Source organism: Anabaena catenula FACHB-362, from assembly GCF_014698735.1.
In the GTDB taxonomy this organism is placed as follows: domain Bacteria; phylum Cyanobacteriota; class Cyanobacteriia; order Cyanobacteriales; family Nostocaceae; genus Anabaena; species Anabaena variabilis_A.
In genome coordinates, this window is the sequence record NZ_JACJTQ010000007.1 from 57,672 (window position 1) to 115,342 (window position 57,671).

The following is a 57,671-nucleotide window of genomic DNA, read 5'->3' on the forward strand; positions in this document are numbered from 1 at the left end:
GAGTTGTTTTAGCCGATGATAGTATTCGCTGGCTAGTCAGCAAAGGTGTAGTTTGGCAAAACTCATCTGGGGTAGCAGTGCAAATGTGTGCGGTAGAGATGGATATCACCAAGCGCAAGCAAGATGAAGCAGAATTAAAACAGCAAAACTTGCAATGCCAGCAGCAAACTACGCTAACGCAATTATTCGCTAATATTACCCTAAAAATTCGTCAGTCTTTACAAATTGATGAAATTCTCGACACCAGTGTCACAGAAGTGCAAAAGCTGCTACAAGCAGATCGAGTGTTAATTTTGCAGCTTCATAGTAATCGTTCCTTCCTAGCGGTGAAAGAAGCCGTAGTTCCTGGTTTACCAGTTGTTCTGGGGCAGAGAATTACTGACTCTTGTTTTGCAGACGATTACATCTACCAACAATATTGCCAAGGGCGAATTAGTGCCATTAGCGACATCGAAACAGCACAGATTCAACTTTGCCACCTTGAATTTCTCCAACAATTTGCTGTTAAAGCTAACCTTGTAGTGCCAATTTTCCAAACAAATCAACTTTGGGGGCTGATAATTGCCCATCAGTGTCTGCATACCCGTGAATGGACTGACTGGGAAATTGAACTTTTAAGACAACTTGCCGATCAAATTGGCATTGCTTTAGCGCAGAGTCTGATTTTAGAAAAAGAAACTAATCACCGCCAAGAACTTATTCGTTCCAATGAAGAACTACAGCAATTTGCTTTTATTGCCTCCCATGATTTACAAGAACCACTACGTAAAATTAGAACATTTGGTGATCTCCTCAAAGTTAGCTGTAGAGACTCATTAAGCACACAGGGATATGATTATCTGGAACGGATGCAAAAAGCAGCCCTGAGAATGCAAACGTTGATTGATGACTTATTGACACTTTCACGAGTAACCACAAAGGCACAGCCTTTTACATCGGTGAATTTAGCAGAAATTGCCCAAGAAGTATTATCTGATTTAGAAGTGCGTATTCAGCAAACTGGGGGACGAGTGGAGATAGGCGACTTACCCATCATACCCGCTGATCCTTTGCAGATGCGGCAATTATTGCAAAACCTGATCGGTAACGCTCTTAAATTTCATCGTCAAAATGAACCGCCTGTTGTGAGAATATATAGTCAATTTTTAAACAATAACTTGGATGATTTTGAACACAATATTCAACATTTTCAAATCATTGTTGAAGATAATGGTATTGGCTTGCCCGAAAAATATCTTGACCGCATTTTTCAGATTTTTCAACGTCTGCATAGTCGCACTGAATATGAAGGTACTGGCATCGGTTTAGCTATCTGCCGGAAAATTACTGAACGTCATCATGGTAGTATTAAAGCCCAAAGTACTCCAGGGCAAGGAGCCAAATTTATTGTGACGTTGCCAATTAAAATAATTTGTAATTCGTAATTCGTAATTCGTAATTCGTAATTCGTAATTCGTAATTCGTAATAATGCCTACGGCAGGCTACCGCCAACGTAATTCGTAATTCGTAATTCCTCCACATCTCCGCGTCCCCACGTCTCCCCTGCTCCCTGCTCCCTGCCCCCCTGCCTTGCCCCAACGACAATTTTTAACGCCAACCTACTTAATGCCTACAGTCCCGCTAGGGATACGTAATTAAGTTTAGTAACGGAGATTGAGACACCGCCTAACATATTTGCCACTTTATAGAAGTGGGGGATTTAAACCCCCTGAACTGGTTAATTAGCATTTCTAGTTTTTCTTCCTAGAGAGGGATTACTAATAGACCATATTTTAGGGTTAATTGTACAAATGTAAATGGCTATATAAATGTAAATGGCTATATATAGGAAGTGAATTACTAATTATAACTAGTATAAAGGAGACAATACAAAGTGAAGCTTCGGCAAACAACCGTCACCATCTTAATGGCTGATGATGATGAAGACGACAGCTTGTTGGTAAGTGAGGCTTTAGCAGAAAGTCAATTGCCCATTGAGCTACTGATCGTCAGGAATGGTGAGGATTTGATGGATTATTTATATCATCGTGGGTTATATGCTGATGCTGAAGGGGCAACACGTCCAGGTTTAATTATGCTAGATTTAAATATGCCTAAAAAACATGGCTTTGATGTAATCAAAGAAATTAAAACTCATCCAGAACTGCGGCTCATCCCCGTTATAGTAATGACTAATTCCAGTAATAAAGAAGATATATATAACACCTATGACTTGGGTGCAAATTCTTACATTATTAAACCTAGAACTTTTACATCCTTAGTGGAAGCAATCAAAACTTTAGGAAAATACTGGTTTGAAATTGTAGAACTGCCCTGATAAGCAGTGCGAGGGAATCATGAATAACAGCCCCATCAAAGTTTTGTTAATTGATGATGATGAAGATGATTATATTTTAATTCGTGCGTGGTTGAGGGAATTTCAGGTGGCTGGCTGTGAGTTGGAATGGGTGGAGAATTATGAAACAGCCAAGGATGCGATCGCTCGACACCAACATGATATCTATCTAGTAGACTACCTTTTAGGAGAGCATAATGGACTAGAACTGTTGCAAGAAGCCATTACCAATGGTTGCACTTGTCCTTTTATATTACTTACTGGTCAGGGCGATCGGCAAATAGACCTAGAAGCGATGAATGCCGGAGCAGTTGATTATCTAGAAAAAAGTCAACTGACTGCGCCTTTATTGGAACGTTCGATTCGCTACGCCATTGAGCGCAAACAAACAGAAGCAAAAATCCGTCAACAAGCAGCTTTACTTGATGTCGCTACTGATGCCATGTTTGTCCATGATTTAGATAATCAAATTTTATATTGGAACAAAGCCGCTGAATATCTATACGGTTGGAAAGCAGAAGAAGCTCTGACAAAAAAGACACAAAACCTCTGGCAGGAAAAAGACTTGTCTAAATTGTCAGAAGCACTCAAAATTGTCATGAACAATGGCTGCTGGGAGGGAAAACTGTATCAAATTACAAAACATGATCAAGAAGTCATTGTCGAAAGTCGTTGGACATTAGTACCTGAATGGGGTCATCAATTACCATCTATTTTAGTTGTAAATACTAATATTACTCAAAAGAAACTACTAGAATCTCAATTTTTACGTACTCAGCGATTAGAAAGTATTGGCACATTAGCTAGTGGTATTGCCCACGACTTAAATAATGTCCTCACCCCGATCCTGATGACTGCTCAACTTTTGGAAACTCAAGTCCAAGAAGAGCGTTCTCGACAACTAATCCCGATATTAATTGCCAATGCTAAACGGGGGGCAAATTTAGTTAAGCAAGTATTATCTTTTACTCGTGGACTAGATAGCGATGCCTGCGGCTCTCTAGGACAAAGCACCCTTTTACAAATAAAACATTTGCTGAGGGAAATTCAGCAAATTATTAAAGAAACATTTCCTAAATCAATTGAAGTTATAACTCAAATTCCCCAAAATCTTTGGACTGTATCCGGTGATGCCACTCAACTACATCAAGTGTTCATGAATTTATGTGTCAATGCCCGTGATGCTATGCCCAATGGTGGCACTTTAAAAATCACTGCCGAAAATCTCTTGGTTGATGAGAATTACGCCCGGATGCATATTGATGCTCAAGCAAAACCTTATATTATCATTACTATAACTGATAATGGAATTGGCATTCCACCAACAATAATAGACCGTATATTTGAACCATTTTTTACTACTAAAGAACTTGGCAAAGGAACAGGTCTAGGTCTATCTACAGTATTGGGAATTGTCAAAAATCATGGTGGTTTTATCAATGTATATAGTGAAGAAAGAAAAGGCAGCCAATTTAAGGTTTATTTACCAGCAAAAGATACACCAGAAACTAGAGAAGAGACAGAAATATCTTTGTCTCAAGGGAATGGAGAACTGATATTGTTTGTAGATGATGAAGCGGCTATTTGTGACATTACAAAAATATCACTAGAAGAATCTAATTATAGAGTCATTACAGCCCATGATGGCATTGAAGCAATAGCCTTATACGTAGAAAATCGTGATGAAATATCTTTAGTTTTAACTGATATGGGAATGCCACGTATGGATGGACTAACCACCATTCGTACCATGCAAAAAATTAATCCAAACGTCAGAATTATTGCTATCAGCGGACTAGCAACCAGTGAAAATGTTAATGCAGCTTATGATTTAGGCGTTAAAGCCTTTTTATCCAAACCTTACACCGCCAACCAATTATTAAAAACCATTAGCACAGTTATTGGTCATTAATTAGGGTTTGCTGATTTATAGCAGGAGTCAGGAGTCAGGAGTCAGGAGTCAGGAGTAAAACCCTCTTGTCGTGGGAGTTTCATTATCAATTGATGTCCTAACCACCCTGTCCACGGCTATAATTACCAATTCAGGGGGTTTAAGTAAAGAGCTTGTATCAGCGGCAAGTATGTTAGGTGGGGTCTCTATGACAAAGTTCAGATCACAGGTTTCCGGCGCTCTGACTTGGCGCTAAATCTCCGCTACAAAACTTAATTACGAATTACGAATTACGTTGGCGGTAGCCTGCCGTAGGCATTATTACGAATTACGAATTACGAATTATTTTAATTACCAATCAACTCCACCGCATCACGTCCATCGTCATCTTGTAAGTAAACTTTAACAATTTCTTCTTTAGCGGTAGGCAATTTCTTGCCCACAAAATCTGGGTGAATTGGTAACTCTCGATGACCCCTGTCTACTAACACAGCTAAACGAATCACCTCTGGTCTACCATACTCATTAACTGCATTTAAAGCAGCACGAATTGTCCGTCCTTTGAAAATGACATCATCTACAAGTACAACTGTTTTCCCTGTCAGATCGAAAGGAATATCGGTTTTGGCTGGAGTTCTTAATCCAATTTGGTCGAGGTCATCACGATAGAATGTGATATCTAATGCTCCCACAGATACACTGACATCTTCCAGAGTCTCTATCTGACGTGCCAATAAGTTGGCTAACGGCACACCTCTAGTGTAAATACCCAAAAGTACCAATTGCGACAAATCACGTGTCCTTTCCACAATCTGAGAAGCAAGCCGGGTTAAGGTTCGTCGCAGTTCTTCCGATGAGAGAATTTCAACTACTTTAGTAGACATAAATACTGGGGATTAGGGAGCAGGGGACGCGGAGATGGGGAGGAATTACGAATTACGTTGGCGGTAGCCTGCCGTAGGCATTATTACGAATTACGAATTACGAATTAAAAATATTGCTACTCCCAACCACAACAAAAAACAAAATCGAGTCAATTGCAAAGCTTTGTGAATGGTATCTGGGGCAATAGTATAAATAGCATCTCCTAACAGTGGTTTATGTTTTGCTACTCCACGATACCAATTTGTGCCTCCCATTTGCACACCTAAAACAGCAGCATAGGCACACTCACTCCAACCCGAATTGGGACTGGGATCTTTAATAGCATCCCGGCGACAGATTCGCCAGATATCTAAGGGTTTAGCTGATAACAGCGCCAAAGTCATAACTGTTAACCGACAAGGAAGCCAAGTTAAACAATCTTCTAACCGCGCACTGAACCAGCCAATATCAGTATAAGGTGCTTCCCGATAACCCACCATTGAATCTAGAGTACTACTAGCTTTATATGCGAGAGCCAAAGGAACTACCCCAACAAATGGTATAACCGCACCAATAATTGCATAAAATAGGGGAGCCATGACTCCATCAGTAGCATTTTCTGTCACTGTTTCCAGAACTGCTCGCAAAATTTCTGTTTCTGAAAGATTTTCTGTATCCCTACCCACATAATTACTTAAAATCTGTCGCGCTTCTTCTAAATTTCCTGTTATTAAAGGTTGAAGTACATCCATAGCAGCTGCACGCAGACTATGAAGAGCAAAACAACTGGCTAAAAGAATGCTTTCTAAAGCAATTCCTAACAACGGATGTAGCCATTTAGCAATCAGAATTATTAACCAGCTGATGAAACCGCTGCCGATGATCACGATCATGCCGAGTACAATTCCGGCTAGGCGTTGTGTTAGAGAACTCTGACACTGTTGCAGAGAAAATTTACTCAAGTGAGAAATCACCCACCCCATTACTCGTACTGGATGAGGCCAACCCCAGGGATCACCAATTAAGTAATCTAACAAGGCAGCAATAATTAATATATATATATATTGTTCGTCATTAGTCATTGATTAATTTCTGCCCTATTCCCTATTCCCTATTCCCTATTCCCTGATAACTGACCAATGACTAAACAACAAAACTAGCTTCTTCCCCAAGAGATGCCTGCCAACTACGAGCATCATAATAAAGGTCTGCCAGGGTAATACTGTACAAAGCTTCTTTCAGTTTTTGGTTAAGCCTCTGCCACAAAGTAAATGTTACCCAATCTTCAGCTTGTGCAGGTGCTGGACTATTAAGTGGTAAGTGAGTCATATTTTCACCAACTGCCTCTAAAATTTGCCCTATAGAGATTTGTACAGGCTCTCTTGCTAATTGATAGCCACCGATGCTGCCGCGAATTGATTTCACTAACCCTCCACGACGCATTTCTATCAGCAGCTTTTCTAAATAAGGAGCCGGAATATCTTGGCGCTTGGCAATTGCTCTTACAGATACAGGACCATATCCTGGCTGTAAACTCAAATCTAGCAATGCCTTAACACTGTAGTGTCCTCTAGTCGTTAGTTTCATTTGTCAGGGAATAGGGAACAGGGTAAGAAATTACTAATGACTAATGACCAATGACTAATGACTTTAGGATCATCTTCGGTGAGTAGACGACTTTTTTGGGGTGACTTTAAAAAACTTAAACAAATATAGTCTAGCAGGAATTCACAAACTATATATCGCATTGCTCAATGATCTGTGAGAAAATCAGTTCCTTGTTCCTCTTGCCTGTCTTGACGAACGCGAACTGCATCTTGTAGAGAATAAGTTCACGAATCAAATAGGATTTCTATAGATATCAGCATTGTCAGCATTATTTTTCGATAAAATGTCTTGACAAGATTGGGAATTGTGCAACAATTTTGCCTGTGAGTGTAATATACTTGGCTATGCTGAGATAAAAATAAAGGATTGTGTTCCTGTTAGCTCAGTATCAGTTAAAATAAAATCGATTCAATCACTTCAAACATTCATTTTCGACCTAAGTTGATGCCTAAACAGAAAAAAATTGACCCCCTAGTCGGCGAAGAACTTCTCAAAAAAGTTAAGGAGCTAGAGAACGAAAGCAAAGAAGACAAAGCTAAACAGTGTGGCTACTATACTGTTACCAAAAATGGTATAGAGCGCGTCAATATGATGAAATTCTTAAATGCCCTGATTGATGCTGAGGGCATTCAGTTGGATAGTACACCTAGCGCCAATGGTCGTGGTGGACGCAGTGCCAGCTATAGAATTAGCGTGCAATCCAACAACAACTTACTGATAGGTTCCGCTTATACAAAACAGATGAATCTTAAACCTGGAGATGAATTTATCATCACTTTAGGTAAGAAGCACATTCGACTGCGGCAAGTAGACCCTGAAGATAGGGAAGATGCTGAAGTAGAAGCTACAGATTAATAAATAGTCATTAGTCATGAGTCAGTTGTTCGTTATTTACCAATGACTAATGACCAGTGACTAATGACCAATAACTATATCTGTTGTGGGCAGTACTGGCAAATAATGCTGTAGTGCCTTACGCGTTGCTGCCAAATTACAAGTTAAAGCAATTTGCTCTTTTTCTAGTAATCCTAAAATGCAATCGGGGTTGTCTCGTGCTACAACAGGTAACTGATGCAAACCCCGCAACGCCATTCGGTCTAAAGCTTCAGATAAAGGTTCATCCTGCCAAGCATAGAGAATGTCAGTCGTACAAATATCGATAAGTGTTTGAGAAGAAAAATTAGCCTGAATTTCAGTAGGGGAATTCTGGTAATTTTCCCACAGGGAAAGAGTACGGTTAATATCTTCCAAAGACAGGATACCAACTAATTGTTCTGCGGCATCAATTACTAAAGCACTACGTGTGCGATCGCGGATCATTTCCATAGCAGCTTCTAAAACCCCAAGAGTTGCAGGCAACTTTTTTGGGCTGGAGTGCATAGCATCTGCTACTAAAATGTGCTGCACAATTTCTACCTGTTGATCCTTCAATTCTGAAAGACCAATCTGTTGAAGATTGGAATTAGAGTTAAAAGTTGGCTTGATGCGCTCCACTAACCATACACTTAAACCCACCGCAGCCATCAAAGGTAAAACAATGCGGTAGTCACGGGTTAACTCAAACAACATTAAAATAGCCGTCAACGGCGCTCTCACACTACCTGCTAAAACAGCAGCCATACCCACCATTGCATAAGCTGGGGGAGCAGCCATATATTCACCAATGCTTGGCACTACCAAAGCCAGAAATTTGGCATAAGCTGACCCAAAGGACGCACCTAAAAACATTGCCGGTGCAAACAACCCACCCACAAAACCGCTACCCGAACTAACTGCCGTCATCAGCAATTTTAATAGCATTAACACGAGTAACAGGTTGAGGGAAAACTCCTGATCTTGCAGCATTGCTTGGACAGTTCCATAACCAATACCCAAAATTTGCGGGTAAGGCAAAGCCACTACCCCAACTATTGCACCGCCAATAATTGGCTGAATGGGTTGAGGAATATGGGACAGCAGCTTAAACCCCGGAACTTTTCCAGCAAAGCCAGCTTTACCCAAACGAATTAATTCTGTATAAGCAAGAGCAACTAGACTTGCGCCTAAACCTAAGCCTAGATAAAGTGGCAATTCTAAAAGACTACGGACTTGGTAAGCAGGTAAGGCAAAAGCAGGTTGGGCCCCCAAACCAATTTGAGCAATTAATGCTGCCACCACCGCAGCCAGTAATACCACACTGACCGCAGAAGTGGCAAAAGATGTAGCTCCCATCACTACCTCAAGGGCAAAAAATACTCCGGCTATGGGAGCATTAAATCCCGCAGCTAAACCAGCCGCAGCACCAGCGCCCAAAAGCAAGCGCTGCCTTTCTTGAGAGACTTGTAGTACATCAGATAACAAAACTCCAAAATTAGTTCCAATTTCCACACTGGGGCCTTCTGGTCCCAAAGATGCACCACTACCTAAAGACACAGCAGCTGCGATCATTTTGGTGACTGGTCGTAGTTGTCGCTTAACTTCTCTACCTTGAGAAACGGCGATTAGAGATGAAAGTCCGGGGCCAAAGTCTTGAGTGCGCCAGCGCATTAAGCCCACAATCAGTCCGCCTAGGGTGGGAACACAGGCTAAAGTCCAAGCACCCCAGACTCCAATTTGTCCCATGAGATTTTCCAGCATTAGTTTCTGAATCAGCTGGATTAAATAGTGAAATGTGACTACACCCATACCCGTACCACCACCAATTAGTATGGCTAAAAACAGCACAACTGTTTCTGGGGATGGTTGAAAACGGTTAATTAGGTGAGTTAAATGGACAGAAGGTTTGGGAAAGGCAGGTAGTTCAGTTACCTTCCTCAGTTGAGTGGGAGGCAAGAGAGTCATTGAGAGACGGGGTAAATGTAAGAAAAAATTTAAATTTTTACTTGCTACTACTTATTGTGAGCCATGATTTACCTACCAGACAAGTATGGTGGCTTTGCCTAAATTACAAAGCTTTGGTAAAACCAGACAAGTAATCACAATTTTTGTGAGGAGAATGGTTAAATGGGAGAGAATTAATAGTTAGTGGTCAACAATCGCCCTTTAAAGGCGGCTAGGTTCTAACTGTATTCTCTATCAGAACAGTTAATTAACACTGGTTTTAGTGAAGATAGCTTCAATTAGCTGTAACTAAGAGTCACCCTTACCCAAATCTGGCTATACTCGTGTTACGACCATGTAGCTCTCCTTAGTACCAAGAGAAATGTATGTGTGATGCATGACGAATGTTCAGACGATATTGGCGAGGCTACTAAGTGGTGAGCAAATTTCAATATAGCTATTGTTATAGAGCGAGTAAATGGACTAGGCGGACGAGCTAGATGAATATACACACCTTTGATAATCATTATGTTACTTGCCCGATTTGCCAAAGAAATAACAGGACACAGCCTATCAAGACTTACATGGGTCTATTTACCTGTCCGTATTGTCAGGAAAAGCTTGTAGTTTGTAAAAGTGGTCACTACGTCCGTGATCCGTTTACTTGGAAACAAATGGTGATCGCTTCGGCGTTACGTCGTCAAAGCCGACCTTTATCGAGAATGATCAGAGATTTAGTTCTTCTCAAGCGTCCTTTATTAGCTTTAGCTGTAGGAGGTGCAATTTTATTTACGACAATTGCTGTCACCCAGAAAAACACCAGCTACAACCACCCAGGGATTCCAAGAAATGAGAAAGTTAATGACAACAGTGTAACATAGTGTTGTATTGTAGTGATGAGAGTTGAGTCATCAAAATTGTGGATTGCTAGACTCAAAACTCATCACTCTTTAACTACAATCGATTGGTGTCTTTTGTAATTAACTGCCAACCTTCAGCTTGATCAACTACCTTGATAGATTTGAGGTTGAGGTTACTTAAAGCGGATGCATTCAAGAGAAAATAGGGTTGGGCGTTAAACTGCCAATAATATTGCAGTTCACCATGAGAAGCAGGAGTAATGGTGCGATCGCTATAAAAATCCAAGGACGGACGAGAATAGGCAAATGATGTGTAGATTTGCCGAACTGTGGGATTCGCACGCGCTATCATTGTGGCGACTGGTTTAACTGGATAGGCTTCTCCTAATTCCCACACCCAGTAGTTAGATTTCATTAACAACAGAAGTGAAATATAACTTCCCCAAATTAAAATTTTCAGAAATTGCCCATCGCCTCTCTCTACCAAAATCGCGGCTAAAGTCATAGTCAAAGCTACTGCGGCAAAAATCATCTGTAAGTCGGTTTTGTCTGCACTCCCCCAACTAAAATAGACACTCCCAGCAAAAGCAGCCACAGCCAGCATGGCAAAACTAGTCACCCAAGCACGAGGATAGGACGAGAAGAGGCGCAAATTTTCAGTCTCTGCTAACTGAAAACCAAAACCCAAGGCCAAGCTAGGATAAATTGGGATGATATACCAAGGCAGTTTGATGCTAATCAGGGAAATGAGCAGTAGGTAAACACCAGTCCAGACTATAATCAGTTTTGCCCAACTAAGGCTGCGATTTTCCCAGGTTAAACGCACGGTTTGTGGTAAAAATACCAACCAAGGCCACGTCCACTTGAGCAGTTCTATGACGTAATACCAAGGGGCTTCAGACTGGCCGTTAGCAATTTTACCAATCTGATTGAAAGGTTGATCTACTGAGTTAATTTGGGAAAAATAATAACCATAGTGCAATAGCTGGGCAGAATGCCAAGCTACCACAGGTAGACTGCCGATGAAGATTCCTATCCACAGATAGTAACTAGTGAGCAATCTTGGTGTATCCCAAAAGAGAAAAACTGCGGCAATAGCACCTAATAATATGCCCACCATGCCCTTTGTCAGACAAATTAACCCAAAACTGATACCGATACCAAGACAATAACGTAAGTCTCGACGCGATCGCAGCACACACAACATCATCACCATCAACAAGCTGACAACCGCGCCATCTAACATTGCTAATCTGCCGTGACGCACTATCGGTAGCATTGTTAGATAAATCAAGGCGCTATAAACAGCAGCCCAACGTTGGTGAAATATCTCTCTGGCAATACAAAACAGTAAAGGTACTGAATTTGCGGTAATAATTGCACTAGGCAAACGCGTAGTCCATTCGTTCACACCACCCAGGGAGTAAGCCCAAGCAATTAGCCAATGCATTAGAGGTGGCTTGTTATAGTATGGTTCACCTCCCAAAGTCGGGTAAAGCCAGCGCATGGAACCTGCTGGGGCCCGCCAAATTTCTCTGGCTACTTGTGCTACGGTACCTTCATCCCAATCTCGTAGCGGTAATCCCCCAAGATTGATGCTAAACAGTACTACTGCTGCAAACAGCAATACTATCAGCCATAACCAATCAATCCATTTCTCAACTGCGCGATGCTGTTTTTCTAGATGAATCCAAATAAAGCTTCCTTCTTGCATATTCTATGCTAATCATTTTACTCGCTGGTTTGATTACATAGAGACATCTAGTGAATCTCCAATGTTGCCACATAGTCACAAACTATTTTTGAGCAATGGCTAGATCCCAAATTAACTCAGTTTTCTCTGAACAGTGAAATTTTTTGGATAATTTTTTTTCTGAGTTATTTTAAACTTAATTTAACAAGCTTCCTCTTCTAATTAATGATACAAATATTACCAAACTAGTTAATTACCCTGTGAGGAGCTTCGCCATGAATTTACCTTTGGTAGTAGATATTGCTTTAGGACTAATTTTTATTTACTTAATTTTGAGTTTGTTAGCTTCAGAAATTCAAGAACTGATCGCTACAGTATTACAATGGCGTGCTATACACTTAAAGAAATCAATTGAAATTCTTTTGGCTGGAGATCTTAAAAACTCAGAATCTCCCGATGTAATTGAATTAGTAAATAGAATTTATAACAATCCTTTTATTAAAAGTATCAATCAAGAAGCAAAAGGATTTTTCTCTATTTTACCAAGAAAATTAACTTGGTTTATAGCTGATACAACTCGTCCACTGCGAAAATTTATAGCTAAATCTCCAAAAGGAGAGAGAACTTTTGATAAGGAACATAGTGCGCCTTCCTATATTTCTGCGGATACTTTTGCTGCGACGCTTATAGAAGAATTACAACTACCAAAAATCATCCACGGCTTAACAGCGGTAAGGCTAGAAAAATTCAAAAATCAACGGTTGCAGGAAGTTGAAACAATTTTAACCAGATCCCTAAGACAAATAGAGCTTACCGAATTAGCAAATTATATTACCCAAGACCTAAAGGATGATTTTAAAAATCTCAAGACAGAATATACAAATATTGTTGCTGATTTCAAAAATAACAAACTTGATATAGATACTAGCATTAATCGGATGAAGAACAGTTTGGAGAAATATATAGATAATTTTCAAGCAAATATAGATGATGACAATAAAGTATTAGCAGAAACATTACGGCGATTGCAAGCTTTCTGTAACCACATTTTTTACAGGGTTGAGGAGGCAATAATTATAGGGGGATTAAAGCCGAATATTAACGAAATTGTGCAATTAATGAATACAAGTAATACTGTGTATAAAGAAATGAAGACAGCTATACAAGATGAAGATAGTCAAACATATCAAACGATTAACCAATTGATGGAAAGTTTACCATCTGTGATCAGAGGGAATATTGAAACCATAGCCAAGCGAGCGCAATACAGAGCTAAAAGCACAGAGGAAGGTATTACTATATTACGTCGAGAAATTGAAGACAGTTTTGACAGTTCGATGCAACGAGCCGGTGGTGTTTACAAACGAAATGCTAAAGGAGTAGCAATTTTAATTGGTATTCTCCTCGCTTTCGGTGCTAATGCAGATACATTTCATATTATTAATCGCTTATCAAAAGATAGAGTACTACGAGAAGCTATTGTTTATAAAGCTGTGCAAACAATAGATCAACAGTCTAATTCTCCCAACCTCAGTAATATAGATACTAAGAAGATTTTAGAAGATGTTAATTTACCAATTGGTTGGACAGATAATAATAGACTAGAGCAAATGAATTGGAATCCAATCAAGATTAAGGGTGTACCTATTTTTAGCTTATTAACTATGTTTCTTGGTTGGATAATAAGTGGTTTTGCTATTGCAATGGGAGCGCCTTTTTGGTTTGATTTACTTGGTAAAGTGATGAATGTGCGTAATGCAGGTAAATCACCAAAATCAGCTAGAAATCAAGATGAAGATTAAAATAATTCGTAATTCGTAATTCGTGAACAGGGAACAGGGAACAGGGAACAAGTAATTCTTAATTTTGCTCATCTCCCCATCCCCTATTTCTAATACCAATTTTGGCGTTGCTGAATTGAAGTATGAAATTGAAAAATCAACGATTTCAAACTCTTACTCTCTGTGACTCTGCGCCTCTGCGTGAAATAAAATCATACTCTTAATCAGCAACGCCCCAATTTTGTATGATAGCTTGCGTGGCGTGGCCATAGATGCGCCAAATTAGATAGAAAACGAACCGCGTTCGCGTAGCGTCCCGTAGGGATAGGCGCGAAGGACGCGAAGTAAAGAAAGAGAAGTAAAGAAAGAAAAGATCAAAAAATGAAAATTATCTGTAAATCCCATTCATTACTTTGGCGAATTATGTTTATTTGACGAATGAATTCTCGTAAATAAAATCGTCGTTCTACTTCTGATAAATCTAACCAAAATTGAGGAATAGAAACAGCTTCAGCAACGGAACGTAAGTTTACTGGTGGGAGAGTTGCTAACTTGGCTTGGAGTTGAGAAATTTCTGTGCGGAGTTTGTAAGCTCTGATTTTAGCTGTTTCTGTATCCAAAATGCCAGTTTCTATGAAGGTGGGTAACTGTTCGAGAATTTCTTGCTGACTTACAATCGCATCCCCTAAACTATTTTTAATGACATCTAATTGGGGAAAGTTCATCCCCGCAACTGCGTGAGGTAAGTCACGACAAACGGTTTCAATCGTCTTTTCCAAAATTTCTTGGTAAGGAATAGCTCGACATTTAGGACTTTGGGGACAAGTTGTATTGCGTAAATACAAATACTCCTTATCTTGATATCGTTGAGTAACACGAGTAACTATCATCTGAGACTGACACTGGTTACAAACAACTAACCCAGCTAGAGAAAGGGGCGCACTAGCGGTACGAGATGGTAAACGGCTATTCCGGCGTAAAAGTCGGTCAACTTGAGCGGCTTCTTCCCTAGAAATAATACTTGCATGAGTATCAGAAATAATTTCACTATTTTGATAAGCGGTGTCACCACGATAAACTGGATTAGTCAACCAACGCCTTCCTGTGGTGACAGAGATTTTTTTATTATATTTTTTCGCTAAGTAACGAACTGAACCACGTAGAGAACCATAGAGTAAAAAGTTGTCAAAAAAATCTTTGACTACAGGTGAAGTACTACGATCAATAGTATATTTTCCTTTACCTCTGCGATAGCCGTAGGGCGCTTTACCGGGTGGTGGAGAGACTTCAAGACGATTGCGGGCGTGTCCTTGACGGATACGGCGACTGCGTTGTTCTCGTTGGATTTCTTGTAGCAAATTCAGCAATTCGATGCGGGGTTTGGCAGCTTCTGAGGTGTATGCTTGTTCTGTAGCAATTACCATTATCCCCATTGCTTCGAGTTGGTTTAAGCGATCGCTCACTTCTGCTATTTTATCCCCCAATTCTTCTAAGCGGCGAATCAAGAGATAATTTGCAGGTTCTGTTTCACAGTCAATGATTAGTTGTTGTAATTGGCTTCTCTTTCCTAAATCTTGATAAACTCGATCTACCTCCCAACCCCAAGTAGCTTCGTCGGGAGCAGTTTCTAATAAGGGATCTGTGTAAACGTAAGCAATAATTTTCACAATGAAGTCAATTCAATCACATTCCCGTCTGGATCTTTAGTAAAAATAGCAGCGCGGCCGGAAGCACTAGCTTGAATGGAATAATTTTGATTGAGTAATTCTGTTTTAGCAGCTTCTAAGTCAGCAACACAGAAAGCAATATGAGGGTTACGTCCCCATTTGTCGTTTTGATTATCGGTGGGGACAGATGACGAAACTATCAGATGAATTTGATAATTGCCGATTTGATACCATGCACCAGGATATTTAAGGGTGCGGTCTATTTTTGCTAATCCTAATACTTTACCATAAAAGTTTTCTGAGCGTTCTAAGTCGGTGACAAGTATGGCTGTATGGAGACTTTGGCTAATTTGCATTGTGAGTAAGATGGGTGTAATTTCTGTGCAGGATGTTAGAAAAAGATTGGACGACTTATGTGAAACTTGATTAGATATAGGACTACTATTTGATTTTTGAACATATACGTAGGGTGGGCATTGCCCACCTTGTCATGGTTTTTGTGGGCGTTGCCCACCCTACAAATACTTAGATTTATTCAAGAATCAAATCGGATTCCCATAGATGATGACGGAATAATTCGTAATTTGTAATTTGTAATTCGTAATATAGCGGTATGCACTCGAATGAGATACATCATAGTCCCCTCATCGCTTGCGGGGGTTGGGGGTGGGGTTAAAAGTATCTCACTCAACCGAGAACCGCTATAGTGCCTCCAGAAACTACCTGTGATGTGTCAGTCCTTAGGTGAGATGTCAGATTCCTCCTATGACGCTATCGTAAATCATGAGTGCTTTCAGGAGTGCATCCTTAATGAAAGGCAAAAAAGTTTTACTTACAGGCGGTACTGGTGGACTGGGTTTAGGCGTAACGCCAGCAGTTCTCGCTCAAGGTGCAGAGGTGACAATTCCTTATCGTCACTCTAAAGATGTAGAACGTCTGAAAGAAATTATTCCACCTGAAGATTTTACCAGAATTCACTTTATCCCTGCTAATTTGGAGGATGAAGCTTCGGTAGAATATGTGATCAGCCGCATAGGAAGGGTTGATGTGTTAATTCATCTCGTGGGTGGATTTTCGGTGGGGAAAACCCACGAATATAGTTATTACAGTTGGAAAAAGGAATTTGAGTTAAACCTAAATACAACTTTTTTAACTTGTAAATATAGCCTGAAAAGTATGCTAGAAAACGGCTATGGGCGCATTGTTACGGTCAGTTCTCGTGCTGGTGCTGAACCTGCGGGAAAATTAGCCGCTTACTCTGCTGCTAAAGCTGGTGTGATAGCTTTAACGAAAGCTATAGCTGATGAAACCAAAGGAACTAATATCACGGCAAATACTGTTCTCCCCAGCGTTATTGATACCCCCAGCAACCGGGAAGCTATGGGTGCAGAAAATGCTGAGAAGTGGGTAAAACCGGAATCTATCGCCCAAGTCATCTGCTTTTTAGTTTCAGAAGCTGCTAAAGATATCCGAGGTGCAGCTATTCCTGTTTACGGTAATATTTGATAATTGAATTGCATATTTTATTTGTTTAATACCCACCCAGATCAACAACTGGATGGGTGTTTTTTTAGTTGGAATACTCTAACTATCTATTACCAGTGATAGTAATACGAATTTGCATTCAGAGATATCATTTGTTCGTAAAGCGGTTAAATTTACCTGTTTGATTGCAACTTGATTTACACTCTCATGTCTAATTTCAAGCCATGCACCATCCTTTATTGCTGATTTTCGTTAAGATCACGATTTTTTCTTTGATGTTAGCCATAGGAAGTAATCTCTGTTTTGAGGAAATGCTTTCTCTATGGCGAAAACCTGCTTTACTATTCCGTGCGCTTTTAGCCGTTGTGGTGCTAGTTCCTTTAGTGGTTATCCTGCTGCTAAAACTGTTTAACTTACCCCCCGAAGTAATGACAGGATTAGCCTTGTTGGCGGCTTCTCCAGGTGCGCCTCTGACCACAAAACGGGCGCAAAAGGCGGGAGGCAGATTCTGTTACTCAGCCAGTCTTCAATTAACCCTCGCCATACTTGCAGTCTGCGTTACTCCCGTCACCTTGGGGATTTTTTTCACCCTATTTCAGCATCTTGCAGAAAAAGTGACAATTTTAGAAGTCGCCCGACAAGTGATCATGGTACAATTCTTGCCTATTAGTATCGGTCTTTTGCTGCAAAAGTTTGTTCCTCAATTTGCCGGAAATATCGCCCAACCCTTAAATTTTATTGCTGATTGTCTCTTTTTCTTGCTGGTTGTTTTGGCGTGTATTTTAGGAATTCCCCTATTTTTCAAAGTTTGGGGATTACCAATAGTTTTGATTACGATTATGGTAATCGCCTCCCTAGCCATAGGACACAGTTTAGGAGATAACAATCATGATACACGACCGATTTTAGCGATCGCCTGTATTGCTCGTAATGTCGGATTAGCCTTGTTTATCGCTATTTTAAATAACGTACAACAAAAAGTAATTCCCACACTTATAGCTTATGTAATTGTAGGAGCAGTTATAGGTGGTTTTTACTCAATTTGGAATCAGCGCAAATTTAGAGAAACAACCTAACTAAATGCAGTTTTTATTTATTCTTAGGACTTACGCAAAATTTCTTTGAAACCTTCAAAAGTAATTGTTAGGAAGTTTACAATTATAGCAACCGTCAAGTTGTTTAGGACATCAACTCTAGCCAAAGGGAATAAAAAAATTATGCCCAAATCATTCCATAAGTGGAAATTTTTTAGCATGGATATCTTTTGCTAGACAGATGTAGATTATTTATCAAACTTTTACTCTGAGGGGATTGCAAACTCTAAATTAAATTAGGAAAAATAATATGAATGCACCTATTACTACCCATTCAATTCCCCCAGAGTGTTTAGAATCGAATGGATCGCAGCAGTCCCCAACGTATGACTTATTTGCCCCAGAAGTCATTGCGAATCCCTATCCACTGTACAAACGTATCCGCGAAGAAAATCCGGTTTACTATGAAGCATCCTTGGGTTACTGGATTTTAACTCGATATCAAGATGTAGAAGCTGCCTTGCGAGATGAACGGTTTAGCACTGACCGACGGAATTTTTTTATTCAGCAATTGGGCAATCTAGATATCAGTTTGATTCAAAACTTTTTGCAACTTACGGATAACTGGATGAGTGAAAAAGACCCACCTGAACACTCGCGGATGCGAAAATTAGCGAATCAAGGCTTTACCACCCGTGCTTTAGAAAGCTGGCGGAGCATTATTCAAAAAACTACTGATACCTTATTAGATCAAGTGCAACATCAGGGTTATATGGATATTGTCTCTGACCTATCTGTACCCTTACCTAGTTTAATTATCGCCAAGATTTTTGACGTACCAGAAAGCTATCGCGCTAACTTAATTCAGTGGGGGAGAGATATTGGTACTTTCCGGGGCGCTCCATCTGGTAACAACATAGAAGAATTGGCGCGGAAAGCTGATACTGGTGCTGATCAATTCAGAGCTTTAATTAACCAACTCGTAGCCGAACGCCGTCAAAAACCAGGAACAGATATGATTAGCTTGCTGACAATGGCTTACACAGAGCAAAACCTGGATTTTGCAGAATTACCTTCCCTGTGCATTCTCATTCTCAGTGCTGGCCATTTAACTACTGCTGATTTAATCCCCAATGGGGTATCAGCTTTGCTCAATCATCCCCAACAGCTACAGAAACTCAAGGATAATCCCACTCTCATGTCATCAGCCATTGAAGAAATCATCCGCTATGACACTTCGGGTCAATTTGTATTTCGCATTGCCAAAGAAGATATAGAAATTGGTGGTCAAAAAATTCCCGCAGGTAGTGTGATTGCGTTGGGATTAGGAGCAGCTAATCATGACCCAGCAAAATTTACTCTAGCAGACAATTTTGACATTGAGCGATTCCTACGGAGCGCTTCGCTATCGCCTAATGAACATTTAGGGTTTGGTCCTGGTATCCATTTCTGTCTAGGTGCAGTTCTGGCTCGGATGGAATTAAATATTTGCTTCTCTACCTTACTGAAGCGGTTCCCAAATCTTGAGTTTGATTCGACAAGACCCGCCCTTCCCCGTCGTAATACGTTATCTTTTAAGGGATTTGATGCTTTACCTGTGCGGTTCTAATGAGTCAGCTACCCATAAACTCAGAAACACCTGAACAGTTATCTACCAATGATTTAGCAGCAGATCGGACAGAACTAGCTAAATACCGCAGTCGAGCAGCAGCAGACCGCACATTAATGGCGTGGATACGCACCTGTCTATCGTTAATTGGTTTTGGCTTTGGTATTCCCACTATCGTTAGGGCGATTGAAAATACTCGCATTAGTCATCACCTAAACCCAGTCAGATTTTCGGTGATTGTGGGGTTGTCTTTCATTGTTACGGGAATGTTGGGAATGGTTTTAGGGTTGAGAGAACACCGTCTATTACTTAAACAAATTCAAAGCGATCGCTATACCTACGAAACCTCTCACAATGCGGAAATTATCGGAGTAGCTTTACTGGTAATTGGCTTAGTTAGTTTTATTGGCGTAGTAATTCGGGCAATGAATTTTTAAAGATTTAAGGTGCAATTAGCTGTAAGTTAGGAAAATAGGTTCTATATCGCTTTGCATCTCTAGTCTGTGGGATTGAGTTGTTCTATATACAATTTCATTAATTCTGTTCTTGGGGGATTACCATCCTATATTGCCTCATATACACTTGATCTGTTTTTAGTCTAAACTCCAGATGCTTGAACCCAACCTTGTATCTTAGAGGTAATGGTTTGAAAGATCCAGATACGGTTATTAGACACAGCTATGCTCAATTCAATCAGGGCATTGATGCTGATATTAATGCTTTGGCGGCGGCGATGAGATTCTGAAGACCATTTTATAGGAAATTACACGTATCACAGATCAATACCATTTTCATTCTGTTTTAGCTCTTGTTTTAAGCTTAGAAATTGTAATTCATCTAATTTTTCTACCCAATGAGGCAGACCCATTATATTATTCTCATGGCTCTCCTTAGCTAAACTTTGAGACACTGCCTCCAATCCAGATTTAAACCTCTGGAATAGTTGTTCAAATGTGATTTGCTCAAGGTCATGAACACCAAGCCTTTTAGCTCTTTGGATATTCTCATTGAGGTCAATTATTGTTTTTTTCTTATTTCTATCTCCAGAATCTTTTTTATATTTAACTCTTGGAGCAATTTCCAGTGCAAGTTTTGCTGAAGCACCCAACGCTTTTACATAAGCATCAGCAGATTTGTTACATAGCTTAAAAAAAGCAAATCCTGTATTAGAAAGATAAATCATTACACTTTCACCATCAAGGATGGGAATTGTATTATCAGCTAATGCGATCGCACATAACCACACAGAATATAGATAGTTGCCGTTTTCTCTTTCTGCAATAGCCCACGTATGATAAAACTTTCTATCCCTTGTAGTGAAAGAAGATTCTCGAAAGAGCCTGATACTTTGTGGGAATTTATAATTATCAAGATAAATTCCAGCCAAATGAGTAAAAAGCCTACGATCTCTTTCTACTTGATAATCAGAGTTTAAATACAAAACTTCTGCAATCTGAATTGCTAAATCAATTCTAGGAGTGGGTTTACTATTGGCAAAGTGATTGGGGAAGTCATATTGCCAGTTCACTATTTCTTGTCCTTTTCTGCCGATAACACCACTACCCACCAATTTCTGGGCAGATTTAGCTAATCTGGGATATATATCATCCTCAAAATTTTTGGAATAAGGTGGACGTGATAAAATTTCATACGCTGCTTCTGCTATAACTTGCTGGCGTGTAACAATAGGTTTTTTTCCATCATGCAGGATAATTTCATCGCCCAGTTCTTCTAAAATATCTACTCGTATCTGAGTTGGGTTGTACTGAATCGCCTCTGCTATGACAGAAAATTTTAAAAAATCAAGTCCTTCTTTGTGCATAGCCACAATACAAACATAGGCATCTAGAACATATTTCGCTCTTGGTTTACCTTTAATATCAATTAGTATCCTTTCAACTCGATCCTTTGCCGTTGTGCCTTCACAAATTTGCAACATAGCTGCTAGAAATGCTGCCTTTTCTGATTTTTGTTTTTCTAGTAGTTCTTGTACGGCATTTTCTTCACTTTTATTTTCTAACTTTCCTGCTTTTTTCCAAGCTTGTACAATCTTCCTAGCTTCATCTTCTTTCAACTTAGGCATAGAAATCTTGCTGCGACGTTGATCCCATGTCAACTCTTCACCATAATTCTGCCAAACAGTATCCCGACAGCAAAATAAAAACTGAATATCTCGACGAGGTAATGGCTCTGAAAAAAGCTCATGTACTGCTTTAATAAGTTGTCTAGAAGGATTGTCAGAAACTATTAACCATCTCTCATTATTACCAACTGGAGGTAACAACATTAAAAAAGTTTTCAAATCAGCAATAATCGGATCTTCCCACCAGATAATCCGAAAACTGGAGTCAGACCTAACTAAATTACAAATAGCTTGACGCAATGCAGTTGATTTACCCTCACAACCTGGACCAATTAATACTGTCAGCCGCAATCCACGTTCTGGAGGTCTTTTCAATGTATCGATCAAATCACCAACGATATTTCGATGTGGTATTTCTTCAGAAAGTGCCTCTTCCCAACCTGGATCACGTACATCAAAATAGCGGACAATTAAATCTGGAAAAATATTTTGAGCTTTTTGTTTAATAAATTCTTGCGTTACCTCAATCCATCCCTCTGGCAGTTTGAGTTCTTGATCAGTAGGTGAGACGATAAGCTTAGGTGATGCTGGACGTATTGGTGGAGAAATTAATTTAGGTTCTTTCCCAATAGTTTTTCTATTAGGATTTTTAGTTATCCAAACATCTTTATCAGCTTTGCTAATTTCAAAAACTGGAATTTGAGCATACTTAGAATACTCAGGAGATTTCAGTTTATTGTGAATATACGTAACAATATCATTAACACTAATTAATCCACTATTTGTTTCTTTTCCATCTAAACCTGTTTTAATCCCTTGGCAAAGTAAACTGGTAAAAACACTATGGGAACCATTTTCTAGTTCATAACTTTGCTGACTTTTTTTAGAAGAAGTTATAATGGCTATTCCTTGTGGTATATCATCCTCAATAATGAATATATTTTCATTACTTTTAGTACCAATAGCTGCACCGCTATAACAAGTGTCTAAAATCAAAATTGCACGACCTACTCCATTAACTTCTAACTGAGTAATGAGATTCTTGAATGGGTAAACGTTTTCCCCAAAACGTAAACAATAGTTATTATTAATTACTTTTCCGTGACCTGAAAAATACAATATTAATTGTGTTGTTGAATCCCAAGATTTTAATATTAAGGAAAATGCTTCCTCAAATTCTGTCTGGCTACCACATTGATGAATCAATGTAGATAGTTTAGGATCACAACTCCCAAGTTCTGGGTCGGTCAAAATTCCAAAAACTACAGCGGCATCTCTTTGTGATGCTTGTAATTCTTCACCTGTCAGGGCTGCTGTTACAAAAGCAATCCTTTTGATTTGATTATGATTCGGCATTGATATTATTTTCTAGATATTTTTATTTCGATATTTTCAATAATATCAGTTGGTAATAAAGAAATTATTTTAAAGATTCTATCTACTTCTTCTTTGTTAGTATTATCCAGTATGTATGTTTCGCCTCCTGAATAAATTGATAAGAGATATTTCGGATGCTCAGACTTCCAATATTGAACAGCACTAATGGCTGTTTGAACTCCTGTAAGTGCAAGACCGGCAATTGCCAAGCCTATTGTTAAACCACTATCTTTTGCTCCCGACTCAGGTTTGGTCTTCTTTTGTGCAACAGAGACACCGCATTCTTCTGTAATTAAGTCTGCAAGCTCAATTAAATCATTGGATACTTGCAGATATATATCACCTTCATATTTAATATCCACATTCATTTGAGATATCCCCTATTTATATTACGCGGATTTGGCACTCTATATGTCATATTATAACTCCCGGTTCGCCCATTGTAAATGGCTCTACCACTCCCTTTATGATATTCACAAATATATCATCTAAACCCTTGCTCTGACTGGATTTGAGATTTTAATATCTTCAAAAATAAGCGATCATTCTTAATTTAGACAAAACCCATATACAGTAATGGTTTTGGACATATTAAAGGGATATTTAATCATAAGGGGAACGGTAGAACCAAAAACATCTACAAACCGAAAACCTAGCTTTAATTATCAACAACTGCGAACCAAATCAAGAAATGATCAAATTCTGCAATAAACTAACAGATGTCTTACACATTGCCTTTATCACAGAACAACCATTAGACGCACCATTAAAAGGTTTTCCCAATCAACCAAACTTACTCAATGTTATTCAACATTGGATTAATGAAATAGGGTGAAACAATCAAAGATGAAACCATGCACGGTCTAGGATATCGTCTCAAATCACCAGACCTTTTGCAACGTTGCTGATTTTAAACCCCTCCTAAAGAGGATATAGAATTTCGGGGTTTTTGTTAAAAATTAAATATTCTCAAGAGTTTAGATTTATGTCTCTGCGTGAATACAAACCCGGAACCACCTTCCCTGGAGTCATCGGCCGGACAGTTGATAAATCCAGTCCAGCTTGGCCAGAACCGTTGCGAGCCAAAGAAAATACACCAAACGTCCTATTTATCGTCTTCGATGATACAGGTTTTGGACAATTTGGCAGTTATGGAAGTCCCATCAAAACGCCAAACCTAGACGCATTAGCTGCCAATGGTTTACGCTACAACAACTTACACACAACGGCTTTGTGTTCACCCACCCGTTCTTGTCTGCTGACTGGGCGCAATCATCATTCTAACGCCATGTCCTGCATTACAGAAGGGTCTACGGGTTATCCCGGAGGTAATGGGAATATTCCCTTTGAGAATGGGTTTCTCTCAGAGATATTACTCCAAAAGGGTTATAACACTTATGCCTTGGGAAAATGGCATTTAACGCCCTCAGACCAAGTTTCAGCCGCAGGACCCTATGATCGCTGGCCTCTCGGTCGCGGTTTTGAGCGTTTTTATGGCTTTCTGGGCGGAGAAACACACCAGTATTATCCAGATTTGGTTTATGATAACCACACCGTCAAGCCAGAAAAGACCCCCGCAGAAGGCTACCATTTAACCGAAGATTTAGCAAACAAAGCCATTAGCTTCATCGCTGATGCCAAGCAGGTTGCCCCAAATAAGCCTTTTTTCATGTATTTTTGTCCGGGGGCAATGCACGCCCCCCATCATGTCCCCAAAGAATGGGCTGATGCCTATGCTGGACAGTTTGATGATGGTTGGGAAGCTTACAGGGAAAAGGTTTTTGCCCGTCAGCAGGAAATGGGGATTGTCCCCGCAGATGCCGAACTTTCCCGCCATGATCCCGATGTCCCGCACTGGGATTCCCTCTCCGCCGCAGAAAAACAGCTTTATGCCCGGATGATGGAAGTATATGCGGGTTTTTTAACCCATACTGACTACCATATCGGTCGTTTACTCGATTTCCTCAAATCTATCGGTGAGTTCGAGAATACTGTAATTATGGTGATTTCGGACAATGGCGCAAGTTCGGAAGGGGGACCAACTGGTTCAGTGAATGAGAACCTATTTTTTAACAATGTCCCCGAATCCCTAGAGGAAAATCTCAAAGCATTGGATAAACTAGGCAGTGCCGAAACCTTTAACCATTATGCTTGGGGCTGGACTTGGGCAGGGAATACGCCTTTTAGGCGGTGGAAACGAGAAACCTATCGGGGAGGAATCAGCGACCCTTTAATCGTGCATTGGAGTCAGGGTATTGAGGCAAAAGGGGAAATTCGGACTCAGTACGCTCATGCTATTGACCTAGTACCGACTGTGCTGGAATTACTGGAAATTGAACCACCAACAACGATTAAGGGTGTTACTCAATCTCCCATTGAAGGTGTCAGTTTTGCCCATACTTTTAATCATAGTACCGCACCTACTAAGCACCTGACTCAATATTTCGAGATGATGGGACATCGTTCTCTTTACTATGATGGTTGGCGGGCGGTTTGTCCTTGGCCGGGTCCCTCATTTACAGAAGCGGGGCAGTTTTTTGGTGAGGCGATTTCGGCGGAAACTCTGACGGATTTGGATACTCATCATTGGGAACTGTATCACGTCGCCTCAGATTTTGCGGAAAATCACAATATTGCGCCTGATAATCGTCCTAAGTTGATTGAGATGATTGCTACTTGGTATGTTGAGGCTGGTAAGTATAATGTGTTGCCTGTGGATGGACGTGGTGTGCAACGACTGGCGGAAGAACGTCCTCAGATTACTGTCAATCGTAGCCGCTATGTTTACTATCCTCATACTCAGGCGATTCCAGCCGGTAGTGCGGTGAGGGTGTTAAATCGTCCCCACAGTATTACGGCTGATGTGGAGATTCCCACAGGTGGCGCAGAAGGGGTATTACTGGCTCATGGGGGTAATGATAGTGGCTATTCTTTCTATGTCCAAAATGGCAAACTGCACTGGGTTCATAATTATGTGGGGCGATCGCTCTATCATGTAGAATCTGGGTCATCTGTGCCGGCAGGTCGTCACCAGTTGCGCTTTGAGTTTAAAGTGACAGGTCAACCAGATTTAGCGAAGGGGAAAGGAACGCCAGGACGCGCCCAACTGTATATTGATGAGAAATTGGTTGGGCAGATTGATGTGCCTGTAACTACTCCCTTAGCGCTAGGTTTGACCAGTGGTGTCACCTGTGGAATTGCCCCTGGTGCGCCTGTAACACCTGATTATGAACCGCCTTTTAAGTTTACGGGTAAGATTTATAGTGTGATTGTTGATGTTAGTGGCGATTTGATTCAAGATCGGGAAGCTGAAATGCGGACTATTATGGCGCGACAGTAGGCACAAATACTTCCTGGGGTGGGGTTATCTCACCCACTATTGATCAATTTATTCATATTTACCTAGAACAACCATTTCATAGAACGGTTTTGACATTGATTTCAAGGCAACCAATCTTGATCTAATAATTGTTCGATCGCATAGGGACAGTCTTCAGGAAAACAAGAATTCATACCTGTTTTCTTCCTGACATATTTTAATGCTTTTTGATAATTTTTTGATTGATTTTCTTGTAAAAACCAATACATGGTACATCGTATTAGAAGTATGTCAGGGTAGGCAAATTATCATAGTTTGATATCTTAATCAGTAATGAATCTGCATTTGCCCACCCTACTAATATGATAATAAAACCCTAACGTTTAACCGGTGTACCGCAAGGATAAGTAGCTACTTCCTCTACACTCTCTTCCTTAACAACCGGTTTATCCTTCACAGCTAAATAATCTTTTTGCAAAGTATCTAACAATGCTTCTCGCTGGTCATACAACCGCTTTAAAGTTCGAGGTTGACACTGATTGAGAACATAAGCCGTTACCAAAGGCAGAGCTATTGTACTATCGGTATAACAAACGATCGCGCTAGGTAACTCATCTGGGTCAATCTTACCCCAACTCACAGCTTCTGCGGGAGTCGCACCCGATAATCCACCAGTATCAGGACGTGCATCTGTAAACTGGACAAAGAAATCATGTCCTCGTTCTTCTAATCCTAAAACCTCGTGAAGTTGCGGTTGTGTTTGTAATAAAAAGTTCTTAGGACTGCCACCACCAATAATTACCGCTGCACTTGTACCGCCGTTTTCTCGCGCCCCATAGACGATAGCTGCTGTTTCATTTACATCAATAGAGGGATCTATTACCAACTTTGAACCTTCTAACGCCAAAGCTGCCACATTCATTCCTATGGAACTATCACCAGGAGAAGAAGTGTAAATAGGTACGCCACATTCATAGGCCGTTGCTAATAAGCAAGAATTTTTGACACCCAATTGCTTTTCTATTTCCCACACGCACTTACCTAGCAAATGGTGAAACTCAGCCGTTCCCATACGTTTTTGGAAAGGTTCTGCTTGGAGAACTTTGCGAATAAAAGCATCGGTTTCTAGCAGTACGTCGTAACCAAAAATAATGTCATAAATTCGGATAGTTCCTTCTTCCCGCAATTTGACATCATCTAAAAATGGACTACCAGCAAACAGTTCAAAACCTAAACCATAGTGCATATCATGGTAAAGATTTGCACCAGTACATATCATCCAGTCAATAAAACCATTGCGAATCAGGGGCGCAAGGGCGGAAACTCCAAAACCTGCGGGTGTCATCGCCCCGGAAAGGCTAACCCCTACAGTTACACCCTCTTGAAACACTTCTTTAGTCAGCAGTTGACAGGCTTCCCGCAACCGGGCTGAATTGTAAGCGGTAAAATAGGTATCAATCAAGTCAACCACGCTAACATTGTTAGACATGGGGATAGGTGCAATTTTCTTACCTTGCTGTTTTGACATTCTTGAGAAATCCTGAATAGTAAATACACTGAATATAATGTTATCGCATTCAAATGTACGGAAGTTGATAAAATGTTATTTAGCTATATCAATTATCGGCAATTCTCAAGAGAATACTTTGGGAGTTATCTAGTTTTGTACTTCCATTGGAGCAAATCCAAAGGTATATCTAAACCAATATTTGCTATTATTAAACATAACTAACTTGTTATTAATTATGGCACAAGCGTTAGTGAATCTCTCTGAAGGAATTACATCCGAACCCCCACCATTGGAATTTACCACTGATGGCGTGATTAGGATAGGCAAAACTCGTGTAACACTAGATACGGTAATTGCTGTTTTCAAACAAGGAACAACAGCAGAAGAAATTGCTTACCGTTATCCATCCCTTAAACTTGCTGATATCTATGCTACCATTGCCTTCTACCTCAATCATCAACAAGAAGTGGAAGTGTATCTACAGCAAAGACACCAACAAGCACAGGAAACTCGCAGGATGAATGAGGCAAGATTTGATTCCCAAGGGTTGCGTGATAGATTGCTGGCACGGAAAGCAGAACGGGAAGTATGTTAAAACTGCTGGCTGACGAAAATTTTGATAATACTATTGTCAGGGGATTGTTGCGACGTAACTCAAATATTGATATTGACAGAGTCCAAGATGTTGGTCTTTTGGGTGAAGATGACCCAACTATCCTAGCATGGGCAGCCCAAGAAAACCGAGTTTTACTTACTCATGATGTCGCTACAATTACACATTATGCCTATGAACGAATCACACAAGGTCAGCCCATGCCAGGAGTGATTGAAGTTGTTACAGATGCAAGAATTGGGCAGGTGATAGAAGATATTTTACTTCTAATAGAGTGCTGTTTAGAAGAGGAATTGGCAGGACAAATTTACTATCTTCCTCTCTAAAAATCATACTTAAAGTAAAAAAGTAATTTTGTGGTATCCCAATATTGAACAATTGAGTTGATCTCTTTCCCTCTTCATTTATGATTAATTAGCGGTTAAGCAAGTTGGGTGGTTGATAAATGTACATAAATATTGAACATAACACATCCAATGAAGGGTCTTTTGGAGTAATAACTGAAAAAGACCTATCTGAAATATTGGATATTCTCAATTTAGAAAAATATATGCAGAGAGAGGTTACGTCAGAAGAACTTAAGAAGTCGGATTTAAAAGAAATAATCAGTGAACTTGAAAATGAAGCTGATGAAAGATTTTTCCAGGGTAATATCAGTCAATTGGGCAAGTTTAATTACCATGATAACTGTCATTCTCTAGCCCGTAAAATGCAAGAGAAGCGAGGATGGATAAGGGTTTTTGGTTATGTTTTTTACAAGGAGGATTTAGCTCAAACTTCAATAGTATTAAAATCACATTCTATCACTAGGGATGAATCTGGAACGTTAGTGGAATTAACTATCAGATTTCCTCCAGATTCATATCACTTCATTGAGCATGAAACTGGTCAATTTGGTATTGACTTGATAGCTTATAGATAAACACTTTTGAATCAATTTCACTGTTGATTTTTGAATTTTCAAAGCGATTCTTACGGAGTGCTATCTCTGCGAGACGCTACTGCGAACGCTATCGCACTTTTCAGTTTATAATACAGTCATCCCAGAGAATTTATTCACAAACCGATGCCAACCCTCACAGATATTTCCACTTTGATTGTTAGCACACAAGGTACTTGTGGTGGTCGTCCGCGAATTGCTAACACTCGCATTACTGTTCAGTATATTGTTAATGAGATTAAATCTGGTATGACTCCAGAAGAAATTATTGAAGATAAGCCTTATTTGACAATTGCAGGTATTTACACTGCGTTGGCTTATTATTATGCTAACAAGGAATTCCTCGATGCTGAATTTGTGGCATATCAAGAAGAATGTCAGCAACTCGAAGCATAAGCGCTTATATTGAAAAATTACCGAAAAAATAAATTCTGACAATGTTGAATTATTAAGATCGCAGCTAACAGAATTTGTGTGATTTCTGGTCTATCATGACTAATGAATTTGTCGAAGCAGAAAAATTATACTTCATTCTCTTAGTCTTAACAATTATTTATCAATAGAGTTTATGAAAAGCGACACACCCCAAGAATTAAATTCTGATCCAGAGATTTCGCGGTTGATTGATGAGGTAATGTCATCATCCCTGAGTGATGAACAGTACCGCAAAAAGATGCAGCGACGCAAGGAAGTACAAGATCAACGAATAGCTAAAGCCATACCAGAAAAAGGATTAATTATTGTCAATACTGGTAATGGTAAAGGTAAAACCACTGCGGCTTTGGGAATGGTGATGCGATCGCTTGGTCATGGGTACAAAGTAGCAATAGTTCAATTCATCAAAGGAGCCTGGGAACCTTCAGAAAAGAGGGCTTTCAGTCACTGGTCAGACCAATTAGAATTCCACGCTATGGGTGAAGGCTTCACCTGGGAAACTCAAGACCGTGATCGGGATCTCGACAAAGCCAGCACCGCTTGGAATAAATCCCTAGAATTCATCCGTAACCCAGACTTTAAATTGGTACTATTGGATGAAATTAATATTGCTCTCAAACTCGGTTATTTACAAATTGAGCAAGTTTTAGCCGGTTTAGAGCAAAAACCACCTGATAAACACGTAATTCTTACAGGTAGAGGCGCACCACCCGCCTTAATGGAAAAGGCAGATTTAGTCACTGAAATGACTCTTGTTAAACATCCTTTCCGCGATCAAGGCGTTAAAGCTCAAGCCGGAATTGAATATTAATCACGTTAATCAATTTTGGATTTTAGATTTTGGATTTTGGATTTTAGAGTTTGGATTAATCCCAGAGCAAAAAAGTAAAGAATCTGCAATCATACCGTTTAATTTTCAGGCTGATAGTAATAGTCAGTCAGGGAAAAACCCCAGTTGATGATTGCTATTTATGAGCATCACTCTTGATTACACAGCTGTAAAATCTTTCTGTCATTAGCGCTGATAGTTTTGAGCGGACGATAATCTTGTAGTGCAACTGAGTAAGCATAAGTGATTGAATCATCATTCGTAAGTTGAGGTATCCTACTGGTTGTGGACACCTGAATTGCACCAACTTCCCCTGGAGAACTCCTTACAGTCATTGCCAATTCTCCTGAGTTAGCGATCGTACCTTGAAAACAACTAAACTCAGAATTCGGCATATACAATGCACCTATCACCTGACCTTGCTGTTTTTGAAATACAATATAGCCTTGTCCCAGCTGGTTTGGTGCTGATGACTGACCATAGAGGTAAATTCCATCTTTTTGGGGTAAATTTGCTGGTACTGATAGTCCCAAGTTGTTTCTAGTTGTGGGAACTATGTTGACATTTTTATTCTCTGCTTCTGAAGAAACTTGCTCTATTTTTTCTAAGTTATTACTGTCAAACTCATCTGTCTGTAGTTGACTTTTTTGTTCTCTGATTTCTCTGAGTTTAGACAAAAGAGAGGTTTTCTCAGTACTCTGAACTTGATTCGTAGATAATTGTAAATTTGCAGCTATTGCACTAGATGTCAGCACTGTTTTATGCTTGCCACTGACAAAGCCCAAACCTACAATGCCAAAAGTTACAAGTAAGCCAACACCTGCAAATTTTAACCGAACTGGAGTAATAAACTTAGAAAAGTTGTTAAGCACTTAATTTCTCCTGTAACAAAATTAACGATTTTCCTGTTACTCATGTAAATAATAACTAAACACTATGACTTCAAAGTTCCATCAAAGGTTTTATATATTGTCTGGAATCAAAAATAATCAATAAAGGAAGTTTTCTGGAATTTTAGTCGATTATTTAGTAATAACATTACTAGATAAACTTAGGCTTTACCTAAGATATTCACCCCTGTGGGGGATGAAAAATAATATTTTACATATTTTAACTTTGGCATTTTTTTGTGGATTTTTCAGAGTGAAATAATACGAAAGTTTTTTTCAGGGATAATTGAGATTTAATCTTGACTACTTCACATTTCTGAGATTAACCATATATTTATAGCAACGGACAGGGCGGTTAGGACACCAACTGATTATAAAACCTAGACACCAAAAGACTCTTCAGACTGTCACCTGTCACCTGTTCCCTGTCACCTGCTATAGCTACAACAGCAAGTCTATCGATTCCGCATTACCGTCAAAGATTTTCGGAAAATTATTTTGGCTCTGATTTTGAGGCAAAAATCTGGAAAATGATGCATCTGGAGCGTCCCCGTGTCTTTTTGAGAAAAAAATTGCCCCCTGGATTCAGGAGGCGCACCGCCAAAAGCGATGTCTATGGATAAGTTGCGGTGCGTGTATGCTTCTAGCTCGCAACGTATTCTTTAACATTGGCTCGACGGCGACGTAAATGAGCAAGAGCCTGATGCTCTAATTGACGAACACGCTCACGGCTGAGGTTCAACCGCTCACCGACTTTCGCCAAAGACATTTCATTTCCATCTTCTAAACCAAAGCGCAGAGCCACAACTTCTCGCTGTTGGGGTGTGAGTTCTGCTAATAGGTTATTTAGATCTTGGCGCAAGAATTCCTGAGTGGTGTAATATTCTGGCGATGGCCCGTCATCTTCCAGCATTTCTTGCAGTTCGGTATCCTGGTTATCACCAACTCGCACATCTAAAGAAACTGGTTGACGCGCCATGTTCAGATACTCACGAATCTGAGCAGGTTCTAATTCCAGTTCTTTGGCGATTTCTGTAGGTGTAGGGGATCTTCCTAACTTTTGCGCCAATTCCCGCTGCACTTTTTTGATTTTGTTCAGTTTCTCGGTAATATGGATGGGTAGACGGATGGTGCGACCTTGTTGTGCGATCGCTCTCGTAATCGCTTGACGAATCCACCAGTAAGCATAGGTTGAGAACTTATAACCCCGCATGGGATCAAATTTCTCCACCCCTCTTTCTAATCCCAAGGTTCCTTCCTGGATTAAATCCAGAAATTCCATGTTCCTTTTTTGATACTTTTTCGCAATAGCTACAACCAAGCGTAAATTTGCTTCAATCATTTTTTGCTTGGCTCGTTTACCAAGCACCAAAGTCTGCTTGACATCGGGTTCAGATTGATTAACATGGGCAGCCCACTCTGGTAAACTAGGTTCATGGTCTAGTTTCTTTGCCAAAGCTTCCTTAGCTTCTAGCAGTGTCATCATTTGTTGCACCTGCTTCCCATAAACAATCTCTTGCTCACGGGTTAGCAGAGGTACACGACCAATTTCCCGCAGATAGGTTCGCACCATATCAGCTGTGAATTTGGTGTTCAGGTTTTCAGTTTGGGTGTTAACAGTAGGCATTGGTGCGTTGTCCTCTACTCCCTAAACAAAATGTATCTTTTCTCAACTAGGGCGGATTGAAAAGGGTGGTATAAACATCAATAGATATAGGTGAGCTACCATAAGCAATTAATTTATATAGCCGTTTTCCAGACGGTGGTACCCTGGAATGGGTTCCCCTCCCCTTCCTCAATTTTGGAATCTCTTAGAAGCACACTGGTCTGTTTTCAAGAATTCTTCTTCTCTTGGGCTGCTGGCAGCAGCGATAAAACACGAAGTCAGTATGAGTTTTACTTCTTTTATAGTACGGCAGATCTGGCGGATAGTAAAGTAGCCCAGATAAATCTTACAATTATAAAGCAAAATGGGCTGACTGCTTAATTTGGTTTTAAAGTTCCTTAAAAACGCTGACTATATCTATAGTGACTCCAAAAACCCCTCTTCTGTTGCCTGCAAGTAGCCGGATAACCGAACTTATGAAGCTACCATGATGGAGGGATGTCACGAAATGGTCATTGGTCATTGGTCATTGGTCATTGGTCATTGGTCATTGGTTATTTACACATAACTTTCGACTCTTGACCAAATTGTTACTAAAAACCTAAATCAGCTTTAGCTAATTCTGCGGCTGCGAAAACTTCTGCATCTGATTTTTCTTCCCAGGCTTGGTCGCCCATTTCCGTGTAAAATACTGAGTCATAGGGACGGGTACGCACAACTACTGGCATGGGAACGGCGTGACCTAAAATTAATGCTTGTTGCTTGGAGTCTAACTTTGCTAATACTGAGCGCAAAGCCCCAGCACCAGATACACCTGTAAAAATTGCATCAATGTCTTTTTCATCGTTCAGCAAAGCCGTGATGCGAGTCCCAATTTGGGACATAACTTCATTATCTATCCCCGACGGACGTTGATCAACTACTAAAAGTGTTACGAAATATTTCCGCAGTTCGCGGGCTATGGTTCCAAAAATCGTACTTTGTACCACTCCTGGGTCAAGAAAGCGGTGCGCTTCCTCAATTGTAATCATTAATGGCGTTGGTCGATCCAAAGGATTCTTGCTTTGGAGAAACCGATCTGCTCTTTTGACATAATGCTCGTGAATGCGTCTGGTGATCATATTTGTCACCAACATATAGGATAGCATATTTGACTGGGAACCAAATTCAATCACTACATTTTTCCCAGCTTCTAAAGATTGTAAAATCTTATTAATATAGTTTTGGGGACAAACTGCCCGCATGTATTTTAAACTATCTAAGCGTAACAATTTACGTTGTAAAGAAGTAATAGATCCTGGGTGTCCTGGCTTGTCATCACAAAAAATCTTAATATCCTCACTAGTCATATTGAATAACTGGGGAATCCAAGATTTACCTAACTCGTTGCATAAGATATTGGCATTATCTAAAGCTGCTTCTGAAAGTCCTAAATCTTTTCCACATAATTTAATATCTTCAACTTCAATTTGCTCATAGCTAAGATAGAGTTCTTGAGCATCTCGTACACCCCTGCGTTTGGTTGATTCGGGGTCAAGAGTGTAAACTTCGACTTTACCGGGAAATAATTGTTTTAAACCTTTGACGGTGTTAACTTCTTTACCTTCTGCTACTGCTTCCCAGCCATATTCTGAGTGCATATCAAAAATCAAGTTAACAGCCGCATTTTTGCGAATTATACCAGCTAAAAGTAGGCGAGTCAGGAAGGATTTTCCAGTCCCTGATTTCCCAAAAACGCCGTTACTCCGTTCTACAAATCGGTTTAAATCAATACAAATCGGCACATCCATATCTAATGGTTTACCGATAGAGAAGTTGTTTCTGTGAGGATCATCTTCCCAACCAAATACCCGCCGAAAATCATCTTCATTTGCGTCGTAGACTTGGCTAAAGTGACTGGGAATGGTTTTGACGGGGAGCAATTCCATCGTCGTGCTGGTTTGGGGTTGAAATGAGGCTAAACCCTTGAAGGACGGAACAAATGAATTTACAGATTTACCGTTAGGGGAGGATAAAGATTCATGAGATTCAGGGGTAAACATCAACATTGGTGCGAGGTTGACCATTCCATAGGTTCCGCTTCCCGCTAACACCTCGCGCAAAAATGTATCTTCCCAACTTGGGGGACTAGCAACAATACGTGCATTCGCAGCACCTAAAGCTACATCTGTCAGCATACAGAAAAAGCGCGATCGCATCCCCTGTACCACCAAAAATTTACCCACCCGCATATCTTCTACAGAAATATCCGGGTGTAGTCTGACCTCTAAACCCCCAGTTAGTGAACCTTGGATGACTGAACCTAATGGTTGTCCTGAATTCATTTTGTTAGTTATTAGTCATTGGTCATTAGTCATTAGTCATTAGTCATTAGTCATTAGTCATTAGTCATTATTCATTGGTCTTTGGTCATTAGTTATGGTGATTGGTGATTGGTGATTGGCAAAAAGTCTTACCTGTCACCTGTCACCTGTCACCTGTCACCTATCACCTATCACCTGTCACCTGTCACCTATCACCTATCACCTGTCACCTATCACCTGTCACCTGTCACCTGTCACCTGTCACCTATCACCTGTCACCTAATTACCTAATCAATCTGAATTGAAGTTGGCGCACTTGGCGCAGTTGGAGTTATGGTTGATAGAGGTTTTCTGAACTGAGCGTAGAGGCGATCGCGCCAAGTGAAGAATGGTTCATAATCAGGATTATCCGCTAAACCGGGGACTCCTTTACCTCTGAGAGATGGGGGTAAATCCAAGTAAGAGCCTTCTGGAAACTTCAACAATATCGATAATCCCGCGACTGCTAAATCAGCTATGGTTGGTTCATCTCCCAATAAATAAGGACTATCTGCCAATAATTCTGTGAGAATGTCTAAATCTTGTTTTAGACTAGCGATCGCTGCACTAATCACATCTGGAGTAAAACCCACCCCAAAGCCCAAAACCGAGAGAAAATCACTGGGTACACCTTCTACCAGACTTTTGAAAATATCTGGTGTCGAAACAGGTAATAAAGACTTACGATAATCTTGATCTTGACTAATCGCAGCAAACAAAGCTTTTCTACCCTTAATCCCAATAGTCTCATCAGCCCAATCTTCTAGCAATAAAGCCTGAGCGCGTTTTTTCTTATCTGTTGGTATCAGTGGACGATCTGGATATTCTGAGTCTAAATACTTAGCAATTTCCGTGGAGTCTACAATATATTTATGACCATCCTTTAATACGGGTACTTGTTTCTGACCGGTTAAACGAAACAATTCTACTTGTCCAATTCCTGGTGTCACCTCAATTTTGCGATACTCTAACCCTTTATAATCAAGGCATAGACGCACTTTTTCAGAATATTGAGATAATTCCCACTGATATAATTCCAGCATATTGTATACCTGATCACTCACCTTATTTATTGACTTGACAATTCTATCTTTAGGTACAGTAATTTTTCGAGTTATTAGATTATTATATCGGTAAATTCATGAAAAATAAAGTAGAAAATTCTCCAAATTTTTGCCTTTATTAATAGCTAACCAAAATATTTTTACCAGCACATTAAAAAATAAAATTCCGAAAACAATAATTTAGTTTCATAGGGACTAACCTGGTGCAAGAAGGCAGAAAACAGGGGAAACTGGAGGAAGGAGGAAATAATAGACTTCCAAATAAAAGAATATCCTATCGCTTTTAGGGTAGGGGAGCGATATTGCAGGGAGAAGGGGGAGGAAAATTGATTTTGATTCTGTGAAATTGGATAATTTATTTTTTGGAGTTCTCTAAAGCTGGTTTTTAACCTTTTTCACAGGATAGTTATTTTAGTTATGCTGCACTAGTAAGCTGTCACGCTTTTAAATTGCACATTTTTATGTTTGGGCAAAATGTCGCAAAACCTCTCCCCCTCAACCCAAAAGTGCAATTTGTCAGCCTAATATTTGAAACGGCGGCATAAATATAGCGACTATACCCCAATGGGGAAGCAAGCTACAAAATTTCTGAACAGCCCTCCTCATCAGCTTTTAAAATTTTAAATTTTTAATTATGCCAACGCCTAGCATCTCCTAGAGAAGCAGTACTAGCTTATGATCACGACCTAATCTGAACCTGGACTAAAAATCAGATTTTCGGTTCTAGTTAGATTTTGGTTTAACAAAATGTTATAAGTTTTTATGTAGCTTGTTAACAACGAAGACAAAAACAATTTATGAATGCAAATTACAGCAAATCATTGACCAAATTCGCGGGTATAGTCGGAATAACTGGCTTTAGCCTCCTGATTACTTTACCATCTCAAGCCAAAGAAGTCCTAAATCCTCAGCCGAGTATTTTCAACGAAGCTCCCTATAATCGGAGTCAAAGAATTCAAGAAAATTATCAACCTCTATCTACAGAAAAGGGCAATACTAAGGGCAAAATACAGGTCAAGCAGAAAGGTGGAAGTGGAGTACTCAATCCTAGACCAAGTATTTTTAATGAACCTCGCTATAGAGGTCGTAATACATCTGGACAAACTCAACCCGGGAAGACGGATACAGAAGTTCCTACCACTCCAGGAACTCAAACACCTGTTAATACTCCACCTCAGCCTACCCAAACACCTGCCAGTACAACACAAACCAAAAACCTTGTAGAAATAGCAGAATCCAACGGCTCTTTTACAACCTTGATCAAGGCTTTAAACGCTGCTGGACTGACAGAAGTATTGAAAGGAAAGGGTCCTTTCACTATTTTTGCTCCCACTGATGCAGCTTTTGCAAAATTACCACAAGACGCTGTGCAGGATTTGTTAAAGGAGGAAAATAAAGAAGTATTAGTGAAAGTTTTAACTTATCACGTGGTACCGGGTAAAGTCCTTTCTACCGATTTGAAAGCACTTTCTACCGATTTGAAAGCAGGTCAAGTCAAAAGCTTACAAGGTGATTCAATTAGTGTGAAAGTTGATCCTGAGAAAGGTGTATTTGTCAATGATGCTCAGGTAACTAAGGCAGATATTCAAGGAAGCAACGGTGTTATTCATGTAATTGATACTGTGATTTTGCCACCTAGTCTGTAGAATTAAACCCTTGCAGATAAATTTTGCAAGGAGTTTGTAAAAGGTTTTGCTCTCAAACAAAGATAGAGACGTTTCCTCAAACGTCTCTACAATGTGAACTATTTGAATGCAAATCGCTGTAAATTAGCGAGATTTAGTAGTCTTGCCGTTACCAGACTGTGCTGCTTGAAGTAACTGCGGTATCAACTGGTCAATTTTTTGTGCTGTCTGCTCTTCCTGCTGCAAGTTTTGCTGTAGCAACTGCACTACTTCTTGTTGTCCCATCCGTTCAGCAACTGTAATCAAGCCACGATAGCAAGCAATCTCGAAATGCTCAACTTTGGACTGGACTCCCGCTAAACCTAAGTCCAGAATTGTGGGATTATTAGCAGCTAGTAGCATGAATTTTTGACCATCACTAATCACACCAGCCGCAGCTTCACAAGTAACCCGTTGTGGTTGCTGTTTCAAAGTGCTGAAAACCTGCTCTAGATTTCGGATTTGCTGCTCGGTTTCACGAATATGGGTCTCAATTAGAGACTTACACTGGTTGTTTTGACAACATTGCCACATCATCTGCTGTGCTTCTAAGAAGCGATTTTCAGCATCGTACATCGCACCAACTTCGTAGATAAACTTATCTTGCAAGCTTGTGATTTGTTTGACACCTGGACGTTCGCTAAGTTGAACCATTGTGATTCTCCTGAAAGTTTGACGCTGTACTCTACAGTCGTACCTTTAACCCTATGTTTAGCCTTGATTCTTCTCTTCACACCTGAGGCACAGTTAGGGGTGGGATCTGAGTGATAACTGGAATACATTAGACTTACACCTGGGGCATAGGTAGTTAATTAAGTTAAAGTAAAGATAAATTAAGAAAGTGCCGTAAACTCAATGAATGCTCCCAGCTTAGAGATAATTTCTACTCAGTTAGAAAGTCCAAATTTGCGCGATCGCATGGTAGCCCTGGCCAGCTTGCGTCATATATCCCCAGAAGATGCTGTACCTTTGATTAAAAAGGTTTTAGATGATGAATCTCTGCAACTGCGCTCAATGGCAGTATTTGCTCTAGGTATCAAGCAAACCCCAGAATGTTATCCCATATTAGTGAGAATTTTGGAAACTGACCCAGATTATGGTATCCGTGCTGATGCTGCTGGGGCTTTAGGATATTTAGGTGATAACAGAGCATTGGAGGCTTTATCACGGGCATTTTATGAAGATACTGATTGGCTAGTTCGATTTAGTGCGGCTGTATCTCTCGGTAATATTAAAGACCCCCGCGCCCGTGAAATTTTGATTAAAGCACTCGATAGCGAAGAAGTAGTCATCCAACAAGCGGCTATTTCCGCTTTGGGAGAAATTAAATCTATTGAGTCTGTAGATCATATCCTACGCTTTGCCCAAGCTGAGGATTGGTTAGTGCGGCAGCGTCTTGCAGAAGCTTTGGGTAATTTGCCCACTCCCAAGAGCATCTCAGCTTTGAAATACCTAGAAAAAGACAGTCATCCCCACGTTGCGGAAGCTGCCACAATTTCTCTCAAAAGACTGGAAGAAATAGACCAGCAAGTTTAAGTTAAAGGACTCCTGCTAGTTTTTAATAATAAAAGTAGGATTTAGAAAATTTTGATTCATGAATATTGAAGAGTTTTTTGAGTTAAGTGCTGGTAAATGGTTTTCTCATCGCACAAGTCACCATTTGGCTTTTAAGCAATCAGAAGACGGTAAATCAGACATCGTGATTGAGATGCTGGCCGCAGATCATCCAGAGGTGATTAAACTGTGTGAACAGTATGAAATTCAACCTAGTACAGCTTCCTGTGGTGCGCGAGTTACCTGGAACGGCACAATGGAATGGGACGAGGAAAAACACCAAGGTTCTACCGTTTTAGCCACAGTTCCTGATGCAGATAATCCAGATGAAGGTAAGTTACTGCGGGAAATGGGTTACGCAGAGAAAGCCCCCGTCGCTGGCAGCTATAAAATGGGCAATGATGGCGCTCTTACTCTCATTACTGAGTATGAAACCATGTGGTCTGAAGAACGCTTGTGGTTTGCTAGTCCCAATTTACGGATGCGGGTAAGTGTCCTGAAGCGTTTTGGCGGTTTTAGCATGGCTTCCTTCACTTCGGAAATTCGCGTGGGTAGCACTGCTGTATCTACAAAGGCTACTGAAGCGGCTAATGCAGTTAAAGCCACCGCAGGCTAAAACTTTATACTACAAGGGCAAAGCCCGCACGGACGGGCTTGCTTTTTATTTATAGCCGTGGACAGGGTGGTTAGGACATCAATTGATAATGAAACTCCCACTACAAGAGGGTTATACTCCTGACTCCGGTCACTGAGCGTAGTCGTTCGCGAAGCGTCTCGTTCACGTAGTGTCTCCGACAGGAGAAGAGAAGTGCTGACTCCTGACTCCGGTCACTGAGCGTAGTCGTTCGCGAAGCGTCTCGTTCACGTAGTGTCTCCGACAGGAGAAGAGAAGTGCTGACTCCTGCTATATTTTCCCTAAAGCCCAGCTTCTAAATTTGCAACACACGAGCCAAGAATTCAGGTAATGGCAGCACAATCAACAATAATAAAGCTATTGCCACTAATCCCAAAACATCACGTTTATTATCAAGTTCTGTGACATCATTCAGTGCAGGTTCATCAATCAACGGCACGAATAATAAAATAATTGCCCACAATAAAAATTCTTCTCGGATAAAAGAAAGTAGTAATAACAATAAACGAGCAATTTGACCAATAGCAACTGCGGTGCGTTGTCCAAACATAGCATGGACAATATGTCCACCATCAAGTTGTCCCACGGGCATCAAGTTTAATGCCGTCACAATCAGTCCTAAAAACCCAGCTACTGCAACTGGATGCAAATCAATAGCTGATTTTACTGTTAACTCACTTCCTAATGCTAACTTGGAGAGCAACGCTAATAAAATTGAATATTTGGGATTAAGAGAATTAGGATTCAAAAGTCCGGGTTTTTCGCTGAGAGGAACTATTTCCGAATGAGCTAACCCCCATAGGAGTAAGGGCAAGGTAACAACAAAACCCGCAATCGGACCAGCTATACTGACATCAAATAAAGCTTTGCGGTTGGGAATCGGACTACGCATCTGAATAAATGCCCCAAAAGTTCCCAAGAAAAATGGTACAGGGATAAAGTAAGGTAGTGTCGAACGAATTTTGTAGAATCGAGCCGTGAAATAGTGACCAAGTTCGTGGATACCTAAAATAGTCATTAACCCTAATGCATAGGGTAAGCCTTTGAGAAATATAGTTGGGTCAGATTCTACTTGCGTGAATTCAACACCAGCAATTTTCGCACCCATCAAGGTAGTAGTTATTAAAGTAGCTGCTAATAGTAGGGTTGCTATGACTGGTTGAGTTAAATTGTCTCGCTTGCTGTTGGTACTTTGTTTAGCAGCTTGAGTATTGGGAACGAGTACAAAAAAGGGCTTACCATTCATACCTTCTTGAAATATCACCAAGAAGCGATCACCAAATACTGATTCAATATTTGTTTTAATCTGCTGATAAGCATTAATAGGTGTAGTTCGCAACTGACCCCGACAAATCACTGCTTGAGGTCGATACTCAATGTTTTGGATATAGTATACAGACCAAGAAAAGCAATTTCGTAGTTGAGTTTCTTCTGCTGGCTCAATGGGACGTACTGGTGTTGGCACTGGGTTAGAATGATTAGCTGATGGTAATACCGGGTCAGAAGGTTGAGTCTGTGTATCTTCTGGTACTCGCCGACCCCACTGAAACAACAGCCAGTATAACAGCAGGGATACAACTGAAGGCCAGATAATCAGCGTTGCTGGAGGCGGTTGTTTAGCACCATAGATCAGCGTCCAACCAGTCAACACAAAAGATGGTGTCATTAACACCAGCCACAACAACCACACAGGCGTTCGGGTGATCTGAGCCACGCTGCGCTGAATTATTAGATAAGTAGCTAGTCCTAGTAACAGGAGAAACCAAAATGCCATGTTATCTTCACCAGTTTTGACAGAATGCCTACCTGTAGTCTTTGTCAAAGATCATGACTACAAAAAAGACTGAAATTGCTAATTTTTTAACTACAGTTAACAGCGTTGGGTAAATACACTGTAACCTGATTGTTCATCACTCCTCAGTTTTGGTTTGTTTATTTATGTCTCTCTTACCTCAACAGCCAAGTCATAGGACTAAGCCACCAATAACTGTACTTTCTGACGAAGTGCCTAGAGAAGAAAACTTACCGACAAACTTCGCACTCAACACCATTTTTGCATTTCCACCTAATAGGGATACATTAGGGGGAACTTCTTACTTGATTTTCAGAAATGAAGGTAATATCCTGATAGACTGCCCCGCTTTAGACAAGACGAATCAGGATTTTATGAGCTTATGTGGAGGTCTGCGCTGGTTGTTTATCACTCATCGCGGTGCTATTGGCAAAGCGGCAGAAATTCAGCAAATCTTTAACTGTGAAATTCTTATTCAAGAACAAGAAGCTTATTTATTACCTGGCTCAATTGTCACCACCTTTGGTCAAGAATTCACTCTTGATACCACAGCACAAGCAATTTGGACACCAGGCCATTCTCCCGGCTCATCATGTCTATACTATCGTGAATTTGGGGGCGTGCTATTTTCTGGACGGCATTTAGTTCCCAACCAACAAGGTGAACTGCTCCCACTCCGCATACCAAAGACTTTTCACTGGCCAAGACAACTTAAAAGTCTTCAAGCCTTGCGCGATCGCTTTACACCAGAAACTTTACAATACATTTGCCCCGGCGCTAATATCGGCTTTCTCCGAGGCAAACATTTCATAGATCAAGCTTATCAACGATTGGTAATGAGTAATTGAAGGCAGGGGGCAAGAGGCAGGGGGCAGAAGGCAGGGGGCAGGGGGCAGGGGGCAGGGAGAAAGAGGGTTTTAAACTACTTAATTGCTGATCAAACAAACTCTCCGCGTCCCACCGTCACCGCGTCCCCCGTCTCCCCATCTCCGCGTCATCCCACCCCATCACCCCATCACCACGTCACCGCGTCTCCGCGTCAAGCCTTCCCAACTACTACCAGATTTTTAGTCAATACTTCCACAGCAGCTTGATATTGACTATCGGCTTCTGTCCCAATTTGCTGACGGGTAATTGGTTCTTGGGTAATTACTTTGTCTGGTTTAATACCCAACTTATTAATGTCTCGGTGGTTAGGAGTTTCGTATTTAGCAATTGTCACCGCCAAACCCGAACCATCAGACAATTCAAATAAGGACTGAATTAGTCCCTTTCCAAAGGTAGTTTCACCTACTAACTGGGCGCGACCATTATCTTGCAACGCACCTGCTAGAATCTCACTAGCGCTGGCAGTTCCTTGATTGACTAAAATCACCAAAGGATCTTCTGTCAGGGCTACACCAGCAGCTTCAAAATTCCCCTGAATACCTTGTCGGTTGACAGTGTAAACGATTGTGCCTGAGTTTAACCATTGCCGGGCGACTTCAATTCCAGCTTGTAATAGTCCCCCTGGATTATTTCGCAAATCGAGAATGTAGGCAGCAGCGCCTTTTTTTTCTAAACTAGAAATAGCGTGTGCCAATTCCATAGAGGCATTAGCATTAAATTGAGTTAGGCGTAGGTAGCCAATGGGTTGCCCTTGGGGGGACAAACGCAATTCAGCTACCACAGGATTCAGTTCAATGCGATCGCGCATCAAGATAAATTCCTTTTCTGCCTCTCCCTCTCGTGCAATCAAGAGAGTTACAATACTACCGATTGGTCCACGCATCCGCGCCGCTGCTTCGTCAAGAGTGAGATTCTCTGTAGATAATCCTTCAATTTTCAGAATGCGATCGCGTGGTCTGAGTCCTGCTTTCTGGGCTGGAGAACCTTCAATAGGTGTAATTACTTCCAAGCTACCAGTCTGGGAATTGAGGGCAATTTGTAAACCTACACCCGTCAGTTCTCCAGAAGTATTAACTTGCAAACTGCGGTACTGCTCTGGATCTAGAAACCGAGTAAAAGGATCATCAAGGCTCTTGAGCATATTTTGAATTGCCCCATAAGCAGCTTCAGGGTTATTCAGCGGCTTTTTTAGAGCTTTTTGCCGCACGTCAGCCCAGTTTTGATGATTAAACGTCTCATCCAGATAAGAGCGATTGACAATTCGCCAAACCTCAGAAACTAATTTCTGCTCCTGCGTCAAAGCTGATGCTGGTTGGATAAATGAGCCAAAACCCAAGCAAAAAGCCAAAACTAAAGAAAATCCCAGCCGCAAAACCTGTTTATTCATGAACCCCATCTTCAATTCCACCTCAACCCAAATTCCCTAGAAATGACCAAATACCCGATTGTTTATGAAATCTATCTCTCGACTATGTTACTTTTTTTATAGAAGACGTGCATTGCTCTCATCAAGTTGTTATGTCAACTGATTTGGGTCAATCCCTCTTCATTAACGATAAAATCTACCTTGTGGCCAACGTTTTTGGCGTTAGCTTGCAAAGGGGAAGCAATATATTCCATATTTACAGAGTGTTAAGTTTCTGAAAAAATTTAATCACTCTGAAGAAAACTCATCTTTGTGAAAATCCCAAAATTGCTATTGGGAGATTTATCAACCGCAACCGATTGTTAGGAATTTGAGATTGTATGGCCAATGTTTATGACTGGTTTGAGGAGCGCTTAGAACTCGAAGCGATCGCTGAAGACGTAACCAGTAAATACGTCCCTCCTCACGTCAACATCTTTTACTGTCTAGGTGGAATTACCCTAGTTTGCTTCCTAATCCAGTTTGCTACTGGATTTGCGATGACATTCTACTATAAGCCGACAGTCACTGAAGCTTATTCCTCCGTAGAGTACATCATGAATGAAGTCAACTTCGGTTGGCTAATTCGCTCCATTCACCGCTGGTCAGCCAGCATGATGGTGCTAATGATGATTCTGCACACCTTCCGGGTTTACCTAACTGGTGGTTTCAAAAAGCCCCGCGAACTGACCTGGATCAGTGGTGTCATCCTAGCTGTAATCACCGTTTCCTTCGGTGTGACAGGCTACTCCCTACCTTGGGATCAAGTTGGTTACTGGGCTGTGAAAATTGTTAGTGGTGTACCAGAAGCAATTCCCGTAGTTGGCGTTCTCATCTCCGACCTACTGCGTGGTGGTTCCAGTGTTGGTCAAGCAACACTAACTCGCTACTACAGCGCTCACACCTTCGTTCTACCTTGGTTAATTGCAGTCTTCATGCTGTTCCACTTCTTGATGATCCGCAAACAAGGTATTTCCGGTCCTTTGTAATTTAAAGTCATTAGCGAAAAGGCATGATTCAGTTTCCAGATCAGTGTTGTTTGTTTTAAACTTAGGAAACAGAAAAAACATAAGTTCTAAACAAACACTACTATCTGAACCTGTAAACGGTGAAAGTTGTAAAAACTGGGCTAAAAAATATGCCTTTCCACCAGATGTACTTAGAGCAGATTACCTAAACATCTGATGGCTTTCACCAATGCTCTAACTCAACTTCAGCAGGAGAGTACTTTTAAAAATGTCAACGCAAAAAAAACCCGATCTGAGCGATCCTAACTTAAGAGCCAAACTTGCCCAAGGCATGGGACACAACTACTATGGTGAACCCGCTTGGCCAAATGATTTGCTGTATGTATTTCCCATCGTAATTATGGGTTCATTTGCTTGTATTGTGGCTCTAGCGGTGCTAGATCCGGCAATGACAGGTGAACCAGCTAATCCTTTTGCTACCCCCTTGGAAATTTTGCCAGAGTGGTATCTATACCCAGTCTTCCAGATTTTACGCTCACTACCTAACAAACTGTTAGGAGTATTAGCAATGGCTTCCGTACCCTTAGGGCTAATTCTCGTTCCCTTTATTGAGAACGTTAATAAGTTCCAAAACCCCTTCCGTCGTCCAGTAGCCACAACAGTATTTCTGTTTGGTACTCTCGTCACCGTGTGGTTAGGTATTGGTGCTGCGTTACCATTGGACAAATCTCTGACTTTGGGACTGTTCTAAATTAGTTTCCACAAAGCGCTGTTACGCCTGTGAGTTTCAAGAGCATATTATACTAAAGTTATGAGTGAGTCTAAAAACTGGCTGACCTTAAGTCATCAACAGCGCTTTAGCTGCTCATAGTTCTAGCTTGGATATGCTTTTGAAAACAAACAGGCGTAAATTTTAATAGTTTAAGCTTGATCTGAGATTTTCAGTTTTGGATGGAAAATAAAAACTATTCCTCAATCCAAAATCGCCAAAAAACAAATAACACCATTTTTCACTTATCTACATTCAAGTCAAGGTCAATGCTTACCACAGTGCAGCAAGACCATCTGACGGTGAAGAGCGATCTTAAGCTCCTAAACCACGTACAACAATGGTTTGAAAAATTTTCTCTCCAATATTTATCTGAATTTGGCTGGTCAGAAAGCCAACTTTATCGCCTCAACTTAGCATTAGCAGAAGGCTTTACCAACGCAGTTCGTCACGCTCATCGAGCATTACCACCAGAAACAGACATAGAAATTCAATTGAGTCTGTGGAATGACCGTTTAGAGATAAGAATTTGGGATCATGGTAAACCTTTTAATCCTGATGCTATAGTCGAGCCAGAGCCAGGCACTCTACAAGTAGGAGGGTATGGATGGTTTCTGCTTCGACGCTTGGCAGATCATGTTGTCTACGAACGTGCTGCTGATAGCAGAAACTGTCTGCTGATTGTCAAATATTGTTTGGAAGGGCAATATTAACAGGAACAAATTGTCAGCGCTGGGATTAATTCCTGTTTAAGCTAAGTCAAAAAGCAAGATTTCCGCTCTGAGGTTGGTACTAATTTCTAGTTGCTCTTCTCCAGTAATTTGTACTCCGTCCCCTGCTCTAAGTTCTTTACCATTTAAAATTACTTCACCTGTTGCAATTTGTAACCAGGCATAACGATGAGGCTGGACGCGATAATTAATAATGTCTCCTTGCTCTAAAATAGATGCGTATAAATCAATATCTTGGTGAATAGTCACCGCATCATCACGTCCATCTTTAGCAGCAATTAAACGTAGTTTTCCCCGTTTTTCTTCTACAGAAAAAGTTTTTTGTTCATACCGTGGAGTTAATCCTAGGGTATCTGGTAACATCCAGATTTGCAGTAAGTGCAGTTCTTCAGTTTGTGAGGGATTAAATTCACTGTGCATAATACCAGTCCCAGCACTCATAATTTGTGCGTCACCGGGACGAATTACCGAACCTGTACCCAAACTATCTTTATGTTCAACTGCACCTGACAAGACATAGGTAAGAATTTCCATATCTCGATGTCCGTGAGTAGGAAATCCAGCCCCAGCAGCAATCCTGTCATCATTTATGACTCGCAGAGAACGAAATCCCATGCGGTTTGCATCATAAAAATGACTGAAAGAAAATGTATGATAACTATCTAACCAGTCAATCTGACTATGACCGCGTGCATTTCCATCATGAATGATGTAGTTAATTGTATTTTGAGACATGATTTAACCTCACTGTAAAGATGTATTTAATTGCAGAAATAATCAGCTTTTTTGTTAGTTAGTAATCAACCTTGATGTTGATAAACAAACTGGTAAATCGGCTTTGAACTATTACTATAATAAAGCATACCCCTTGATAATAAAAAGTACGCACTTGTAAGTGCTGTACTTACCAAAAAGATACTATTAAGTTATCCCCTCTCCATCTCTGTGGCAAAATTGATCAGAGTCCTCAAAAACTGATTATTCCCAGCATGACCGCAACTATTCCCAATCTCTCTAGTCTCTACGAACCCTTCTCCACAGAAGCCAAATGGCAAAAATTCTGGGAAGACAACCAAGTTTACAAAGCTGACCCCAACCATAAGGGTGAACCTTACTGTATCGTCATTCCCCCCCCAAACGTGACCGGTAGTTTGCACATGGGTCACGCTTTTGAAAGTGCGTTGATTGATACCCTCGTGCGCTACCATCGCATGAAAGGACGCAATACCCTCTGGCTACCCGGAACCGACCACGCCAGCATTGCTGTACAAACCATTCTGGAAAAGCAACTCAAGGCTGAAGGTAAAACTCGCTATGATTTGGGACGCGAAAAATTCCTAGAACGCGCTTGGCAATGGAAAGCAGAATCTGGGGGTACAATTGTTAATCAACTGCGCCGTTTGGGTGTTTCGGTGGACTGGACACGGGAACGCTTCACTTTAGATGCAGGTTTATCGAAAGCTGTTTTAGAAGCATTTATCCGCCTCTATGATGAGGGACTGATTTATCGCGGTAATTATTTGGTTAATTGGTGTCCCGCTTCTGGGTCTGCGGTATCTGATTTGGAAGTGGAACCAAAAGAGGTAAATGGTAATCTTTGGCACTTCCGTTATCCGCTGAGTGACGGTTCTGGTTTTGTAGAAGTGGCGACAACTCGACCAGAAACGATGCTAGGTGATACAGCAGTTGCGGTTAACCCCAATGATGAAAGGTATAAACATTTAATTGGTAAAACCCTGACTTTGCCAATTATGAACCGAGAAATCCCCATTATTGGTGATGAGTTGGTTGACCCGGCTTTCGGTACTGGTTGCGTGAAGGTGACTCCAGCCCATGACCCCAATGATTTTGAAATGGGTAAACGTCATGATTTGCCGTTTATCAATATTATGAATAAAGACGGCACTTTGAACGAAAATGCCGGGGAGTTTCAAGGACAAGACCGCTTTGTGGCTAGGAAAAATGTGGTTTCTCGCCTAGAAGCAGATGGGGTTTTGGTGAAGATAGAAGATTATAAACATACAGTACCTTATAGCGATCGCGGAAAAGTCCCCGTTGAACCTCTTCTTTCTACCCAGTGGTTTGTCAAAATTCGCCCCCTCGCTGACAAAACTCTCGAATTCCTCGACCAGCAAAATTCCCCGGAAATTGTCCCCCAACGTTGGGCTAAGGTTTATCGTGATTGGTTGGTGAATTTGCGCGACTGGTGTGTTTCTCGTCAACTGTGGTGGGGTCATCAAATCCCCGCTTGGTACGCTGTCAGCGAAACCGACGGACAAATCACCGACTCAACACCTCATATCGTAGCGCGAACGGAAACGGAAGCTTGGGAAAAAGCCAAATCACAATTTGGAGAAAATGTCCAACTAGAACAAGACCCCGATGTTTTAGATACTTGGTTTTCTTCTGGACTTTGGCCATTTTCAACTTTAGGCTGGCCAGAACAAACCCCTGATTTAGCGACTTACTACCCCAATGCCACCTTAGTTACAGGTTTTGATATCATCTTTTTCTGGGTGGCGAGAATGACGATGATGGCGGGACATTTCACCGGACAAATGCCGTTTAAAACTGTTTACATTCACGGCTTGGTCAGGGATGAAAATAATAAGAAAATGTCGAAATCGGCAAATAATGGCATTGACCCATTATTGCTAATTGACAAATATGGAACTGATGCCCTGCGTTATACCTTAATTAAGGAAGTAGCCGGTGCTGGTCAAGATATTCGCTTAGAATATGACCGTAAAAAAGATGAATCAACATCTGTAGAAGCATCTCGTAACTTTGCCAATAAGTTATGGAATGCTGCCCGATTTGTGATGATGAATTTGGATGGGCAAACTCCGGCACAATTGGGTAAACCTGAGCCGACAGAACTCAGTGATAAATGGATTATTTCCCGTTATCATCAAGTAATTAGACAAACTACAAATTACATCGACAATTACGGTTTAGGAGAAGCAGCTAAGGGACTTTATGAGTTTATTTGGGGTGACTTCTGTGATTGGTATATTGAATTAGTAAAATCTCGCCTTCAAAAAGATGCAGACCCCGCATCTCTCAAAGTTGCCCAGCAAATTCTTGCTTATATACTGGAAGGAATTCTAAAACTACTTCATCCCTTTATGCCTCATATTACTGAGGAAATTTGGCAAACTCTCACTCAACAACCAGCAGAAAGTCCGCAAATTCTAGCCTTACAGCCCTATCCTGAAGCAGATGAAAAATTAATTGACCAAACATTGGAAGAACAGTTTGAATTGTTAATTAATACTATTCGTACAATTCGCAATTTACGGGCTGAAGCTGATATCAAACCAGGGGTAAAAATCACTGCTAATTTGCAAAGTGAAAGCGAAAATGAACGTTTTATCCTCAATGCAGGACAGTCTTATATTCAAGATTTGGCCAAGGTAGAAACTTTAACTATTACTGACAAGACTCTGATTGATGAACCTCAAAAACCATCAATTTTAAATAAATCAGCTTTTCAGGGTTTAAAAGCTATTGGCTTAATTATTGTCGGACTTGTTTTTTTAAGAGTGGGTATTATTGTCGGGAATGCAACTTTGCGTCTTCCTATTTTTGGGACTTTCTTTGAAACCGTTGGTCTTGGTTATGCTGGTTGGTTTGTTGTTCGCAATATACTCAATGCGGAAGGTAGACAAAAGTTATTTACCAGTTCTTCTGTGCCAACTGATAGCCAAAATATATCACAGCCAGAAACCACTCCAACCCAGGAATCAGACAATTCTATTGCTGGTGTTGTCGGTACTGTCCAAGTGGTAATTCCCTTAAAAGGTGTTGTCGATATTGAAGCTCTCCGTGCCAAACTAGAGAAGAGTATCAATAAAGCTGAAGCTGAAGTTGCATCTTTAAGTTATAGACTGAGTAATCCTAAGTTTGTGGATAAAGCTCCCGCAGATGTAGTTCAAGGTGTACGGGATGCTTTAGCAGAGGCTGAGAAACAAGCGGAAATTTTGCGCGTTCGCTTGCGTACTTTATAACAAGTGATTGGTGATAGGAATAAACTTACCAATCACCAATTACCAATTACCAATCACCAATTACCTAATAGCGACAATGCTATACCTAGCTCAAGTACGTAAAAACGAATTTTTAGACCAGTACCAATTACACTTATTAGCAAGTCAGGAAACTGAATATTGTTGGTCAATGATTTCCGAAGAGGCGTTTATTCTCCTGGGAAAAGAAAACACATTGAGTGAAAAAATGCTGGTGTTAGTAGAGCTTTCCCCTACAGGTGAAGTTGAAAGAATTGAAGATGCTACCAACTGGATACTGAATGTAGTGCAAACCTACCTCACAACTGGTATTACTCCAGAGTTTTTACAACAGGAAGCAGATAAAGCGGAAAATTGGCGACAATCTCTAACATTGCAAAACCAGGATTTAGCACGTCGTTCCTTAGAATTAGAAGCTCGTCGTGAACAAATTCAAGCTTTAGAAGAAAGTATTAACCGGGAAAAAACAGATCAACAAGATAATTCATAAGCAGTAGGCAGAATCTTCCACCTTGTCTGCTGAGGTACAAATTCATCTGCGGTTAGTTCTTTCTTGTCGTACCTCACTTAAATAAAAATCGCCATAACCCCATGTCTAAAACTAGGGGTTATTTTGAATTTTGTGAAAGTGGCTTGCTGTAAGCACTATGGTGAATTTTGAATTGATTTGTCCCCAATTACCAATTACCTGTTTTATTCTGATGCTAATAATTGGCGAATTAATCTTGTGACAGCTTTTTCTGTAAAGCGATTAGCAATTTGTTGACCTAAATGATGCACTCTGGGATTAACAAGTATCTGAGCTACCTGAGGAGCAAGTTGAGCAGGATCAAATCCCTTTGTTTGTCGAAGAATACCCAAAATGCGTTTGATATTATCTAAGGTTTGTTGTTGTTCTAATGTAGCAGCGGGCATTTCATTAACTGCTGTCAATCCTACTCTTTCTCTCAATACATAAGTAAAATTATGCATGGCATTTTTGCTAAGAGCATCAATTCCGTTGACAAACTCATCGACCAACCTGTCACGAATAAATGCACCCCGTTCCGAAGACAGAAACTCTACTCCTTGATTTAATACTAAGTTCAGATCGTATTCTTGATTTTTCCGGGCATTTGTTAACAAGTTTTCTAGGCGATTCCAACGGAATTTACCATCTTTAAATAGTAACTCTTGCAATGATGTTCTTAATTCATCCGCTGGATCTGTTAACAGGCGTTTAGAAACGTAAGGATAAGCTTCACTGAGAACTTTGAAATCAGGATCGATATAAATAGCAATACCTTCCAAAGTCACCAAAGAACGAATAATTAAAGCATAGTAGGGAGGTACGCGGAAGGGATACTCATACATTAAAGCTGATAAATCATCGGTGATGCTTTTAATGTTGAGTTCGGCGACACTTGCACCTTGAGCGTTAGCAAATACTCTGGAAAACGCGGGAATAATTGGTGTTAAGTCGGTTTCTGGGGTGAGAAATTCTAATTTAACGTAGTCTTTTGCTAATGAGTCAAAGTCACGGTTAACGACGTGAACGATCGCTTCAATTAAACCATAACGCTGTGGTGGCTTAATCTCGCTCATCATCCCAAAGTCAAGATAAGCCAATTTACCATCAAAGGTAGCTAACAAATTACCAGGGTGGGGGTCAGCATGGAAAAACCCATGTTCTAATAATTGACGTAGAGAACACTGTACACCTATTTCAATTAAATAACGGGCGTTGATACCCAGTTCCTGAAGTTCTTGTGTTTGGGTTAATTTAATCCCATTAATCCACTCCATCGTCAACACACGACGATTGGTGTATTCCCAATAAATTTTCGGTACATATATGTCTTGCATATGACCGTATAATTCAAAAAAGCGTTCAGCATTTTCGCCTTCGTGGATATAATCCATTTCTTCAAAAATGCGATCGCCCAATTCATCCAAAATCCCGACTAAATCACTGCGTACCCGTTTGACTTTTCTCTGCACCAAACCAGCCAAAAAGCGCAAAATATACAAGTCAATAGTGATAGTTTCACGCAAATCTGGACGCTGGACTTTAATCGCCACTTCTTCCCCAGTTTTTAGCTTACCTTTATATACTTGTCCCAAGGAAGCTGCCGCAATTGGCTCGATGGAAATTTCCGCGTAAATATTCTCTGGGGTTGCTCCTAGCTCTTCTTCGATAAACTGGTAAGCTATTTCGTTAGCAAAAGCTGGTAATTGATCTTGTAGTTTAGTTAATTCTTCCAGATACACCGGAGGAACTAAATCCGGCCTAGTAGACAAAGCCTGGCCAATTTTGATGTAAGCAGGCCCCAATTTCGTCAGCAAAGTTCGTAATTCAATGGCTCGTCGGCTATCATTTTTGACGACAATTCCCCGTTTCTTATCCCACCATATTCCCAAAACAAAGGACAAGATTGGTTGTAAAACTGCCAAAATCCGCCGAAAAACCTGCCAAGGTTTGTCTTTGTAATAGGATCGGATCTCTTCAGGATCATAAAGCAGCATCTCTGGTTCAGCTTTAGCTGTAGCTAGTATTGTCTGTTGTTGAGATGCTGAAAATCTTGGCGAATTGTTAACCAAGGTTTGTGTAACATTTTCTGGTACTACTTCAATCACGGACAATTCGCCTGCGTGACTGTCCTCCGGACTTGATCGGTAACTAGGGGGAAGTGTCTTAACTATCATGAAGAAAGCCACCGGGTTTATGAACGTTGTTAAGTATTGTAACAATATATTGCCATTTCCGCATATCCCCAACAGGTAGAAACCGGAATCGGAGATCGAGATGATTTGTTGATCAGAAGACCTTAAAACTCTTATATTGCAAGTATTATAGCCTTTTTAGCTTCACTCCATTAATAGTTGCAAAATAATTTTGATAGATGGATAGCCCGAAACCATTACCTGTCTGTGTTTCACAATCTAAAATCGTACAAACGGGCGCGGTTTGCGCTCCTGCAACATAAGAAAGAAACACAACTATTACCTCTTTTCTCCTTTCTGTCACCTGTTAAGAGTCACCTGCTATACCTCCTGCAACTTGCAATCTTCTGTAAAGTCCCAAATTCAAAATAAGTACTTAAGCAAACAAAAAACAGGACTTACTGTAAGTGTAAATCCTGACAAGTTTCGATATCGATTTCAGAAATGATTTTTGCTCAAATAAATCATTCCGTAAAACAGACAAGATGCCTGTCACATAACCTTTTTGATTTATAAGTTTATGGCTTTTTCACAGGTGTAACTTTTGCTTCTACCTTAACGCTTTTCACACCTTTGACTCCCTTAACCAAAGTTTCAGCTTTTTTGAGTTCTTCAGAAGAAGTAGCTGCACCTTTGAGGATAATTTCACCATCTTTATTCTCTACTTCCAACTTATTGCTAGGTAAAGCTTCTTTTAACTTTTTGCTAACTTCGGTTTTCAAGTCGCTGGTAGCTTTGGTAGCCCCAGGAGTAATTTTTGTGGTTGTGTTTCCTGGTGTAGTTGTAGCTTCTGGTGTGCTTGTAGCTGCTGTAGTAGGTTGAGCAGTTTTATCTGTAGTTTGTGTAGTTTCAGACGCAGGTTTTGCTGGTACTGAAGGAGCTTCATTAGTTGTACCAGGAGTTTCTGAACCAGTTTTAGGAGCTTCTTGGCAACCAAAAACACCCGCTACTAAAATGCCACTAACGAGGAAAGGAATTAATTTTTTCATGTGTTATCTCCCAATTGAGTACTTGAAGCGATTTACTGATTGTGTGATGCCCAGGAGCGAATCTTAAAACAGAAATTAAACACAGGAGAAAATTAGTGCTTAAGCAAGCACCGGATTTGCAGAAAATTGAAACTAGGACAACTTCTGTCGGCTCAAATCCATTAGCCTATACTGACAAGCGCCAATTCAATTTTCTGGATGGTTACAGACTTGTGGGGACTGGTATTTGGTAAAAGACTCTCTATTGACATGAGTTAGAGTCTTAGCCGCTTTTTAAGGGTAGATCATGCTGTCCCACATAGGTCACTTGATGTTATCAGATTTGGAGCAGTTTGACGCATCTTCCATCAAAATTTTATAAATTGTGGGGTGATAGGGGAAGAGGTAATTGGCTGACTTCATGCTCCTTTGCTCCTCCCTGCCCTTGAAAATTATGAATCCAGGGGAAATTTCGCCTTAATTGTTCGGTTCTACGACTGTCATTAGTACAGAAATCACTATAACCTCGTAAGTATGTAGTGCAATGTCTGCTTTAGCTGCTGTAAGACGCTCTTGAATCAACGAAGGGGTGAAAACCTGTGTACGAATGGATCTTGCCAAGTTTGAGGGAAGTTTTAGCCCAGAGCCAATCAAGTATGGCTGATTGTTCATCTGCCAAAGCCGAGCAGCAATGGCGCATCAGTTTGGCAGCTACAGAACATCTACTACTCAATTCTTTAGCCACAACTTCGTCTGACATAACTCAAGGTTTAGTTTTAACTGCACCAGCACCCTTATTTAGTCAACCAAAACTGACTCAAAGTTTACAAACAGTAACTTTTACAGCAAAACCTTTTAATCCGTTGGCTTTGATGCCCTTTCACATCTCACCAGCAATGGCGGGGAGTGTAGTACCAGAAGTGATGTCTTCTCTCGGAAACGCTACGCGAGTGAGGGGCTGCGGCTACAAACCTGATGAAATCAATCCTGATGAATCTATCTTACCTTTATTACCTGCTGATCCTCTAGGATCAGAGCGGTTTTGCTTGGTATTTACAGAAAAATTTAGATTAGTTCTGGTTTTGTCAGAACACAAAAGCGGTAAAAAAGAATTTTTATTTTCCTTTGAACCAGAGGTAGTGCAGCAGGCTTGGCGATCGCTAGGCGCTAGGGTAATCTTGACTAATCCAGAGTTATTCGCTGAGTTAGACGTGTTAGTCGAAAAGTACGCCCCAGTTGCACCAAACTATCAGACCATAATTCAATTTAGCCAGTTACTGCTTCAGGAATTAGCAGAGCCAGAAGCGGATAAAGTCACACATACTCCTCCTATTTCCCCATCTCACCATATTCCTGTTTCCCCGTCAGCAAAACCATCCTCTCGTCCCGATGTAGAATTACTACAAGCCTTTGCTCACGAAGTCCGCACCCCACTGACAACAATTCGCACTTTGACTCGTTTACTCCTCAAGCGAAAGGATTTACCTACTACTGTAATTAATCGCTTAGGAGTTATTGATCATGAATGTACTGAGCAAATTGATCGCATGGAGTTGCTGTTTAAAGCAGCTGAATTAGAAACTTGTGCGGCAGCTAAATCTGCGAATACACAACTAACGCCCATGTCTCTAGATCAAGTATTGCAGCAAAGTATCCCTCGTTGGCAACAAGCAGCAACTCGACGAAATTTAACTTTAGATGTGGCTTTACCTCAGCAATTGCCAACGGTGGTAAGTAATCCCGCTATGCTAGATCGGGTACTTACTGGCTTAATGGAAAATTTTACCCGCAGTTTACCTCCCGGTAGTTCTATTCAAGTTCAGGTTAGTCCAGCAGGTGATCAACTCAAGTTACAATTATCTCCTCAATTGGATTGCCACGATTCAACCAGAACTGCAACACTACCAATTCGTAAATCTTTAGGTCAATTATTAATGTTCCAACCGGAAACAGGAACAATTAGTTTAAATATTGCGGCAACTAAGCATCTGTTTCAAGCGATTGGTGGTAAGTTGATTGTGCGTCAGAGTCCTCAATATGGGGAAGTGTTGACGATTTTCTTACCTTTAGAAGTTAGTAAGAACGAAAAAGTAAAAATTAAATAATTTGGCTTGGCGAATAATATATTCTATACATCATCAATTTCTACAAGTTTTTGTCGAGATGATAAACCGGACTTAATTCTGATATAGGATTTGGGTACATCAAACTTTTCTGCCAAAAGCTTAATTAACTCTTCATTGGCTTTACCATCAACTGGTGGTGATTTTAAATTAACAATTAAACTACCATCTTCCTGTTCTACAATTTTCTGCTGTTTGGAATTCGGTTTAACTTTCACTGTTTTTTGCATAATACAAATTATAGCGATCCTAAATAAGAAGTTCCTAATTTATGCATTGCCAAAAGTGCAGTCCCATAAGCTGCTTCTGTGTTTGTAGAGGCAGTAACAGGAACTTTTAAATATCTGCCTCTAATACCCATCCAAGCAGAATTCGCTGCACCACCGCCGGCAGTGTAAACACGAGTTAATTGGTCAGCACCTAAATTTTGTAATAATTCATAACCACGGGTTTCTATTCGCGCCATACTTTCTAACAAGCCATGTAAAAACTCTCCAGGATTGTCTGGCCGGGGTTCTAGTCTTGGAAGTAGTTGGGGATCATTAATAGGAAAGCGATCGCCTTCCTTCAACAAGGGATAATAATCTAATTCACTCGGTGTTGATACATCAATATTCCGACTTAAGCTGACTAATTCCTGGTCAGTAAAAAAATTCTTTAACACTGCACCACCTGTATTAGAAGCACCCCCAGTCAGCCACAAATCACCTAAACGATGGCTGTAAATTCCATATCGCGCATCTTCTATACGGGTACGGCTCAAAAGTTTGAGTACCAAAGTAGAACCTAAAGAAGTTACTGCTTCCCCC

The 57,671-nt window shown here is 40.5% G+C and carries 50 protein-coding genes and 2 pseudogenes (2 of these 52 cut by a window edge); 29 read left to right on the forward strand and 23 right to left on the reverse strand.

Annotation, left to right across the window (positions count from 1 at the left end; genetic code table 11):
• The 3 genes from H6G68_RS07260 to H6G68_RS07270 form a co-directional block, all read left to right on the forward strand.
• Window positions 1–1,424, forward strand: the 3' portion of a protein-coding gene (locus H6G68_RS07260; RefSeq protein WP_190906025.1) for an ATP-binding protein. 283 nt of this gene lie to the left of the window's left edge; the window shows 1,424 of its 1,707 coding nt (coding positions 284–1,707); its start codon lies off the left edge, out of view; it ends in the stop codon at window positions 1,422–1,424.
• A 450-nt stretch (window positions 1,425–1,874) separates the two neighbouring features.
• Window positions 1,875–2,318 carry a response regulator gene (locus H6G68_RS07265; RefSeq protein ID WP_190906026.1) on the forward strand — a complete coding sequence of 148 codons (444 nt, stop codon included), beginning with the start codon at window positions 1,875–1,877 and terminating at the stop codon, window positions 2,316–2,318.
• 19 nt (window positions 2,319–2,337) lie between these two features.
• The gene (locus H6G68_RS07270) at window positions 2,338–4,248 is read left to right on the forward strand and encodes a hybrid sensor histidine kinase/response regulator (RefSeq protein WP_190906027.1); all 1,911 of its coding nucleotides are present in this window, start codon (window positions 2,338–2,340) and stop codon (window positions 4,246–4,248) included.
• 326 nt (window positions 4,249–4,574) lie between these two features.
• On the opposite strand, the gene pyrR is transcribed toward H6G68_RS07270, so the two are convergent.
• From pyrR to H6G68_RS07285, 3 genes are all read right to left on the reverse strand, one after another.
• Window positions 4,575–5,111: a bifunctional pyr operon transcriptional regulator/uracil phosphoribosyltransferase PyrR gene (gene pyrR, locus H6G68_RS07275; RefSeq protein WP_127054965.1), complete on the reverse strand. Its 537-nt coding sequence runs from the start codon at window positions 5,109–5,111 to the stop codon at window positions 4,575–4,577.
• A 90-nt stretch (window positions 5,112–5,201) separates the two neighbouring features.
• A complete protein-coding gene (gene cbiB, locus H6G68_RS07280) occupies window positions 5,202–6,173 on the reverse strand; it encodes an adenosylcobinamide-phosphate synthase CbiB (protein ID WP_190906028.1) in 972 nt (323 codons plus the stop codon).
• Between the two features lie 61 nt (window positions 6,174–6,234).
• Window positions 6,235–6,678 (reverse strand): Rrf2 family transcriptional regulator, encoded by a 444-nt coding sequence (locus H6G68_RS07285; RefSeq protein WP_127054963.1) that lies wholly within the window; start codon window positions 6,676–6,678, stop codon window positions 6,235–6,237.
• Window positions 6,679–7,143: 465 nt separating this feature from the next.
• On the opposite strand from H6G68_RS07285, the gene H6G68_RS07290 reads away from it, so the two are divergent.
• A complete protein-coding gene (locus H6G68_RS07290; protein ID WP_127054962.1) occupies window positions 7,144–7,554 on the forward strand; it encodes an AbrB family transcriptional regulator in 411 nt (136 codons plus the stop codon).
• A 60-nt stretch (window positions 7,555–7,614) separates the two neighbouring features.
• On the opposite strand, the gene H6G68_RS07295 is transcribed toward H6G68_RS07290, so the two are convergent.
• Entirely contained in the window at window positions 7,615–9,519 is a 1,905-nt protein-coding gene (locus H6G68_RS07295) for a chloride channel protein (RefSeq protein ID WP_190906029.1), read from the reverse strand.
• A 479-nt stretch (window positions 9,520–9,998) separates the two neighbouring features.
• Here H6G68_RS07295 and H6G68_RS07300 point away from each other — a divergent pair, with 479 nt between their 5' ends.
• Complete coding sequence (locus H6G68_RS07300; protein ID WP_190906030.1) at window positions 9,999–10,379, forward strand: hypothetical protein; 381 nt, start codon at window positions 9,999–10,001, stop codon at window positions 10,377–10,379.
• Between the two features lie 73 nt (window positions 10,380–10,452).
• Here the strand turns inward: H6G68_RS07300 and H6G68_RS07305 are convergent, their stop codons facing one another.
• Window positions 10,453–12,072: an ArnT family glycosyltransferase gene (locus H6G68_RS07305; protein WP_190906031.1), complete on the reverse strand. Its 1,620-nt coding sequence runs from the start codon at window positions 12,070–12,072 to the stop codon at window positions 10,453–10,455.
• Window positions 12,073–12,326: 254 nt separating this feature from the next.
• Here H6G68_RS07305 and H6G68_RS07310 point away from each other — a divergent pair, with 254 nt between their 5' ends.
• Window positions 12,327–13,853, forward strand: a complete 1,527-nt coding sequence (locus tag H6G68_RS07310) for a hypothetical protein (protein WP_190906032.1) — start codon at window positions 12,327–12,329, stop codon at window positions 13,851–13,853.
• A 353-nt stretch (window positions 13,854–14,206) separates the two neighbouring features.
• Here the strand turns inward: H6G68_RS07310 and H6G68_RS07315 are convergent, their stop codons facing one another.
• Together H6G68_RS07315 and H6G68_RS07320 are read right to left on the reverse strand one after the other, a co-directional pair.
• Complete coding sequence (locus H6G68_RS07315) at window positions 14,207–15,499, reverse strand: recombinase family protein (RefSeq protein ID WP_190906033.1); 1,293 nt, start codon at window positions 15,497–15,499, stop codon at window positions 14,207–14,209.
• Window positions 15,496–15,855, reverse strand: a complete 360-nt coding sequence (locus tag H6G68_RS07320; RefSeq protein ID WP_190906034.1) for a VOC family protein — start codon at window positions 15,853–15,855, stop codon at window positions 15,496–15,498. Before H6G68_RS07320 ends, H6G68_RS07315 begins: the two co-directional genes overlap by 4 nt.
• Window positions 15,856–16,309: 454 nt before the next feature.
• Between H6G68_RS07320 and fabG the strand changes: the two genes are divergently transcribed.
• The 5 genes and pseudogenes from fabG to H6G68_RS27095 all read left to right on the forward strand — a co-directional run.
• Entirely contained in the window at window positions 16,310–17,005 is a 696-nt protein-coding gene (gene fabG / locus H6G68_RS07325) for a 3-oxoacyl-ACP reductase FabG (protein WP_190906035.1), read from the forward strand.
• Window positions 17,006–17,208: 203 nt separating this feature from the next.
• Window positions 17,209–18,060, forward strand: coding sequence for a bile acid:sodium symporter family protein (locus H6G68_RS07330; RefSeq protein ID WP_190906036.1), 852 nt, complete (start codon window positions 17,209–17,211; stop codon window positions 18,058–18,060).
• Between the two features lie 268 nt (window positions 18,061–18,328).
• Window positions 18,329–19,627 carry a cytochrome P450 gene (locus H6G68_RS07335; RefSeq protein ID WP_190906037.1) on the forward strand — a complete coding sequence of 433 codons (1,299 nt, stop codon included), beginning with the start codon at window positions 18,329–18,331 and terminating at the stop codon, window positions 19,625–19,627.
• The gene (locus tag H6G68_RS07340; RefSeq protein WP_190906038.1) at window positions 19,627–20,064 is read left to right on the forward strand and encodes a YidH family protein; all 438 of its coding nucleotides are present in this window, start codon (window positions 19,627–19,629) and stop codon (window positions 20,062–20,064) included. The genes H6G68_RS07335 and H6G68_RS07340 overlap by 1 nt, the downstream gene beginning before the upstream one ends.
• Before the next feature lie 194 nt (window positions 20,065–20,258).
• Window positions 20,259–20,372, forward strand: a pseudogene (locus H6G68_RS27095) (threonine synthase); the annotation flags it as partial.
• 27 nt (window positions 20,373–20,399) lie between these two features.
• Here the strand turns inward: H6G68_RS27095 and H6G68_RS07345 are convergent.
• Both H6G68_RS07345 and H6G68_RS07350 read right to left on the reverse strand, forming a co-directional pair.
• On the reverse strand, window positions 20,400–23,066 hold the full coding sequence (locus tag H6G68_RS07345) for a caspase family protein (protein WP_190906039.1): 2,667 nt from the start codon (window positions 23,064–23,066) through the stop codon (window positions 20,400–20,402).
• Window positions 23,067–23,071: 5 nt separating this feature from the next.
• Window positions 23,072–23,455: a hypothetical protein gene (locus tag H6G68_RS07350; protein ID WP_190906040.1), complete on the reverse strand. Its 384-nt coding sequence runs from the start codon at window positions 23,453–23,455 to the stop codon at window positions 23,072–23,074.
• Between the two features lie 272 nt (window positions 23,456–23,727).
• Here H6G68_RS07350 and H6G68_RS27865 point away from each other — a divergent pair.
• Both H6G68_RS27865 and H6G68_RS07355 read left to right on the forward strand, forming a co-directional pair.
• Window positions 23,728–23,922 (forward strand): annotated as a pseudogene (locus H6G68_RS27865) (NACHT C-terminal alpha/beta 1 domain-containing protein); the annotation flags it as partial.
• 150 nt (window positions 23,923–24,072) lie between these two features.
• Window positions 24,073–26,427 carry an arylsulfatase gene (locus H6G68_RS07355; RefSeq protein ID WP_190906041.1) on the forward strand — a complete coding sequence of 785 codons (2,355 nt, stop codon included), beginning with the start codon at window positions 24,073–24,075 and terminating at the stop codon, window positions 26,425–26,427.
• A gap of 101 nt (window positions 26,428–26,528) precedes the next feature.
• Here H6G68_RS07355 and H6G68_RS07360 read toward each other — a convergent pair whose 3' ends face one another.
• The gene (locus H6G68_RS07360; protein ID WP_190906042.1) at window positions 26,529–26,675 is read right to left on the reverse strand and encodes a DUF29 family protein; all 147 of its coding nucleotides are present in this window, start codon (window positions 26,673–26,675) and stop codon (window positions 26,529–26,531) included.
• A gap of 107 nt (window positions 26,676–26,782) precedes the next feature.
• On the reverse strand, window positions 26,783–27,934 hold the full coding sequence (locus tag H6G68_RS07365; protein WP_190906043.1) for a homospermidine biosynthesis protein: 1,152 nt from the start codon (window positions 27,932–27,934) through the stop codon (window positions 26,783–26,785).
• A 217-nt stretch (window positions 27,935–28,151) separates the two neighbouring features.
• Between H6G68_RS07365 and H6G68_RS07370 the strand changes: the two genes are divergently transcribed.
• The 5 genes from H6G68_RS07370 to cobO all read left to right on the forward strand — a co-directional run bounded on the left by H6G68_RS07370 (window position 28,152) and on the right by cobO (window position 30,715).
• The gene (locus H6G68_RS07370) at window positions 28,152–28,511 is read left to right on the forward strand and encodes a DUF433 domain-containing protein (protein ID WP_190906044.1); all 360 of its coding nucleotides are present in this window, start codon (window positions 28,152–28,154) and stop codon (window positions 28,509–28,511) included.
• Complete coding sequence (locus tag H6G68_RS07375) at window positions 28,505–28,855, forward strand: DUF5615 family PIN-like protein (RefSeq protein ID WP_190906045.1); 351 nt, start codon at window positions 28,505–28,507, stop codon at window positions 28,853–28,855. The genes H6G68_RS07370 and H6G68_RS07375 overlap by 7 nt, the downstream gene beginning before the upstream one ends.
• A gap of 119 nt (window positions 28,856–28,974) precedes the next feature.
• A complete protein-coding gene (locus H6G68_RS07380; protein ID WP_190906046.1) occupies window positions 28,975–29,451 on the forward strand; it encodes a hypothetical protein in 477 nt (158 codons plus the stop codon).
• 144 nt (window positions 29,452–29,595) lie between these two features.
• On the forward strand, window positions 29,596–29,865 hold the full coding sequence (locus H6G68_RS07385; protein ID WP_190906047.1) for a DUF433 domain-containing protein: 270 nt from the start codon (window positions 29,596–29,598) through the stop codon (window positions 29,863–29,865).
• Window positions 29,866–30,037: 172 nt separating this feature from the next.
• Window positions 30,038–30,715: a cob(I)yrinic acid a,c-diamide adenosyltransferase gene (gene cobO, locus H6G68_RS07390; RefSeq protein ID WP_190906048.1), complete on the forward strand. Its 678-nt coding sequence runs from the start codon at window positions 30,038–30,040 to the stop codon at window positions 30,713–30,715.
• Window positions 30,716–30,882: 167 nt separating this feature from the next.
• Here the strand turns inward: cobO and H6G68_RS07395 are convergent, their stop codons facing one another.
• The 4 genes from H6G68_RS07395 to H6G68_RS07410 form a co-directional block, all read right to left on the reverse strand.
• The gene (locus tag H6G68_RS07395) at window positions 30,883–31,605 is read right to left on the reverse strand and encodes a hypothetical protein (RefSeq protein WP_190906049.1); all 723 of its coding nucleotides are present in this window, start codon (window positions 31,603–31,605) and stop codon (window positions 30,883–30,885) included.
• Between the two features lie 661 nt (window positions 31,606–32,266).
• A complete protein-coding gene (locus H6G68_RS07400; RefSeq protein WP_190906050.1) occupies window positions 32,267–33,250 on the reverse strand; it encodes an RNA polymerase sigma factor, RpoD/SigA family in 984 nt (327 codons plus the stop codon).
• A gap of 572 nt (window positions 33,251–33,822) precedes the next feature.
• Window positions 33,823–35,553, reverse strand: a complete 1,731-nt coding sequence (locus H6G68_RS07405; RefSeq protein WP_190906051.1) for a helicase HerA domain-containing protein — start codon at window positions 35,551–35,553, stop codon at window positions 33,823–33,825.
• A gap of 266 nt (window positions 35,554–35,819) precedes the next feature.
• On the reverse strand, window positions 35,820–36,614 hold the full coding sequence (locus H6G68_RS07410; protein ID WP_190906052.1) for a glutathione S-transferase: 795 nt from the start codon (window positions 36,612–36,614) through the stop codon (window positions 35,820–35,822).
• Window positions 36,615–37,432: 818 nt separating this feature from the next.
• Between H6G68_RS07410 and H6G68_RS07415 the strand changes: the two genes are divergently transcribed.
• Window positions 37,433–38,281 (forward strand): fasciclin domain-containing protein, encoded by an 849-nt coding sequence (locus tag H6G68_RS07415; RefSeq protein ID WP_190906053.1) that lies wholly within the window; start codon window positions 37,433–37,435, stop codon window positions 38,279–38,281.
• A 123-nt stretch (window positions 38,282–38,404) separates the two neighbouring features.
• Here the strand turns inward: H6G68_RS07415 and H6G68_RS07420 are convergent, their stop codons facing one another.
• Window positions 38,405–38,953 carry a YciE/YciF ferroxidase family protein gene (locus H6G68_RS07420; RefSeq protein ID WP_190906054.1) on the reverse strand — a complete coding sequence of 183 codons (549 nt, stop codon included), beginning with the start codon at window positions 38,951–38,953 and terminating at the stop codon, window positions 38,405–38,407.
• 201 nt (window positions 38,954–39,154) lie between these two features.
• Between H6G68_RS07420 and H6G68_RS07425 the strand changes: the two genes are divergently transcribed.
• Both H6G68_RS07425 and H6G68_RS07430 read left to right on the forward strand, forming a co-directional pair.
• Window positions 39,155–39,835: a HEAT repeat domain-containing protein gene (locus H6G68_RS07425; RefSeq protein WP_190906055.1), complete on the forward strand. Its 681-nt coding sequence runs from the start codon at window positions 39,155–39,157 to the stop codon at window positions 39,833–39,835.
• Between the two features lie 58 nt (window positions 39,836–39,893).
• On the forward strand, window positions 39,894–40,469 hold the full coding sequence (locus tag H6G68_RS07430) for a phycobiliprotein lyase (RefSeq protein ID WP_190906056.1): 576 nt from the start codon (window positions 39,894–39,896) through the stop codon (window positions 40,467–40,469).
• Window positions 40,470–40,782: 313 nt separating this feature from the next.
• Here the strand turns inward: H6G68_RS07430 and H6G68_RS07435 are convergent, their stop codons facing one another.
• A complete protein-coding gene (locus H6G68_RS07435; RefSeq protein WP_190906102.1) occupies window positions 40,783–42,261 on the reverse strand; it encodes a site-2 protease family protein in 1,479 nt (492 codons plus the stop codon).
• 164 nt (window positions 42,262–42,425) lie between these two features.
• On the opposite strand from H6G68_RS07435, the gene H6G68_RS07440 reads away from it, so the two are divergent.
• On the forward strand, window positions 42,426–43,127 hold the full coding sequence (locus H6G68_RS07440) for an MBL fold metallo-hydrolase (RefSeq protein ID WP_190906057.1): 702 nt from the start codon (window positions 42,426–42,428) through the stop codon (window positions 43,125–43,127).
• A 191-nt stretch (window positions 43,128–43,318) separates the two neighbouring features.
• On the opposite strand, the gene ctpA is transcribed toward H6G68_RS07440, so the two are convergent.
• Window positions 43,319–44,563 carry a carboxyl-terminal processing protease CtpA gene (ctpA, locus tag H6G68_RS07445; RefSeq protein ID WP_190906058.1) on the reverse strand — a complete coding sequence of 415 codons (1,245 nt, stop codon included), beginning with the start codon at window positions 44,561–44,563 and terminating at the stop codon, window positions 43,319–43,321.
• Window positions 44,564–44,913: 350 nt separating this feature from the next.
• Between ctpA and petB the strand changes: the two genes are divergently transcribed.
• The 3 genes from petB (at window position 44,914) to H6G68_RS07460 (ending at window position 47,022) form a co-directional block, all read left to right on the forward strand.
• Window positions 44,914–45,561 (forward strand): cytochrome b6, encoded by a 648-nt coding sequence (gene petB / locus H6G68_RS07450; RefSeq protein WP_190718230.1) that lies wholly within the window; start codon window positions 44,914–44,916, stop codon window positions 45,559–45,561.
• Window positions 45,562–45,808: 247 nt separating this feature from the next.
• Window positions 45,809–46,291, forward strand: coding sequence for a cytochrome b6-f complex subunit IV (gene petD, locus H6G68_RS07455; RefSeq protein WP_127054931.1), 483 nt, complete (start codon window positions 45,809–45,811; stop codon window positions 46,289–46,291).
• 287 nt (window positions 46,292–46,578) lie between these two features.
• The gene (locus H6G68_RS07460) at window positions 46,579–47,022 is read left to right on the forward strand and encodes an ATP-binding protein (RefSeq protein ID WP_127054930.1); all 444 of its coding nucleotides are present in this window, start codon (window positions 46,579–46,581) and stop codon (window positions 47,020–47,022) included.
• Between the two features lie 36 nt (window positions 47,023–47,058).
• Here H6G68_RS07460 and H6G68_RS07465 read toward each other — a convergent pair whose 3' ends face one another.
• Window positions 47,059–47,775 (reverse strand): pirin family protein, encoded by a 717-nt coding sequence (locus H6G68_RS07465; RefSeq protein WP_190906059.1) that lies wholly within the window; start codon window positions 47,773–47,775, stop codon window positions 47,059–47,061.
• A 254-nt stretch (window positions 47,776–48,029) separates the two neighbouring features.
• On the opposite strand from H6G68_RS07465, the gene H6G68_RS07470 reads away from it, so the two are divergent.
• Complete coding sequence (locus H6G68_RS07470; RefSeq protein WP_190906060.1) at window positions 48,030–51,050, forward strand: valine--tRNA ligase; 3,021 nt, start codon at window positions 48,030–48,032, stop codon at window positions 51,048–51,050.
• 76 nt (window positions 51,051–51,126) lie between these two features.
• Entirely contained in the window at window positions 51,127–51,558 is a 432-nt protein-coding gene (locus H6G68_RS07475) for a hypothetical protein (RefSeq protein WP_127054927.1), read from the forward strand.
• A gap of 203 nt (window positions 51,559–51,761) precedes the next feature.
• Here the strand turns inward: H6G68_RS07475 and H6G68_RS07480 are convergent, their stop codons facing one another.
• On the reverse strand, window positions 51,762–53,753 hold the full coding sequence (locus tag H6G68_RS07480) for an ABC1 kinase family protein (RefSeq protein WP_190906061.1): 1,992 nt from the start codon (window positions 53,751–53,753) through the stop codon (window positions 51,762–51,764).
• 536 nt (window positions 53,754–54,289) lie between these two features.
• Window positions 54,290–54,760, reverse strand: coding sequence for a BON domain-containing protein (locus H6G68_RS07485; protein ID WP_190906062.1), 471 nt, complete (start codon window positions 54,758–54,760; stop codon window positions 54,290–54,292).
• Window positions 54,761–54,855: 95 nt separating this feature from the next.
• On the opposite strand from H6G68_RS07485, the gene H6G68_RS07490 reads away from it, so the two are divergent.
• Both H6G68_RS07490 and H6G68_RS07495 read left to right on the forward strand, forming a co-directional pair.
• Complete coding sequence (locus H6G68_RS07490) at window positions 54,856–54,993, forward strand: hypothetical protein (protein ID WP_190906063.1); 138 nt, start codon at window positions 54,856–54,858, stop codon at window positions 54,991–54,993.
• A gap of 345 nt (window positions 54,994–55,338) precedes the next feature.
• Window positions 55,339–56,844, forward strand: coding sequence for a HAMP domain-containing histidine kinase (locus H6G68_RS07495; RefSeq protein ID WP_190906064.1), 1,506 nt, complete (start codon window positions 55,339–55,341; stop codon window positions 56,842–56,844).
• 23 nt (window positions 56,845–56,867) lie between these two features.
• Here H6G68_RS07495 and H6G68_RS07500 read toward each other — a convergent pair whose 3' ends face one another.
• Together H6G68_RS07500 and H6G68_RS07505 are read right to left on the reverse strand one after the other, a co-directional pair.
• A complete protein-coding gene (locus H6G68_RS07500; protein ID WP_190906065.1) occupies window positions 56,868–57,092 on the reverse strand; it encodes a DUF167 domain-containing protein in 225 nt (74 codons plus the stop codon).
• 8 nt (window positions 57,093–57,100) lie between these two features.
• Window positions 57,101–57,671 carry the final stretch of an FGGY-family carbohydrate kinase gene (locus H6G68_RS07505; RefSeq protein WP_190906066.1) on the reverse strand. 704 nt of this gene lie beyond the right edge of the window, so only the last 571 of its 1,275 coding nucleotides appear in the window; the start codon falls outside the window, past its right edge — the gene reads right to left on this strand; the stop codon is at window positions 57,101–57,103.

What these genes read in the sequence shown, in the direction of transcription:
- H6G68_RS07270 (WP_190906027.1), top strand. Translation starts at nt 2,338, where the DNA reads ATGAATAACAGCCCCATCAAAGTTTTGTTAATTGATGATGATGAAGAT.
- pyrR (WP_127054965.1), bottom strand. Translation starts at nt 5,111, where the DNA reads ATGTCTACTAAAGTAGTTGAAATTCTCTCATCGGAAGAACTGCGACGA.
- cbiB (WP_190906028.1), bottom strand. Translation starts at nt 6,173, where the DNA reads ATGACTAATGACGAACAATATATATATATATTAATTATTGCTGCCTTG.
- H6G68_RS07285 (WP_127054963.1), bottom strand. Translation starts at nt 6,678, where the DNA reads ATGAAACTAACGACTAGAGGACACTACAGTGTTAAGGCATTGCTAGAT.
- H6G68_RS07290 (WP_127054962.1), top strand. Translation starts at nt 7,144, where the DNA reads ATGCCTAAACAGAAAAAAATTGACCCCCTAGTCGGCGAAGAACTTCTC.
- H6G68_RS07295 (WP_190906029.1), bottom strand. Translation starts at nt 9,519, where the DNA reads ATGACTCTCTTGCCTCCCACTCAACTGAGGAAGGTAACTGAACTACCT.
- H6G68_RS07300 (WP_190906030.1), top strand. Translation starts at nt 9,999, where the DNA reads ATGAATATACACACCTTTGATAATCATTATGTTACTTGCCCGATTTGC.
- H6G68_RS07305 (WP_190906031.1), bottom strand. Translation starts at nt 12,072, where the DNA reads ATGCAAGAAGGAAGCTTTATTTGGATTCATCTAGAAAAACAGCATCGC.
- H6G68_RS07310 (WP_190906032.1), top strand. Translation starts at nt 12,327, where the DNA reads ATGAATTTACCTTTGGTAGTAGATATTGCTTTAGGACTAATTTTTATT.
- H6G68_RS07320 (WP_190906034.1), bottom strand. Translation starts at nt 15,855, where the DNA reads ATGCAAATTAGCCAAAGTCTCCATACAGCCATACTTGTCACCGACTTA.
- fabG (WP_190906035.1), top strand. Translation starts at nt 16,310, where the DNA reads ATGAAAGGCAAAAAAGTTTTACTTACAGGCGGTACTGGTGGACTGGGT.
- H6G68_RS07330 (WP_190906036.1), top strand. Translation starts at nt 17,209, where the DNA reads ATGCACCATCCTTTATTGCTGATTTTCGTTAAGATCACGATTTTTTCT.
- H6G68_RS07335 (WP_190906037.1), top strand. Translation starts at nt 18,329, where the DNA reads ATGAATGCACCTATTACTACCCATTCAATTCCCCCAGAGTGTTTAGAA.
- H6G68_RS07340 (WP_190906038.1), top strand. Translation starts at nt 19,627, where the DNA reads ATGAGTCAGCTACCCATAAACTCAGAAACACCTGAACAGTTATCTACC.
- H6G68_RS07345 (WP_190906039.1), bottom strand. Translation starts at nt 23,066, where the DNA reads ATGCCGAATCATAATCAAATCAAAAGGATTGCTTTTGTAACAGCAGCC.
- H6G68_RS07350 (WP_190906040.1), bottom strand. Translation starts at nt 23,455, where the DNA reads ATGAATGTGGATATTAAATATGAAGGTGATATATATCTGCAAGTATCC.
- H6G68_RS07355 (WP_190906041.1), top strand. Translation starts at nt 24,073, where the DNA reads ATGTCTCTGCGTGAATACAAACCCGGAACCACCTTCCCTGGAGTCATC.
- H6G68_RS07360 (WP_190906042.1), bottom strand. Translation starts at nt 26,675, where the DNA reads ATGTATTGGTTTTTACAAGAAAATCAATCAAAAAATTATCAAAAAGCA.
- H6G68_RS07365 (WP_190906043.1), bottom strand. Translation starts at nt 27,934, where the DNA reads ATGTCAAAACAGCAAGGTAAGAAAATTGCACCTATCCCCATGTCTAAC.
- H6G68_RS07370 (WP_190906044.1), top strand. Translation starts at nt 28,152, where the DNA reads ATGGCACAAGCGTTAGTGAATCTCTCTGAAGGAATTACATCCGAACCC.
- H6G68_RS07375 (WP_190906045.1), top strand. Translation starts at nt 28,505, where the DNA reads ATGTTAAAACTGCTGGCTGACGAAAATTTTGATAATACTATTGTCAGG.
- H6G68_RS07380 (WP_190906046.1), top strand. Translation starts at nt 28,975, where the DNA reads ATGTACATAAATATTGAACATAACACATCCAATGAAGGGTCTTTTGGA.
- H6G68_RS07385 (WP_190906047.1), top strand. Translation starts at nt 29,596, where the DNA reads ATGCCAACCCTCACAGATATTTCCACTTTGATTGTTAGCACACAAGGT.
- cobO (WP_190906048.1), top strand. Translation starts at nt 30,038, where the DNA reads ATGAAAAGCGACACACCCCAAGAATTAAATTCTGATCCAGAGATTTCG.
- H6G68_RS07400 (WP_190906050.1), bottom strand. Translation starts at nt 33,250, where the DNA reads ATGCCTACTGTTAACACCCAAACTGAAAACCTGAACACCAAATTCACA.
- H6G68_RS07405 (WP_190906051.1), bottom strand. Translation starts at nt 35,553, where the DNA reads ATGAATTCAGGACAACCATTAGGTTCAGTCATCCAAGGTTCACTAACT.
- H6G68_RS07410 (WP_190906052.1), bottom strand. Translation starts at nt 36,614, where the DNA reads ATGCTGGAATTATATCAGTGGGAATTATCTCAATATTCTGAAAAAGTG.
- H6G68_RS07415 (WP_190906053.1), top strand. Translation starts at nt 37,433, where the DNA reads ATGAATGCAAATTACAGCAAATCATTGACCAAATTCGCGGGTATAGTC.
- H6G68_RS07420 (WP_190906054.1), bottom strand. Translation starts at nt 38,953, where the DNA reads ATGGTTCAACTTAGCGAACGTCCAGGTGTCAAACAAATCACAAGCTTG.
- H6G68_RS07425 (WP_190906055.1), top strand. Translation starts at nt 39,155, where the DNA reads ATGAATGCTCCCAGCTTAGAGATAATTTCTACTCAGTTAGAAAGTCCA.
- H6G68_RS07430 (WP_190906056.1), top strand. Translation starts at nt 39,894, where the DNA reads ATGAATATTGAAGAGTTTTTTGAGTTAAGTGCTGGTAAATGGTTTTCT.
- H6G68_RS07435 (WP_190906102.1), bottom strand. Translation starts at nt 42,261, where the DNA reads ATGGCATTTTGGTTTCTCCTGTTACTAGGACTAGCTACTTATCTAATA.
- H6G68_RS07440 (WP_190906057.1), top strand. Translation starts at nt 42,426, where the DNA reads ATGTCTCTCTTACCTCAACAGCCAAGTCATAGGACTAAGCCACCAATA.
- ctpA (WP_190906058.1), bottom strand. Translation starts at nt 44,563, where the DNA reads ATGGGGTTCATGAATAAACAGGTTTTGCGGCTGGGATTTTCTTTAGTT.
- petB (WP_190718230.1), top strand. Translation starts at nt 44,914, where the DNA reads ATGGCCAATGTTTATGACTGGTTTGAGGAGCGCTTAGAACTCGAAGCG.
- petD (WP_127054931.1), top strand. Translation starts at nt 45,809, where the DNA reads ATGTCAACGCAAAAAAAACCCGATCTGAGCGATCCTAACTTAAGAGCC.
- H6G68_RS07460 (WP_127054930.1), top strand. Translation starts at nt 46,579, where the DNA reads ATGCTTACCACAGTGCAGCAAGACCATCTGACGGTGAAGAGCGATCTT.
- H6G68_RS07465 (WP_190906059.1), bottom strand. Translation starts at nt 47,775, where the DNA reads ATGTCTCAAAATACAATTAACTACATCATTCATGATGGAAATGCACGC.
- H6G68_RS07470 (WP_190906060.1), top strand. Translation starts at nt 48,030, where the DNA reads ATGACCGCAACTATTCCCAATCTCTCTAGTCTCTACGAACCCTTCTCC.
- H6G68_RS07475 (WP_127054927.1), top strand. Translation starts at nt 51,127, where the DNA reads ATGCTATACCTAGCTCAAGTACGTAAAAACGAATTTTTAGACCAGTAC.
- H6G68_RS07480 (WP_190906061.1), bottom strand. Translation starts at nt 53,753, where the DNA reads ATGATAGTTAAGACACTTCCCCCTAGTTACCGATCAAGTCCGGAGGAC.
- H6G68_RS07485 (WP_190906062.1), bottom strand. Translation starts at nt 54,760, where the DNA reads ATGAAAAAATTAATTCCTTTCCTCGTTAGTGGCATTTTAGTAGCGGGT.
- H6G68_RS07500 (WP_190906065.1), bottom strand. Translation starts at nt 57,092, where the DNA reads ATGCAAAAAACAGTGAAAGTTAAACCGAATTCCAAACAGCAGAAAATT.